The organism is Glaciimonas soli (genome assembly GCF_009497155.1).
Classification (GTDB): domain Bacteria; phylum Pseudomonadota; class Gammaproteobacteria; order Burkholderiales; family Burkholderiaceae_D; genus Glaciimonas; species Glaciimonas soli.
This window is the reverse complement of record NZ_WINI01000009.1, coordinates 173,015-230,685: the sequence shown is the minus strand read 5'-3', so window position 1 is coordinate 230,685 and position 57,671 is coordinate 173,015. Positions and strand designations below refer to the sequence as shown.

The window sequence follows — 57,671 nt, the reverse complement described above, 5'->3', positions numbered from 1 at the left end:
AATTCTTGGCCGTCGATTTTGACTGATTGACCAGCATATTTGCCGAACAAAACGCGATCGCCAACTTTGACATCCAGCGGATGCAATTTGCCGTCAATAATTTTGCCAGTACCAATAGCCAATACTTCGCCTTGATCTGGTTTTTCAGCTGCAGCTTCTGGCAATACGATACCGGATGCAGTTTTAGTTTCTACATCAAGACGCTTAACGATGACGCGATCATGCAAAGGACGAAGATTATGACTCATGAGTAACTCCTTTAAATTCAACAAGTTATGGTTGTTGCAAACAATAGTGCGTTGCAAACAGGGTGAGCCTCGATTTGTTTGGCATCGAGTAGACCCCCCGATTGCTGCCGCACAGAAAACGTGACTAGGTGAGGTTATTAGCACTCTCACCTGACGAGTGCTAAGTATAGGGATGCTTAGGCGATATTTCAAGGGCGGATATTTTAAAGCGATGTTTATGTTATGAGAAAGGCACTGTTATGAGGCAAATCTAGAGACATGACGTGCGTAATTGATTATTTGTTAATTTCAAGAGTGTCGCAAACCAAGGCTTCAAAGGTCGCCCATTCGGACTTTATAAGCTCCAACCCAGCTTCGCGGACAGATTGTTCCAAGCGTGCGGATTCGGCGGCAACAGATAATTCGCCTGCCATGATCAAGCCGCCGTTGATGGAGTGCAATTGCATCAATACCGTTTCTGTATCGCCTTCTGTGATGGCATTCTGGATTAACGTTAGCGATTGCATGGTCGCCAGATTAAGCACTGCACGTACATGTTGGCTCAGAGGTTGAGATTGTTCGGCGAAATTATTAGTTATTTCTTTGGGGATTGAAGTTATGCGGCCAGCATGACCAGCATATTTACGTAGTATCTGATCAAGTGATGCCATCGACAATGGTTTGAGCGCGATATCAATAATACCGGTTTCCACGCAGCGCCTATGCTCATCAGCAGTGGTATAGGCGGTCATGGCCACCACCGGGACGGTGGTATGCTGATCGCGCAAACAGGCTGCCAGTGTGTAGCCATCCATGACTGGCATACCCAGATCGGTCAGCACAATATCGTATGGCTTTTCTCCAAATGCACGTAATGCTGCGCGGCCGTTTTTTACAATATCTGCTTGATAACCCAAGGTATCGAGTTGATCCTGCAGCACCATTCGATTGGCGGGATGATCTTCCGCGACCAGCACGCGGATGGCTGAATTCTCATCTGCATTGCGAATGCCGCTGCCGTCAGCAAGTGGGGAGGCTATTAACGTCACATCGCTTTCGACAGGAAGCGGCAAGTTGACCGTAAATGTACTGCCGATACCAGGTGTACTGGCTACAGTGATGGTGCCGCCCATCAGTGTAGTTAAGCGTCGGCATAGCGGCAAACCAAGACCGGTGCCACCAAATCGACGGTGGATTGAGGTATCTGCCTGAGTATAAGCATCAAATATTTTTCCTAACGAGGCCGGGGAAATACCGATGCCTGTATCGCTGACGAGAATGGTGACGTTTGCAAGGTCATTCTCAGCTGGTGTCGGTGTTGCGAGGACATGAATATCGACCCCGCCAGTTGCGGTGAACTTGATGGCGTTGCTCACCAGATTAGAGACAATTTGCTGCAATCGCGCCGGGTCACCGCGATAGTGGCGGGCGATCTCAGGTGTGATGGATAAATGAAGATAGATATTTTTGCTGTCGGCCATTGGCGCAAAGATAGCGACGACCTGCTGCATCGTAGCGGCCAGATCGAAAGAACATTGCTCAAGGCTCATTTGTCCGGATTCAACTTTGGAAAAATCCAGAATGTCGCTAATGACATTGAGTAAAGAATCCGACGTCATGTTGACGATCCCTATCCACTTGGTTTGTATTGCAGATAAAGGTGAGCGTGCCAGCAATTCCAGACTGCCGAGCATGGCATTGAGTGGGGTGCGAATTTCGTGGCTCATGGTTGCCAGAAAAGTGGATTTTGCACTATTGGCAGCATCTGCTGCTTGTCGTGCTTCTTCCAGTTTTTGTTCAATTTTCTGGCGGGCAGTGATATCAGAGAAAGTGCATAGCAATACGTCGCGACCTTGATATTTGGTCTGTATGACTTTTGCCAGCAAATGCGTTTGGTCAGCATCGGCCAGCGCTATTGTCAGTTCGTGCTCCAATAATACAGGCGTCTCTTCATCGAAGTAAGACTTTGCGTTAGCGCGATAAACATCCATGAAGCGGGCATGCAACGGTATGCCGCCAGCCTTGCTGTCATAGGCACGCATCACCTCGTTTTGCAGCAAAACTTCACCATCGACAGCAGACAACAGACTCAATCCCACCGGGGCGGCTGCGATGATGGTCCGGTTCAGGTTTTCGCTTTCAAAAGTGCGTTGCGAGCGCAAGAAAACCGGCATGAATATCCGGCGATCGAAAGCGATCACGAAACCCCATAAGAATGCCAGCATCAACAGCATCATGCTGATCACAAATACCAGCTGCGGCCATAGAGCGGTCAAAATAGTGCGCCATGAAAAAGCATAACTCAGTACCCAACCGGTTAACGGCAATCGATCCGACACCGAAAAAATGCCATCGTCATAGTGTTCGCTCAGTTTTTTAAAGCCGGCTCGCCAGTCGCCTGAAGCGATTAATTTGCGCACGAGCGGATCGTCGGCAGCACCGGATTTCGAGCTTTTCAGTACTACAACACCATGTTGATCAAGGATCACAAATTCACCATCGTAAGTGTCTTCACTCAGATGGTTACGCAATATGCTGGCCGGAAAATCACTGACAAATACCATAAAAGGCTTGTCGCCTTCGAATGCCGGTTGCGCCAGTTTAATCACTTCATTGCCGGTCAGAGGTCCAATGCCGGGTGGTAACCAGACGACGTTGCGACTAGTACGCAAGTGTGCGGCAACAACAGGATTTTGCAGATCACCGACATTAATCGCCAGACGTTTGATCAGATCAGCAGTGTTTTGCGCGTCAAGTGCAATGATGGGATTGTTCGCTTTAGGAGTCGGGGAGATCGCGATATAAGTGTGCTCGGGGTTGTAGTAATAACCTGTAGTCGGGCGAGCGCGCTGTATCGCGGTGGTGCTGGTGACGTAGGCCTGTTGTTCGGTCAGTGCCAGATATTCTGCGTATGCTTGTGCCTGATGATCTGGTGTCAGCACAGCTAATGCCAATTGGGGATCAACCTTATCGCTGGCGCGTATTTCGATGCGGCCATGCTGTGCAGCGAATTGCCGGACCAAATTTTCACTCGGTAGCCTATGATCACTCCACAGCATTTCTGCGTTGATCACATCGTGCTGTAACGCCGCCTGCTTGGTTTCGATTTCAACCCGCAGCAGCGCCTGATGAGATAAAAACACTGACCGTCCTTCGGCGATGTAATCCTTGCTGCGTGTCCACGCCGACATCGCTGCAATCACCATAATCACCAGCGACAGCACGATGCCGCCTCCAAACAGCAGATTGCGCTGATAGCGACCGAGCAAGGTCAGGTCGCTGTTCTTTTTGCTAGCGCTGTTGTCGGCCGCAGTTGATTGCGGTGAGGTAGGTTGTTGCAATGACATACAGTCTCTCGTTCAAAAAATAGCCCGTTAGATCCGTACTGGTCTGGTTCACAGCTGTTATTGCAGCGTTTATTCTGCTCCTCTTGTACGCAATTATCAGAAGGAAATGCAGCATGAAGAGAGATTATCACGACGTTTTGAGCGCTGGGGGCGGTAGTAACAATAAGTCACGCTTGCCAGTGGCGGCATTGATGCTCGCGGTCGGGTTGTGGGGCGTCATCTTGGCATCTGATGCTGATGCGCAGACGAATGAGGCAGTAGAGGTCGGTGACGGCGCGCAAGCTCGCTTTGGTGCAATTGCTATCGGTTTCAACGCCCTGGCGCGGGGAGATTATTCGGTTGCGCTCGGTCATGATGCTCAAGCTAACAACGGTGCAACTGCCATAGCTACGCATTCGCAGGCGCTAGGTCAGAATTCCATAGCGATAGGTAACAATGCGAGATCGCTCGGGATTGAATCCATGGCCTATGGTGTCGGCAGCGAAGCCGCATCATGGTTTGGTATTGCTATGGGTAGCGATACTGTCGTCAGTAGTTCTGCTACGCGCAGTATGGCGCTTGGGGCGTTCTCATCGGTGGCTGAAAATGCGAGCTATGCGGTAGCTTTAGGCGCAAACTCAGAAGCAACGCGCGCCAATACGATATCGGTTGGTAACAGCACTTGGCAGCGTCAGATTACCAATGTGGCAGCAGGTGTGGAAAATACGGATGCAGCTAATTATGGTCAGCTTATCGGTTTGCGGGATCAGCTTCAGAATCAGGTGAGCAATCTGGACGGACGCGTCACGATTGTTGAAAATAACAAGAATCTGAATGCCAATCCAGTCTCTGACAATGGTGCGAATGTGAACAATGACAATCACGTGCCAGAACAAATCAGTACTGCGATGGAGCAGGGTTTGAAACAGGCCAACACGTATACGGATACTCAGGTAACACAAGCAAACGACTACACAAACGCGCAAGTGACGCAGGCCAAAGCGCAGGCGAATGCTTACACCGATCAGCGCTTCAACGATGCGCAGCGCGCTATCGACACGGTTGCGAAAAATGCCTATGCTGGTGTAGCGGCAGCGATGGCGATGCCGAATTTCACGCCATCGGGACCTGGCCGTACCGTGGTGGCTACCGGTACCGCGACTTATATGGGTGGCAGCGCGTTGGCAGCAAGTGTTATCCATCGATCGCGCAATGGTCATTGGTTAGGCAATGCCGCTGTGTCCGTGACGAATACTGGTGATGTCGGATTACGGTCGCAGGTAGGCTACGAGTTTTGAGCTTGATTTTGCGCTTAAGGATCATGTGCTAAAGTGGTCTTTAGCATGAGTATTGAGGGCGAAAAAATGCGTACATTTACCATTCGCGTCGTCATCGCTGATGATCACCCGGCTTTTTTGCTAGGCGTCATACAAGCACTGGCTGCTGCACCTACGATAGAGTTGGTTGGCAGTGCTCAGGATGCCACTTCTCTGATAGCCGTGCTCAAGCAGACGCCGTGTGATGTATTGATCACTGATTATGTAATGCCTAAAGGCGAATTCTCCGATGGGCTCGCGATGTTGACATATCTAGGCAGGCATTATCCTGATCTCAAAATCGGTGTGATGACGATGATGGATAATCCCGTAGTTCTACGCACCTTGTTGGCGCAGGGGGTAGTCTGCATTCTCAGCAAGGCTGATGATCCCAGTTGTTTGATCCCCGCGATTCACGCCGCCTATAGCGGCGGTCGATATTTTTCTCCGATTATTACCCGGCTCATGCAAACACAGGAAGCACCTGATAGCCTGCCAACGCTCTCGCAGAGCGAGGCGGAAGTTGTACGCTTATTCGTTTCCGGGATGACTGTTAATGCAATCGCCGCGCAGCAGCATCGTAGCAAGCAAACAGTCAGTGGCCACAAAACCAACGCCATGAGAAAACTCGGCATCAAGAATGATGCCGAGTTGTTCAAATATGCGATTGAAATTGGCCTGGTACCTTCATCATCTGCCGCTGCGCCACAGTAAATTTCAACTGCAGTTATTATTTTCGGTTTTGGGCTGCTTTGAGATAAGGCGCATCCGTCAAGGTTTTCAAAAACACCACTAAGTCGTCGATCTCACTGTCGCTCAACGCGGGCGTCGCACCGATGGGGCGATTATAGGGAAGGGCGTTGACGTTGATATTGTCACTATATTCTGCGGGCACGTCGTCGAATTTTTCTCCCACTTTATTTTTGTACCAGTCTGTCGGCCTGGTGGAGCGTGTCGCATAAAAAGCCACGACGTCGCGCAATGAGGTAAACACGCCGTTGTGCATATAGCTTTCACGCGCGGCGACGTTGCGTAAGCTTGGCGTCTTGAAATAACCGCACCATTGCGTACTATCCGGCCAGTGCAGGGTGGCGGCAGTCTGGCATAAGCCGATATCGTAATTTTTCGGGTTGCGATTGGCGGGAATCAAGCGGTTGCGTGGCACGGCTACGGCGTCATAACTGAAATCGGTAAACATGGAACGTGCCGGATTACTGGAGGTGTCATTGAACTGATGGCACGATGCACAATTTCCTTTGTCTGGATTCCTGAATAAACGCAGTCCGCGCATTTCTGCCGCGTTGAGCGTACCTAGTCCGCGGATGTAAGCATCATATTTAGAGCTGAATGGCGTCATTTCATCGCTGCGCAAAAATGCTTGCAACGCGCTGGTAGCGGCTTTTGTTGCCAGCGCGGGCTGATCAAATATCGTCGCACCAAATTGCTGCTGCATGCTTGCGCGATAACCTTGCTGCAGTTTGCGACTGAATTGATGCGCATCCTTATTGTTCATTTCTGACGGATTAAACAACGGCCCCAAGGCTTGCTCAGCCAAGGTGTCAGCCCGACCATCCCAAAAGAAACCACCGTAAGGTGTCGGCACAAGATCGTCGTCACTTTCATAGAAAAAACGTGGCGGTGTAAAACGCAGATACAAAACGGAAGGTGTGTTGCGGGTGCCTAAACTGGCGGGGCGACTGCCGAGTGCAACGCCGATGCCTGAACCGTGGTTGCCGGAAAAAGCTTTGTCAGGTGCATGACAACTGGCGCAGCTAGTACCGCGCGGTTCGGATAAACGCGGGTCAAAAAATAATTGGCGACCGAGTGCCACTAAGGCCGCCGGATCATTCGGCTTACCGGCGGGTGCGGGCAACGCGGTATAAGTCGGTGTCGCATTGACGCTGATACAGAATAAAGTCAATAACAGAAAGGAAAACGGATCGGAAAAGCGCAAGCACCTTCCGATATCGGTTTTAATCCATGTTTGGGATGCCAGTCGTCGGATGGTGTTTTGCTGTTCCGATCTGCGCGAATTCCTTACTAATTGCGGCATTAGTTTCAACATCAATTTCAACATTAATTCGGTGCCAGATAACCCGTCTTGTCGCAATTGATCTTATTGCCATTTTGCAGACAAGTCGTCAGCAGCAAACCTTTGCGGGTATAGGCCTTGTAGGCCCAGGTGCCGTCGGCTTGTCTGTCCATCACCATAAAACCAAACGCGCTGGTATGTGAAAATTTATCGACAATCACGCCAGGCGCAGGGCTGGCATTCGTCGGGAATGGATCGGCAAAATTGACATCAACATCATCACCACCGTTACCTGATACAAAGGTGGCAGGATGATTGGTGGCGAAACTAATCGCTTGGAAATCATGCACATGGCCATGAATCGCAGTTGTCACACCAGCCGGATAATAGGCGGTTGGATTCACGCTTTGCATTACCTCCTGCAGGATTGGGTTGCCTGGCAGCGGCGCTTTTCCGGGAACCGGGACGAAGCCGAGAATCGGATGGTGATTGGTGAAAATACTATGCACGCCGGGTTTGGCTGCCAACTGATTCACTGTTTTAAATTGGGCCTGGTATTTAAGAAATACCTCGCTCGTATTCGGTATCGCTTTTTTACCGACTTTGGATGTGTCAAATACGATCACCTGAGTATCGTTGCCGATGGCAACTGCGTAGGGCTCCGTATAGTTGGCAATGTCATCGTTAGCGGCATTATCGCAAGAGCGCTTGGCATCGTAGGGTTGGGTATCCAGAAAACGGAACCAGCCCTGGCCTGCGCGCCGACATTCTTCATGATTACCACGCACCACAACCCACGGCGCAGCAGCCATCAGTGGTGCGGCAGGTTTAAAAAGATCGGCTTGCCAGACATCCCAGCCATAACCCCAGGGACTACCTTTGCAACCGGCGATATCATCCGGACAAACGTTTTCACGATAGTGATAATCGCCGATATGCAGCACCAAATCTGGTTTCATTGCAGCGGCTGTTTTGGCAATTTCAGGGAATGGCCAGGCGTCGCCATCATTACATGCTTGCCAGGCTTGGTCAGCTTTCTTCATGCGACAGCCGGTATCGGCGACGATGACGATGCGCTGTGGATTCGCTTTTGGCAATGGCAAAGAAAATGATCCGACCGTAAGACTGCTGGTGCCAGCGGGAATACTGTATTCACACGCTGTCAGCGGGAAAACGGATGGCTTGGAATCGACAGCATCACTCGCGGTTTTACGTTGCGGAATGGTTCCCGCCGCGGCCCGCAAAGTCATAGGGAAATAGACAGAACCATTGCGAATTTTCGGGCAGCTAAGCTCAGAAGTGACGACGCGCGCGATGGCCTGATTGTTGGCACCGACCACTACCCAGGCTGCTTTGATACTGGCGTCGGCATTGACGTTACTGGCCTGTTTGATGACGCTATTGCCACCGCCGCATCCATAAAGCAGCAAGCCAGTAGCTAATACGGAACTGATCATCAGAAAACGTGAAAGGGCTTTGCGTGGCAATGACGGTTTGATGGAGTTCATTTGGGTGATGTTGGTTTAAGTGGAATCGCTAAAGTTAACAAACCATTATATGAGGCAAATATGACGAAGTAATTACCGTATGGCCGCAATGGGCTCCGCCAGCGATGCAATGACAATATCAGCGAGTCTTTTTACCAATGTTGACTGAGTCGATTGCGCAGTCACCAGCGTCAATGCGATGGAAGGGAGTGCGGGCAAATGGCAGGACTTAGGATCAAGTGCGATCAGTTCCGGTGGCAAGCAAATCGCGGTTCTGACGGTGATGCCAAATCCGGCCTTGGTGGCGGCGAATAGTCCGCCTAAGCTAGCACTGGTAAACGCCGTACGCCAACCGATATTGGCAGCATCCAATGCATCCGTCGCCATGCTCCGGAAACTGCATGGCGGATCAAAGGCGATAAATGGAATGGCTTCAGTGGCAAGGCTGAAATCCTTAGGGTATTCAACATGCTTTGCGCCTATCCACGCCATCGGAATTTGCGCTAATTGCTGCTTCCCCGCTGCGCCAGCGCCGTCGCCCCAGACCAATGCCATATCCAGATTTCCCGATGCGACACGTTCCAGTAATTCAGCATTGCGCGCGACGCGTGCTTCGACTACGACCTGTCGATGCGCCTTGGCGAAGTTGGCGAGAATTTCTGGTAGCAATATCTCGCCAAAATCTTCCTGCAGACCGAAACGAATCGAACCGGCCACCTCGACCGCATGCATCGCTGCCAATGCTTCATCGTTCAATTGCAGCAGCCGTTGAGCATAGACCAGCATCGAGTCGCCAGCACTGGTGAGCTTTAAGCCTCGTCCCGATTTTTGAAATACCGGCGTCCCAAGTTGGGCCTGTAGTTTCTGCAGTTGCGCACTGACCGCCGACGGCGAACGCGCCAGATGATCTGCAGCCTTGGCAAAACTACCCAATTGGATGCCGGTCACAAAGGTGCGCAAAACATCTAGATCAAGGTTGGTTTTTAACATAAAAACAATTCAGTTTTTTGGAATGATGGATTCGATATATTTCGATTTTCAATATCAATTTACGCCTATAACATTTCATACGTCAACTTAATTTATGGAGGTTATATGCCGTTCGCTCGTATTTCACTCATTAAAGGGAAATCCCCTGAATATGTACGCGCCGTTGCCGACAGCGTACACAACGCAATGGTTGCCGCTTTTAATGTTCCTGTTGATGATCGCTTCCAATTGATACATCAACATGCACCGGATGAGATGATCTTTGATCGACATTATTACACTGACAACCGTTCGGAAGATTTTGTCCTGATTCACATTACGATAGGCAAACCGCGCTCAACTGCCACTAAAAAAGCGACCTATAAAAAAATAGTAGAACTGCTACAAATCAGCCCGGGGATTCGCCCGGAGGATGTGATGATAGTCATCAGCAAGAGTCAGCTTGATGAATGGTCTTTTAGTATGGGAATAGCACAAATGGCATTAGACGATGAATCCTGATATCGGATTAGTCCAAAAAACATGCCTTCCAGAGCAGATGACCGTCGTGCCGAATGCGAGCATCCAGGCGCAGACGGTCGATAGCTCCAAGGCCAATGGCATTGTATGGGCGCAGCCATTATTTGCCTCCGAAGTGGATGGCGAAAATACGGCTTTCCATGTGACTTATGCGCCACACGCACGCTCGGCATGGCACAGCCATCCGTTAGGTCAGATGTTATTTATTTTGAGCGGAACCTGCGAGATACAGCGTCGTGGTGGCGAGATCGAAACTGCCCGCGCTGGCGACGCAGTCTGGATTGCGCCGCAGGAAGAACATTGGCACGGCGCGACAGCGCATGGCGTGATGGTTTATTTAAGTGTGCAAGCGGTGTCGGATGGAAATGCAACAAAATGGCTGGGTCATTCAACAGGAGAATCTTGATGAAAATGATGCAAACGATGATGTTGTCAACGTTATTGGCGGGTGGTTGCGGTTGTAGCTACGCACAAAGCCAAGCTGCGCCTGCTGCATCTCCGATTGTGAGAAAAGCACTGTTAACTGCGGCGATTAGCCCGAATAAATCGGTAGCCGACGTGGAAATCAAAGAAATTACATTAGGCCGAGGACAAAATGCGCCATTGCATTTACATCCTTGCCCGGTGGTTGGAGTGATCACGGCAGGGAGCATTGCGCTTCAAATTGAAGGGCAAGCGGTGCAGCATCTCAAGGCTGGCGATGCTTTTTATGAGCCGGCAAATGTACGGATAGCGCGTTTTGATAATGATGGAGAAACACCAGCGACTTTCTCGGCGTTTTATTTGTTGGGAGAAGGTGAGCACGAGATTATTCGGCTGCTCTCTAAGTAATACGGAAACATTGCTTTGATATTATTAAAACTCATCTCCGTCATTCCCGCGAACGCGGGAATCCATGCTACTTAATCCAATAAGTCTGGGTATAAGTCTTTCCAACTCGGATTGGCTAGTTCGATCAAGTGAATTTTCCACATTCGCATCCATTTTTTTAATTGTTTTTCACGCTTGATCGCTTCTGTGATGTCTTCATGAATCTCGTACCAGACCAAGTATTTCAGCTCGTATTTCTCACAAAATCCATCCACAAAAAATTCTTTATGTTGCCAGGCACACTTAATCAAATCCGAAGTGACGCCAATATATAGCGTGCCTCGCATATGATGCGACATGATGCAAACGTACTTTGCATTTCGTAACGTGGATTCCCGCGTTCGCGGGAATGACGGTGGTTAAATTATAGGTGTGGGTAGTATCAGAAATTAATTACGCAGCATCACTTATCGCTCACTCCGCCAGCGCCGGTGCCAGCACATCCCGACTGCCGCTGGTCGCCATCGCCGACACGATGCCGGCGGCTTCCATTTGTTCTACCAGACGTGCAGCACGGTTGTAACCGACGCGTAGCTGGCGTTGTACGGATGAAATCGACGCGCGTCGTGTGCGCAACACAAAGGCGACGGCTTCGTCGTAGAGTGGATCGGCTTCGGCATCCTGATTCTCTCCGAATAGATCTGCTGCAGCACCTTCCACCGGACTACCTGCCAGAATCGCTTCTTCGTACTCAGGTTCACCAAATTGTTTCAGATGTTCCACCACCCGATGCACTTCTTCATCGGAGACGAAAGCACCATGCACCCGTTGCGGATAACCGGAACCCGGCGGCAGAAATAACATGTCGCCATGACCTAGCAAGGCTTCCGCGCCCATTTGATCGAGGATGGTGCGTGAATCAATTTTGGATGAAACTTGAAAAGCCACCCGTGTAGGAATATTTGCTTTGATCAAACCAGTAATCACGTCCACCGATGGCCGCTGTGTAGCGAGTATCAAATGGATGCCAGCCGCACGCGCTTTTTGCGCCAGGCGGGCGATCAGCTCTTCAATTTTTTTGCCGGCCACCATCATCAAATCGGCCAGTTCATCAATGATCACGACGATCATTGGCAACGTTGATAACGGTTCTGGCGCATCCGGCGTCAGCGAAAACGGATTGGTGACTTTCTTTTCACGCCGTTCGCCGTCGCGTATCTTTTGATTGAAACCTGCCAGATTACGCACACCCAGCGCCGACATTAACCGATAACGCTTATCCATTTCTCCCACACACCAGTTCAAAGCATTGGCCGCCAGTTTCATGTCGGTGACAACCGGTGCCAGCAGATGCGGGATACCTTCATATACCGACAGTTCCAGCATTTTCGGATCGATCATGATCAAGCGCACATCTTCAGGCGTTGCTTTGTACAGCAAGGACAAAATCATCGCATTAATCGCCACCGATTTACCCGAACCTGTGGTTCCCGCTACCAGCATATGCGGCGCACGCGCCAGATCGGCAACGACCGGAGTGCCGGTGATGTCTTTGCCCAGCGCTATTGTCACGTGGGAAGTGGACTCTCGATAAGCGGGAGATTCTAATATTTCCGACAACCGTATCATTTGCCGCTGCGCGTTAGGTAGCTCTAGTCCCATACAGGTCTTGCCAGGAATAGTTTCGACCACGCGTATCGAAGTCAATCCCAGCGCACGCGATAAATCTTTCATCAAGCCGACAATCTGGCTACCCCGCACACCGATCGCCGGTTCAACCTCAAAGCGCGTAATCACGGGGCCAGCATCATGCCCTAGCACTGTGACCGGGACTTTGAACTCCTGTAAGCGCTGTTCAATCAAGCGTCCGGTTTCTATTAAAAGCTCATCGGAAATGGCGATTTTTTCCTGACTTGCCGGGTCAAGTAAACTCAGTGCTGGCAAATGGAAATGATCATTATCGCTGTGATTGGTGATCAGATTGATGACGGGTGGTGCGGTAGAGACCGCACTGCTAACGGAGACATCGCTGATTTCCATCACGACAGGTGCATAGACTGTTGTAGCGATGCTTGCTTGATGGGGAACGGGATCCACTACAGGCGGCATATGCGTAGACATGACTGCTTCCATCATGGACAGATCAGTGGGTAGTGCAATAGCAGCCATGCTCGCCGATATGCTTGGCACATCACTGTTTTCCCGATGCAGGTCCATTTTGCTTTCCACATGACTTATTACATGACTCGGTAGGATGCTTAAATCCGTGGCGAGCGGCGTGGAGTTTTCGCTTAATGTTGGCAAAGCTGTTGCTACCGGCTTGATGGCAGCAGTACTCGGCACAGTTTGCGGAACTGGGCTGCGATGTATGTGTATTTGTTTGCCACGTTCAGCAAATTTTGCATTGCGCTCTTTCTGTTCGGCGAGAAAGCGCGCGCGCATGGCGGAGGTAGGAATAATCTGTTCTATCGTTGCCCATTCCGCCATTGAGCGCCCTGATGAAATGGCTGTGGAACGCGGCTCTCGGGATTTTTGCGTATAGATCGGCAACGCATCGTCAGCTTCCATCGATGGCAGACGCCACGATTTCTTTTTAGTCGACACGGTGCCCGTGCTGCTGCCGAAGGTATTTCCGGATCCAGTCGCACTACTTATGTGGTTGGTACTGCGCGCTTTGCCAGATGGCGCGGCCAAATTGTGTACAGGATGCGGATGTGAATTTTTTCCTTTGGGCGACACTGGAGCAGTTGCCGGCACACCTGCACTAGTTTTCCTCTCTTTTTGGGGCGTCGAAGTAATTTGAGGAATGGGTCGAAATAAACCTGAAAATAACCACCTCAATGCCAGCGCTGTGATGATGAACAGCAATAGCACAGCGCCAATTTTGCCAAAGACCTTTATCAGTGTTTGCGCAAAAGCAAATCCAAAAAAATCACCGCTGACGGTGTCAGATACCATCATACGGATTACCGCTTCCAATCCACTACTGGCACACAGTAGCAGCAAGGTGCCTAGCCATAAACGAATTGAGCCCGGACCGCGTAAGGCCGATAAAGCCGAACCATTCATCCGGCGTGCTTTTACCATGTGCCACAGCAATGGCGTTATCCAAAGCAAAGACCAGCCAAACCAATCAAATACAACTATATGCATGCTGAAACTTATTTAAGAGTGCGAAGGGTTTTTACAAAATGCCAGCGTTAGCGGCACGGCCCTAAAGGAAGACGCCGATATTACCCGAAATTGATCAGATTTTTTCTGGGTATCGCTGGCCTGGCTTTTTGATTTCCTTTCACCATTTCCTTACTCCTCACTCTATCTCTTTGTTTATGCACACTTTCAGCATGCAGTGAGTCGAGTCAGTTGTGTGCCTTTATAACAAATTCTTTAGTTTAACTTTCCAAAGAATTGATTATTTAACAAAATTTTGCGATTTCACGAGAGGAATAATCATTTCAGAGCTGCGTTGTAGATTAGATAAATAGTTAAATTTGGGACAATTCCGATTTTTTTAATATTTTTTAAGATGAATACTCCATCCCTCTGAATGACGGTGGTTTCTGAGGTAACTACTGCGGTGCAAAGCAGTAACAAGCAGAAGTCCTTCGGCCGAATGAATGCACTAGCCTACGCCATTCTTGAAAATGTATTTTAAATAATTAACTGGGAAATAAATATTATGAAAAAATTAGTCGCCGCTGCAGCTGTTATGGCTTTGTTCACTTCGTTTGCTAACGCTGCTGGTACTCCATCAAGTGGCAATCCAGGCGTCATCAAATTTACTGGTGAAATCGTTTCCGGTGCTTGTGGTATCGATCCTAGTACTTTGGATCAGACAGTACCTTTGGGACAGGTTCCAGCAAACACATTCAAGGCAGTCGGTGATCGTTCGAATCCTGAAACTTTTAACATCATCTTGACTGATTGCGATACAACAACGCAAAAAACCGCCATGTTCACATTTACTGGCATGCAAGATGTAGACGTTCCAGCATTGTTCGCGACTACTGGTCCTGCAACAGGCGTTGGTATTCGCTTGCAAACTGGTGCTGGCGAATACCTGAGCAATGGCACACAACAAGTTGCACCTTTTAATTTGCAAAATGGTAACAATACTGTTCAATTTGCGGCTATGTATGAAGCGACTTCAGCAACAGTTACAACCGGTGAAGCTGATTCGGTTGCCAACTTCACTGTTGCTTATAACTAATCCAGTTTATCGAATTAGTCAGTCGTAGCTCCAAAAAAAGGAGGCTTTGCCTCCTTTTTTTATCGCAAGTTTCAATTGCTTTTTAAGAGGCATCCGTTGTGGATTACCGCCAATTCTTACTGTTAGCCTCGCTGCTCTCTTGCAGCCAGGTAAAGGCTACTGAATTCAACACGAACTTTCTCAACATTGACGGCGACTCTGACGTCAATCTTGAGCAATTTGCTCGTGCTGATTATACGGTGCCGGGTAAGTATTTATTGGACGTCGCAATGAATCGACAATTCTTTGCGCAGCAATCTATCGAATTTAAAGTTGATCCAGAAACAGAGAACAGTTATCCATGCCTGTCAGAAGATTTGGTTGCCAAATTTGGGCTGAAACCCAAGGTGTTGGAGCAATTGCCAAGAACCGATGATCGCGCCTGTGTACGTTTAGATAGCATACCTAATGTCACGATCAAGTATGTCAAGAGTACTGCGCGTTTAGTGATCAGCATTCCGCAGGCATCATTTGAGTATGATGACCCAAATTACATTCCCCCCTCCGGCTGGAGTGATGGGGTTGACGGTTTGCTACTGGATTATCGTGTGATTGCTAACACCCGCCGTTCCAATGTGGTTGGCGGTCAAAGCAGCAGTAATACCCTGACCAGTTATGGTACTGCCGGAGCCAATCTGGGGGCATGGCGTTTCCGTGCCGATTATCAGGCGCAACAAAGTTCAGGTAACGACAATTTAGGTGAGCATAAAGCCTTTCAATTGAATCGCTTATATGCTTATCGCGCATTGCCTGATATCCGATCGAATTTATCAGTCGGCGATAATTATTTAAGCTCGGATATCTTTGATACTTTTGCATTGCGTGGTGCGACCTTAAACAGCGATGACCGTATGTTGCCCCCCAATTTGCGTGGCTATGCGCCCGTCATTAGCGGTGTGGCACGTACTAATGCAACAGTTAATATAACGCAACAAGGACGTCTTTTATACTCAACCAAAGTCAGTCCGGGAGCCTTTACTATTCAAGATTTGAACAGTACTGTGCAAGGAACTTTAGATGTCGCGGTGGTCGAAGAGGACGGTACCGAGCAGAAATTCACAGTGTCAACAGCAGCGGTGCCATTTTTGGCGCGTCAAGGTGAGTTGCGTTATAAAGTGACAGCGGGCCAGCCTCGCTTATTTGGTGGAAATGGCATTATCCGTAACTTCACTGTTGCCGAAATCGCCTATGGTTTGCCGTTAGATGTCAGCGTCTATGGCGGTTCCTTTATTGCGGATGGTTATAATGCTTTCGCCGGTGGCATGGGTAAAGATTTCGGCGCTTTTGGCGCGATCTCAGCGGATATTACCGGCTCACGCGCAAAGCTATGGTGGAATCAGCAAAACGTTTCGGGTAATTCCTACCGTCTGAATTACTCAAAACATTTCGATGCTATTGATACCGATGTGCCTTTTTTTGGCTATCGTTTTTCAGATCGCAATTTCACAACGTTCTCGCAGTTTTTCGGTGATCCGTCATCCTACGCGCTGAACGGTGGCAAGCAACGGTTTTCCGTGAATCTGGCTAAGCGTTTTGTCGGCTTATCCACCAACTTCTCTTATGATCGTTCCACCTACTGGGATGTGACGCCAGCGGAACGTTTGGGTGTGTCATTGGCACGCACGATGTCAATAGGAACATTGAAAAATGTCAGCGTCAATTTTTCGGCCTATCGCTCCAAAGACTATACGGGCAGCAATACGCAGGTATTCGCAGGCCTGACCATTCCGCTCGGCGCGACGTCGATGATTTCGACCAACGTACAGAACACAAGCTACGGCGGTTCATCTGCCGCGGTTAACTACAGCACCGATAACGGCGATGGCCTTAGCTATCAATTGTCGGGCGGTGTTGGTGGCGGTGGTTATGCCAGCGCTTATGTTGCTAAGCGTACGGCGTTCTATCGTGCCAACGCATCAGTTTCAGAATCATCGGGAAACTATAGTGCCGGATCGGTGGAAGTCGATGGCTCCTTTGTTGCGACTAAATATGGTTTGACGCCGCATGGCAATGGTTCAAATGGCGGAACGCGCTTATTGGTGTCAACCGATGGCGTATCTGATGTCCCATTCAGCGGTCAAATTCATTCTGATCGTGCCGGTTATGCCGTGATTGACGGTTTGCCAGCGTTCCAGGCTTATGACGCGCGCATCAATATGAATAAGTTGCCGCTGAACGTAGATGTCAGCAATCCTATCCGCCGCATGGTGTTGACTGATGGTGCGATTGGCTATGTCAATTTCGGCGTAGCGAAAGGGCGTAATGTGTATCTGACGCTGAAGCAGAGCAATGGCAAAGATGTGCCATTTGGTGCTTCGATACAAGACAGTAAAAGCAACAAAGAAGTTGGCATTGTCGGTGAACACGGTGTCACTTATCTGACAGGTGTCAAGTCAGATGCCGAGTTGGTTGCGCGCTGGGGGAACAACGACAGTTGTTTGTTACCAGCATTGCCACCGGAGGAACAAGTGCTGAGCGAAATTGCCTCGCCGTTAGTTTGTCAATCAACGACAGTTAAAGAAGCTAGTCGTTAAAACCAGTTTGAGAGATCGAAATGAAAATATTTAGCGTGAAAAAAATGACTGCGGTGATTACGCATTTATCTGCAGTATTGGTATTGAGCAGCCTGATATCTGCGCATGCGGCGATTGTGCCGGACCGCACCCGGGTGATTTATCCGGAAGATCAACAATCGGTCAGCGTGACGATTACCAATAAAAATAAAGAACTGCCTTTTGTCGCGCAATCATGGATAGAAGATGAGAAGGGCGTCAAAGTGCCGGGACCATTTATGGTATTGCCGCCGTTACAGCGGGTAGAAGCAAACGACAGAAATGTTTTGCGCATCGTTAAATTGCCAGGCGATAGCTTGCCGAAAGATAGAGAATCGGTTTTCTATTTGAACATCCGTGAAATTCCACCTAAGACTGAAACCGTTAACGCGATGCAAATTGCATTGCAATCCAAGCTCAAATTGTTTTACCGCCCTAAGGGAGTAGAGCGAGAGCGTGGTCAGGATATGGGGTTAAGTCTCAACGTGCAGCTTGATCCGGCCCATAAAAAAATTATCATTGATAATCCGACGCCATTTCATGTCACCGTGGTAGGATTTTTGGCTGGTACAGAAAAAACTAAAGTGTCTGCCAAGGCCGTCATGATTAGTCCTATTAGTAAAGTTGAGATGCCAGTAAAAGATGCTGATTTCAGCCACTTCAGCAAGTTTTATGTGTCGAACATGAATGATTACGGTGGTCAAACCGATTCGGAATTCAATTGCGTGGCTAATGTATGTCATGGTGTTCAGCCATGATGAACGTTCATCCCTGGATAAAACAGCATGGTGTGCGTTTACTGCAAATCATGCTGTTGTGCGGGGCGGGCCTCTTTGCGCAATCAGCCGCTGCATTGCAATGTAGTTCGCTGACCGATGGTTCCTATTTAACAGAGTCGATAGGCCCCGTTTCAGTTCCTGATTCTGTTCCAGACGGTACCATCATTTGGTATTCGCAGACGCATGTGGTTCCGGCAAAATGTTGGAAAGACTATATGCAATATCAAAATCTGGTTGACGATATTTATTTTTATGGGAATCCTAATGGATTGAATACCTTGGGTTGGGGTATCGAATTCGGTTTGTTATATAAAGGTGTGACGGCTTGGGATGGCGACTGGAGTTCGGCACCGCATTTGGGTGTGTTTACTGGATTTTCTTCGCCACCATGTCCGGATGTGACCACTATTGATCAGCTGTATACGTGCTCTCTCGTACAACCATCGATTGCGTTTCAGGTAGTGATCCGTAAGCGTGGACTTTTGCCATTCCAACGTCCACCGCAGGATACCTACGATGTGTTTCAGCTGGATGGTGTTTTGGGAATGAATGGCGGATCTAGTAATCCGCGAGGGAATTTTCGTTATCAGTTAAGCGGTTTACAAAATATTGTTGGCACACCTTGCACGGTGGATGTCACCGTTACACCAGAGCCCGGCATCATCAATTTTGGACAAATACAAAAAACTTCTACCGGTTTTAATCCCGCTAATCCAACCAAGCCATTTAGCCTGGCATTAGATAAGCAGTGCACGCAACCGATTAACATTGCTGGCTATTTCAATACGCCTTACCAAAATGGAGATCTGGTATTGCCGGCAGCCGATAGTCAGTTCGGGATTCAAATTAAAGATGCTGGCGGTAAGGTATTGCCGGTTAACGAGCGTTTTCCATTGGCGAATTTTGCCGCTGATGTTAATCATATAGATGTGCCATTTAGCGCCACGGTAGTGCCTATCGGCGATCCGCAAATAGGCCCATTTGAGGCAATTGTTACGGTGCAAATTATTTATTTGTAGCTTTTATCCTAAGAATAATGTGTCGTATGAAAATAGGCCTGCGATGCAATATCGCAGGCCTATTTTTCATTTTCTTTCTCAGTTATCCTGCGCTGCGCTGCAGCTTTTTACTTTCTATTTATGTGCATTTCCATAGTGAAGTCACGAGATATACCTGCGCCTACTTTTAAAAAAACATACATTTAATCTTTAAGAAATAAGTTAAATGGACATTTAACAAATGTTCACAATTAGTCTAGGAATATACCTATTTTTAGGACAAATCCGATATTTGTGCAGGGCCAATTTTACTAAAGTTCACTCCTTACGAAATTTCTTGGCTGGGAGTCGACATGAACAACATCTATCGCGTAATTTGGAATGCAACCGCAGGTACCTGGACGGCGGCAGCAGAAACGGCTAAAGGCCGTACTAAGGGCAGTTCCTCTAAAACCGCCAAATCGTTATCGCTGGCATTGGCGATTGCTGCTATTGCCGGCGGTACTGCTATGGTGCCGCGTCGGGTTGAGGCGAGTCCTGCCACGGCTATTGGTACTGGTGTACAACAAGGGGCGACAGGCAATGTGGTGATCGGGGATAACGCGATAGGAAACACTACCTGTGTCAACGACTCCTATACACCAGGTATTTGTGTCACCGCAACTGCGGTTGGTAATAGTGCTCAAGCCACAGGGGCTGGAGCGGTGGCGCTTGGTGATCATGCTATGGCATCAGGCAGGCTTACTGTTGCGATAGGCGCTACTGCTGTTGCAAGCGCAAATTTCTCTCAGGCAATTGGTGCTGGAGCGCAAGCCACAGGTGGTTGGGCAACGGCTATCGGCCAGGGTTCGGCGGCAACTCAGAACAATGCAAGTGCGATTGGTACCAATTCTCAGGCAACTGGCGCCAATACCACTGCCATCGGCGGAGCCGCAAAGGCGCAAGGCGATAATTCTTTAGCTATTGGCTATAACGCCAATGCATCTGCTAGTGGCTCTATGGCTTTTGGCGTGGGTACAATCACAAGCGGCACAAATGCTATCGGGTTTGGTAATTCAGTTACTGCTTCAAACACCGGTGCGATGGCGTTGGGTAATAGTGCGAAGGCTACTGGTACTTATTCGGTCGCCGTCGGCGCTGGGGCGAACACTGCTTCGGCAGCAAATGCAGCCGGAAACAATGCAGCAGCATATGGCACGGGTTCCAATGCGATTGGTAATAGCTCAACCGCTCTTGGTCAGAATACTATGGCTGCGGCTAGCAATTCAACTGCTGTCGGTACCGGTGCGAATGCTGCTGGTTCAAGCGGAACAGCCATTGGACAATCGGCGCTTGCAGGACCTCTTGTTACGGGCAACACGGCTATCGGTTGGGGAGCTAATGCGGACGGTGGTACTACAGCTGGTGCCTGGAGCGGTACAGCGGTCGGTACACATTCGGTAGCTTACGGTGATGGCGCTACTGCATTTGGTGATTCGGCTAAAGCAACTGCTGACAAAGCAGCTGCGTTTGGTCGTGGCGCTTCAGCCAATGCAGTCAGTGCGACTGCATTTGGTGCCGGTGCCAATGCCAGTGCGGCTAATTCAGTAGCGCTGGGCGCAGGTTCTACCACCACAGCAAATCTGGCTGCCGCTGGTTACAACCCTGGATCGACTGCCTTGTCCGGTACTGCTTCGGCGGCAAAAGGTGAAGTATCGGTTGGCTCTGCAGGCAATGAACGCCGCGTGACTAATGTTGCCGCTGGTTCAGCCGCAACAGACGCCGTGAACGTCAGCCAATTGACATCTGAAGCAGCAAAATCGAACACGATTGGCAATAACATCGCCGTAGCACTGGGCGGTGGCGCAACCTACAACTCAACTACTGGCGCAATCACCAATCCAAGTTATGTGGTGCAAGGCACGACCTACAATAATGTGGGCGCAGCGCTGGGTGGTCTTAACGTGGGCTTGAATACAACGAATACTAACGTTACTAACCTGACTAACGGCATTAACAACGGTACTATCGGCCTGGTGCAACAAAACGGTACGGCAGCTAACGTTACCGTTGCTAAAAGTACAGGAGGGACTGTCGTTGATGTAACGGGTACTGCTGGTACACGTAAAGTAACAGGGGTGACAGCGGGGACATTGTCAACGTCCAGTACCGATGCCGTTAATGGCGCGCAGTTGAATACAACCAATACTAACGTTACTAATGTTGCTGGCAACCTCACGACCCTGACTAACAATATCAACAGCGGCCTTATTGGTCTGGTGCAGCAAGTCGGCGGTGCATCGTCGCCGATCACTGTGGGAGCAAGCACAGGGGGCACTGTAGTTAACTTTGCAAACAGCACAGGTGGCACACGGACATTGACTAATGTATCGGCTGGTAAAAACGCTACCGATGCCGTGAACGTCAGTCAGCTCACGCCGGTTGTTACAGCTTTGGGCGGGGGAGCGGCTGTTAATGCGACCACCGGTGCGGTGACAGGTCCGACTTATGCACTGACCAACGCCAACGCTATCGCTGGCACCACTGGTGCTGCGACTGATATTGGCTCGGGCTTTGGTAAGGTCGATAGTGCGTTGGGCGCACTGAATACTGCCGTGACTAACAACACCACCGCTATCGCTGGCAACACAACAAATATCAACAACTTGCTAAATGGTACTGCTGGTCTGGTGCAGCAAGCTGGTTCGACAGCTAATGTTACCGTCGCTAAAAGTACAGGGGGTACTGCGGTTGATGTAACAGGTACCGCTGGTACACGTAAAGTAACAGGTGTTACAGCAGGTGCATTGTCAGCCACTAGTACTGATGCGGTGAATGGTTCGCAGTTGTTTGAGACGAATGCACAAGTCAGCCAGAATACGACCAATATTGCACAAAACACGAGTGGTATTACTAATCTGGATGGTCGTGTAACGACGAATGAAGGCAATATTACGAATCTGTTGAATGGCAAAGCAGGATTGGTGCAGCAAGCCAATGACACTGCACCAATCACTATCGGTGCCAGCTCGGACGGTACTGTGGTGAGTGTGGCTGGCTCGGCCAGTGATCGTCGTATCACTGGCGTGCTTGATGGTACTAATGCCAATGATGCAGTCAATCTTTCGCAGTTGGATGCTGCAAAAACTGATTTGGGTACGCAGATCACGACAGTATCGAACAATCTGAGTACGCAGATCGGTGATGTTACGACTAACCTGACAGCGGCGACACGCTTCTTTAAGGCAGATGGTTTAGATACAGATGCTGCAGCAACAGTAACGGCAGGCACAAAATCGGTCGCCATTGGCGCCAATTCGGTTGCGACCGAAGCCAATACGGTATCGGTAGGTGCGGTTGGTAGCGAACGCAAGATTGTCAACGTAGCTACTGGTGTTAATGACACTGATGCAGTCAACGTTGGACAATTGACTAAAGCCATTGCCGATATTCCTGCAGGCGGCCCTAGCACTGATCCTAATGCGGTTTCGTATGACGACGCCGTAGCGCGCAGCAGCGTCACCTTAGGCGGTGTCGGTTCGACCACGCCAGTGGCATTACATAATGTTGCTGATGGTACAGCTGCTAATGATGCGGTGAACTTGAGTCAATTAAATGCAGTCGATACTAAGGTTACTAACGTTGCCGGTAATCTCACGACTCTGACCAACAACATCAACAATGGCACCGTTGGTTTAGTGCAGCAAGCACCAACCGGTAATGCTGATTTGACGGTCGGTAAAGACACTGATGGTGTTAACGTCAATTTTGCTGATAAAAATGGTGCTACACGCACTTTGCAGAAAGTCACTGCAGGTGCATTGTCAGCCACTAGTACTGATGCGGTGAATGGTTCGCAGTTGTTTGAGACGAATGCACAAGTCAGTCAGAATACGACCAACATTGCGCAAAATACGAGCGATATCACGAACCTGGCTAACGCCAGCCGTTATTTCAAAGCCACTGGCAACTCTCTTGTTACCAGCGGCGATGATGCCTCAGCTACCGGTATGAATTCAGTAGCTATGGGACCATCAGCAAGTGCCAGCAATACGAACGGCATTGCGATCGGCTGGGGTGCGCGTGCAAGTACTAATGATGGCACTATCGCCATCGGTGCGAACAGCAATGCGACTGGTGAAAATTCGGTTGCTTTGGGTGCGGGCTCTATCGCCAGTCGTGACAATGTGGTGTCAGTCGGTATGGGCCCTGATATTGGTAATGGCACTCGTCAGATTATCAATGTAACGCAAGGTACTGAGGGGACTGATGCCGTCAACGTGAATCAACTTTCATCGACTGTTGCTGCATTAGGTGGTGGGGCTAGCATAAGTGCGACCAGCGGCTCAGTAACAGGCCCGACCTACGCGCTGACTAACGCCAACGCCATTGCTGGCACCACTGGTGCGGCGACGGATGTTGGTGCCGGTTTCGACAAGGTTGACAGTGCATTGGGTACGCTGGATACCGCGGTGACTAACCTTGACGGTCGTGTAACGACGAATGAAGGCAATATTACTAATCTGTTGAATGGCAAAGCAGGATTGGTGCAGCAGGCCGATGGCACTGCACCAATCACCATCGGTGCAAGCACGGGCGGTACTGTGGTGAGCGTGGCAAGCTCTGCCAGTGACCGTCAGATCACAGGTGTTGCAGCTGGTACGCATCTGAATGATGCGGTGAACTTGTCACAGTTGAATGCTGTGCAAGATCAGATTGGTAGCGCGACAGGCCTGGCGGTGACTTACGACGATGCGTCAAAAGGGAGCGTCACATTGGGTGGTGCTGCCGGTACGCAAATCAAAAATGTAATGGCTGGTAAGGATGCGACTGACGCAGTGAACGTAGGTCAATTGGATGCGGCAAAAACGGACTTGAATACACAGATCACCAATGTCTCGAATAACCTGAGCACACAGATTGGTGACGTCTCAACTAATTTGACGGCTGCGACACGTTTCTTTAAAGCTGATGGTTTAGATACAGATGCTGCTGCAACAGTCACAGCAGGTACAAAATCGGTAGCTATTGGTGCCAACTCGGTTGCGAGCCGTAATAACAGTGTTTCTGTCGGCGATGTTGGTAGCGAGCGCCAGATCGTCAATGTTGCAGAAGGCACGATGGGTACGGATGCAGTCAATCTTGATCAGTTGACCGCGGTCAAAGACCAGGTTGGCAATTTGAGCGACCTGGCCGTGACTTACGACGATCCGTCGAAAGCGTCGATCACATTGGGCGGCGCTGCAGGTACCGGTACACAAATCAAGAACGTCGCTAATGGTGTTGATAACAACGATGCGGTTAATGTGTCGCAATTGAAAGCATCTGGTTTGATCGATGCTAATGGCAATGCATTGGCAGCGGTAACTTACGATTTGAATGCTGACGGTTCGGTCAATTACAACAGTGTGACCATGGGTAATGGTAAATCGACTGGCTCGGTAGCCATTCATAACGTCGCCGCAGGTGTGGATGATACTGATGCTGTCAACGTAAAACAGCTTACTGATTCGTTGACAAAAAGTGGTTTGATTGGTGATGACGGCAGCACCTTGGACGCTGTAGTGTATGACCCAGGCTCTAATCATGGTCAGGTGACGTTGGGCGGCCTTGGCGCTACTACCAACGTCATATTGACGAACGTAGCAGCAGGCAAAGTCACGGCAACCAGCACTGATGCTGTCAATGGTAGTCAATTATTCGGTTTGCAGCAGCAGGTAAATAATATCGATAATCGTGTGAATGTGCTTGAGCAGAATCCGGCGATAGTTACACCACCAGTGTCAACTGCACCAGTAGTCACTCCAGTGGTCGCTAATCCTCACCTGGCAACTACCGATGATGCAAGTGGCACTACCCATGAGGCTGTTGCTACTGGGACGAGTGCCGTAGCGGTCGGTGCAGGCGCAAATGCTGCTAACAACAACAGCGTTGCATTAGGCGCAGGTTCAGTGACGACGCAAGACAACTCGGTTTCAATGGGTTCTGCAGGTAATGAACGTGCTATCACTAACGTCCAGGCCGGTGTAAATGATACTGATGCTGCTAACGTTGGTCAGGTGACTACTGCGATTTCTAACTCCGCAAATCAGACTTTGCAGAGCGCAAATAGCTACACTGATCAACGCTTTAATCAAGTTGAGCAAGATATCAACAATGTTGATAAGTATGCTCGTCAGGGCATTGCAGCGTCCGCGGCGTTGAATATGGTGACACCGTATTTGCCAGGGAAGACAACGCTAAATGCGGGGGTTGCTGGTTATCGTAGTCAGGTTGGTCTGGGTGTCGGAATCTCGCATTGGAATCGTCGCGGTAATCTCAACGTGAATGCCGGGGTGTCTTCAGCCGGCGGTAACAGCACGATCATCCGCGCAGGTGTGGGTGTGGTGTTAGGTGACTAAGTCGTAGTTTAATCAGAACCGCCAAACTGACTCGATGAGATTGGTTTGGCGGCTTTTTTATGAGTGCGATCCAGTAAAGGCGGTATCAACGCTGATAATCACTGGAGAATTTGTTATAGTAAAAGTACGTTTCAGTTTGAAAGTATTTGTGGTTATTTCATTAATTTTTTAATTTGCGGATGCATATGAAAAGTGGCGGGAGATGTTATAAGTGCATTAAATATTAATGAATAAAACTGTAGCAAATGTAGCGCGATTGTCGGAGCCAGAATGCTTTGGTTTACACTTCGCGTTCCGTACTTTCAATACACCTCCTATCATTAGTGGCATCAATGAATACGGCGATAGTAAATAAACGAAGTATCGTCCATGCTGAGATCATCAGAAAACCCGATAAGCATTGCTCTGTTAGATGACCATGAAGTCATCCTGCATGGCATGCGCATGCGATTTGAGAAAGAGTCTGATTTCAGGGTGGTGGGAGCATACCTGAAAGGGCGCGCCATGATTAGCGGCTTGCAGAAGGACCCGGCAGAGGTTTTGGTGCTCGATTATTCGTTGGGGCCTACCGAAATTGACGGTATTAATCTGATTCAATTACTGAAGATTAAATACCCGCGCTGCAAACTCTTGGTTGTTTCTGCTCACGATAATCCCGCCACGGTGGAACTCATAATGCGTTCTGGCGTACAAGGGTTTGTTAGCAAAGTCGGAGAAGTAGATGAATTGGTTGCCGCCGTCCGAGTCGTTGCTGCCGGTGGTATATATCGTGATAAGTCATTGGATGAAGTAAGTCAGTGGGTGCCGTTGCCTTCAGCAGGAGAAGGCGCTGCGATGGCTGACGGCACAGCACCCGAATGGCCACAAAAAAAGCAATTATCAACACGCGAGCGAGAAGTGCTGCGCTGTTGTCTGGATGGTATGTCGGTCATTCAGATTGCCGAAAAATTTTCTAAAAGTCGCAAAACCATCAGTACGCAAAAACAATCCGCGATGAGTAAGCTGGGTTTGAGTTCAGATAACGAGTTATTTTCTTTGCGCCGTAGCCTTGAGGATTTGTAGGTTTTCTTCGGCTGATTTCCAAGATATTTCTTTTTTTTAATAGGACAATTCCGATATTTTTTCTCGGTAATTACGATCAGAATGTCCTATTTCAACGATTAAAATCAACGGTGTCGATAACCATCGGATTTGGCCGGGCTGAGAAGTTGATCAATAAGAGGACCGTATTATGAATTGGAATGCTGCATCCCAACTGACCATTGCATTGCTGGATGACCATGCCATGATACGTCATGGAATGTTGGCACGCTTAAGCGAAGAATCCGATTTTCGGGTAGTGGGTTCATTCGCCAATAGCCGTGATTTAATCACTGCATTGCATACTACCAAAGTGGATTTGCTCCTGCTCGATTATGAGTTGGCACAGGGTGATATTGACGGTTTGAATCTGATAAGGGTGCTGGGAGTACGTTTCCCAATGAGTAAAATTCTGGTGGTATCGTCCCATCACAATCAAGCTACCGTAACATTGGCGTTGCGTGCGGGGGCACGTGGTTTTGTCGGGAAAACTCAACCACTGACAGATTTGATTGGTGCGATTCGCACTGTCGCATTAGGACGTTTTTATGTGGATAAAAAATTGGCATTTGAATTGGCGCCGTTGTTAGCGGAAATTGCGGGGGCAGATTTTGTGGCATCGGATGCACCTGGTCCTATCGATAATCCACTGATGCATCAAGCCGATCTTTCATCGCGCGAACGGGAAGTATTGCTCTGTTGTCTGGATGGGATGTCTGTGACGCAAATTGCTGAAAAGTTTGAGCGCAGCGTCAAGACTATCAGTACGCAAAAGCGCACCGCATTTCGTAAGTTGGGCATCGGTACTGATAATGAATTATTCAAAATCCATCATCAATTAAGAGTGTTATGAATCCATGTTATGCATCTATGAATGGCTATATCCATCGAGGTGGAACTAACGTCGCTCTGCAACAGTGCAGATTGCGACGTTTTATTTTGTCTTTGTTCATATGGGTCGCGCTGTTTGGATTTTCCCTGCTGTCGTCAGCACAAGCACAGACGCATGACGTCGGTGAATCGACATCGCCACAGGTCGTCAATAAACCAGTATTTACTCCCGAAGAGCGGGCTTGGATAAATGCCCATCACGATGTGTATATCTCGGTCGATCCTGACTGGCGTCCGCTCGAATATGTAGAAAACGGTATACATAAAGGCTTATCGGCTGAATATGTGAGTGCTATTTCCAAGGTGTCCGGACTCAGATTTCGTCTGTTGCCGAGTAATCAGTGGGAGGAAGCGCGACAAGCGCTGATGGATCGCCGCGTGGATTTGCTGCCTGCAATATCAGAGCAATTTGCGTCAGATAAACTGAAAAATGAGGTGATATTTACTGAGCCCTATTTCGTCGGCTCTACTGTCATTATTGCCACTTCCGCGGAACCGATTATTTTTGATATCCGAAAACTGAATGGGAAAGTTGTTGCAATCAAAGGGGGAGGGGCTTATGAACGCGTGTTACGCGCTCATTATCCCGAAGTAAAAGTACTCTCGGTAGCCAATCCCGAAGCCGCGCTACAAGCTGTTGTCGATGGGCGTGCTGATGCAGCGCTGGGAGTTGATACGGCGCTGCGGCCCTTATTGCGACGTAAATTTCTCGGCACATTGCATATTGCCGGCGCCATTGGTGATATGCCTGCGACAGTATCGATGGGAGTCCGCAAGGATTTGCCCGTGCTGGCATCTATCATTAAGAAATCACTGGCGTCGCTTAGTTCGAAACAAACTGATCGCATGGTCGATACATGGCTGGAAGAGACCGATTATGGCGCGCCTTCGTGGGGAACGTTATTACGGTATTACGATACTGAGATCATCAGTTTAAGCATTGCGGCAGTATTCATTTTGCTATTTGCCCATCGCGCGCAAGTAGCGCGTCGTCTGGCTATAAAAAGTGAGCAAGATAAATCCAATTTTCTGGCCGTGATGAGTCACGAAATCCGCACGCCGATGAACGCCATTTTGTCATCAGTCGAATTGCTGCAACGTTCACCGTTAGATCAGCGACAACAAGAGATGGCCAATGTCGCCGGTTCGGCGGCAGAATCCTTACTCAGTTTGCTAGATGATGTGCTCGACTTATCAAAACTGGAAGCGCATCGTCTGGAGTTGGAATTGGTACCAACTGATATAAGCGTATTGGCGCAACAAAGTGTCAATATGATGCAGATTAAAGCGCAGGAAAAGAATCTACCTCTCGGTCTGGATGTTCAGGTGCCAGAAAATACGGATGTATTCATTGATCCGACACGCGTGAGACAGATACTGCTGAACTTACTTTCCAATGCGATTAAATTTACCGAATACGGTAAAGTCAGTGTCATTATTCGCCTGCAAGTTGATGCGCTAGCAGCGCAGACGGACGCTAGCCCACAAGTGCTGCACGTCAGCGTAACCGATACCGGTATTGGCATCACATCAGAGCATCAAAGCAGACTATTTCAACCATTTACACAAGCCGATAGGTCTACAACGCGACGCTATGGCGGAACCGGATTGGGTCTGACTATTTGTCACGAATTGGTGAAAGTCATGGGGGGAACTCTGGCTTTGCAAAGTGCGAAGGGCGCAGGTACGACGATCAGCTTTACGATACCGGTGACAACCAAACTGCGTTCAGGCGATAACTCCGGTGATGGAATAAATAGTATCGACAGCAGCGATGACACGCAGTTACGCTCACATCCAGTGCGGATTGCATCTGATAAGACGGCAATAGCGGAAACATCCCGTCTCGCCATTTTGGTGGTGGATGATCATGTTAATAATCGTCTGGTCATTGGTCGCCAATTGGAAGCATTAGGCTGCGATGCTGTAATGGTAGAAGATGGGCCATCTGCTTTGGCTTTGTTGGCCGTGCGGACCTTTTCACTGATGTTACTCGATTGCTATTTGCCAGGTATGGATGGCTATGAAATTGCGCGCACTATCCGCCAGCAGGAAAAGAACAGTGATCGCCATTTGCCGGTTATCGCCATTTCCGCCGCCGTTGATAAAAACCATGAACAAAACTGCATGGACAGTGGCATGGATGGCTTACTGAGAAAACCAATCCGTCTGGAAGAGCTTAAATCCATCATTGAAGCCTGGTGCGATGTGGAGCTGATGGTGTCGTCTTATCCCATCTATTCAGAAAATAGCGATGAATTATTTCGCAGCAATGCAGAGCAGGACTGGGGAAAAATTCAGCAAGCTCTGATCCACAATGATTACAAGACCATCGCGCATCACCTCCATAGAATCAAAGGATCGGCGCAGATGACCAGGATGTCAACTATTGTGGATGCGACTAAAAAGATTGAAGCGGTGCTAAGCGATGAGCATCAGCCTATTGATGTTGAAAAATTGCAGGCTGCTTGTGAGGTATTGAGAAAAAGAATCGAGCAGCTATAGAGCCGCCTACAAAGTCCATTAACGATATTTAATTAAACGACTCTAGTTTAGAATTGCGCTTTTGGAGCAATTTAGTCGTCGATGGAGATGCATGAATACCTTCCGTGTAACAACAAATAAAGCTGAGTTAGACATCGCCAGTATCCATCGCTTTCTTTCGCAAGAAACGCCTTGGGCCAAGGGACTTCCTTTTAGCGTTCTGCAAAAAGGCATAGAAAATTCACTTTGCTTTGCGGGATTTATCGATGGCCGGCAGGTTGCTTTTGCGCGCGTCGTTTCGGACTACGCCACATTTGCCAATCTGCTTGATGTATTTGTGTTGCCAGAATATCGTGGCTGCGGTTATAGCAAAGTGTTGATGCAAGAAATTCTCGCGCATCCGGATTTGCAAGGCTTAAGGCGATTCACTTTAGCGACCAGCGATGCGCATACACTTTACGCACAGTTTGGTTTTGACGCACCGGCAAAGCCACAGACTTTAATGGAACGCTACTTCCCGGCTATCTACCTTGATCAATAGGAGATTCACCATGCAACTGAAGAAATTGGTTTTTCAAACTCATCCTCGTTTAGTCACCTCTACGCTTTTCGCCATTGCTGTCTGGTTTTTACTGTTCGAGCACAAGGGTATTACACGTGGCTTGATCGCCTGGAATGCCGGTGTGTGGACTTACTTAGGAATGGTGTGGTGGATGATGGCGAGAGCCGCGCCGGGGCAGATTAAAAAACGGGCGATGATCGAGGACGAGAACGCCACCATCATCCTGGCTGTGACTTGTGTTGCGGCCGTCGCCAGCATTATTGCTTTGGTGATGGGGCTATCGCAAGCCAAAGAATTTTTGCCAGGGCCGAAAGAGATACGTTATTTCTTCACTGTGTTGACGCTACTAGGGTCGTGGTTCTTACTGGGGACTATTTTTACACTGCACTATGCGCATCTTTTTCATATTGCGCCAGCCGACAAATTGCCGCTGCGATTTCCGGAGGATGAGAAGAATCCTGATTATTGGGATTTTCTTTATTTCTCGTTCACTATCGGAGTGGCGGTACAAACCTCGGATGTCTGCATCATGACCGGCTCCATGCGCAGGACGGTGTTGATACAGTCTGTCATGACATTTCTCTTTAATCTGGCTATTTTGGGATTGGCGATCAATATTGCGGCCGGTTTGGTGTCTTGATGATTGTTGATCGCGTTGAGGGAGTAACTGATGTTACAAACGCCACCGTCATTCCCGCGAATGCGGGAATCCACTTTTCGATATGCAAAGCGACGTTGGTATCATGTATCGCCGGCTCGCTGCGTTAAGTAACATGGGTTCCCGCGTTCGCAGGAATGACGGTGTTGTGATTATGGGCGTGTGTATTCAATAAATGAATAAAGCCAGCTATGCGTTTGCAATAGCTGGCTTTATTTTTGAGAGCCTACAAAATAGATTGCTGCAGGTCGGAAAAGTATGACACTGCCCGACCTGCCTGTTACTTCTTACTGCCAGCCATACCTTCTTGCATACCATCCCTTCATCATCTGCGTTAGTACCGCATACGCCAGCAGTATCATCACCAGCCAAGGGAAGTAACTCATCGGCAGCGCTTGCAGCTTGAAGTAATGCACCATCGGTGAGAATGGCAAGAACAGACCGATTGCCATCACCAGGCTCGTCATGCCGATCAACGGCCATGACGCACGGCTCTGGAAGAACGGAATTTTGCGAGTACGTATCATGTGCACGATCAGCGTTTGCGACAGCAAGCCTTCAACGAACCAGCCGGTTTGGAACAGCGTCTGGTGGTCGACGTTGTTGGCGCCAAACACGTACCACAACAAAGCAAAGGTAAGCACGTCGAAAATAGAGCTGATCGGGCCGAAGTAAATCATGAAACGGCCGATTTCTTTTGGGTCCCAGCGTTGTGGTTTTTCCAGGAATTCCTTATCGACGTTATCGAACGGAATCGCAATTTGCGAAATGTCGTACAACAGATTCTGTACCAGCAAATGCAAAGGCAACATCGGCAAGAAGGGCAGGAAGGCACTGGCGATCAATACCGAGAACACGTTACCAAAGTTGGAACTGGCCGTCATCTTGATGTACTTGAGCATGTTTGCGAAGGTTTTGCGGCCTTCCAGCACGCCTTGCTCCAATACCATCAAACTCTTTTCCAGCAAAATAATATCGGCTGCTTCTTTCGCGATATCGACCGCAGTATCGACCGAAATACCAATGTCGGCCGCACGCAATGCTGGCGCATCGTTAATGCCATCGCCCATGAAACCGACCACGTGACCTTTGTCATGCAATACACGGACGATACGTTCTTTGTGGGTCGGGCTGAGTTTGGCGAAGACCGTAGTGGTATCGACAGCGATGGCCAAGTCGGCATCGCTCATGTTCTCTACATCGTTCCCTAACAACATGCCGTCAACCGCTAAGCCCACTTCGCGGCAGATTTTGGCGGTGACCAATTGATTGTCGCCAGTCAGAATTTTGACTGTGACGCCATGTTTTTTGAGTGCTTCCAAAGCAGGGCGGGTAGATTCTTTTGGCGGGTCGAGGAAAGCAATGTAACCGATCAAGACCAGATCCGATTCATCGGCCACGCTATAGACTTCTTTAGTCGGCGGCAAATCCTTGGCGGCCACGGCCACCACGCGCAAACCTTCGGAGTTCAGGCTGGAGGTAGTTTCGTGTATTTCTTGTAGCAGTTCTGCTGTCAATGGCACTACCTGGCCTTGATGGCGCGCGTGGGTACAGACGGAAACGATTTCTTCGACTGCACCTTTACAAATCAATTCGTGGTGATCCTCACGTTCGCTGACCACCACCGACATACGGCGCCGCTGGAAGTCGAACGGAATTTCATCGACTTTGCGATAGGCTGAAGCCAAGGCCATTTCGCGCTGTAGTTCCGCATGTTCCAACACGGCGACATCTAGCAGATTTTTCAAGCCGGTTTGATAGTGGCTGTTCAGATAAGCGTATTCCAGAACCAGATCGTCTTGCTCACCCAGAATGTCAGTATGGCGCTCCAGGAAAATTTTATCTTGTGTCAACGTACCGGTTTTATCGGTACACAATACATCCATCGCACCGAAGTTTTGAATCGCATCCAAACGTTTGACGATGACCTTTTGACGCGACAGCACCACCGCGCCTTTGGCCAGGGTCGAGGTAACGATCATCGGCAGCATTTCCGGTGTCAAACCAACTGCCACCGATAAGCCAAACAAGAATGCTTCCAGCCAATCGCCTTTGGTGAAGCCATTCAAGAAAAACACCACCGGCGTCATCACCATCATGAAGCGAATCAGCAACCAGCTGACTTTGTTGACGCCCAGCTGGAACGCAGTCGGGCCACGATCAGTGGCGGTGACGCGTTCAGCCAGTGCACCGAAATAAGTTTGATTGCCTGTGGTAAGCACGATGGCGGTGGCTGAACCGCTGACCACGTTGGTACCCATGAAGCACAGATTGTCCAGTTCCAGCGGACTGGTCGTATCCAAAGTGCGATGGTGGACAAATTTTTCTACTGGCAGTGATTCGCCAGTCATAGCGGCCTGACTGATAAACAAATCCTTGGCCGTGATCAAGCGCAAGTCAGCCGGGATCATGTCACCCGCGGACAGTTGCACGATATCGCCTGGTACCAGTTTCTTGATCGGCAGCTCTATCCGCTTTGCCCCCTTAGGATGCAGAGTCACGTCAAAATAACGCTTGGCTTCTTCAGCGATATCCTCAGCCAAATCATGTCGCAACACAGTGGCAGTGTTGCTGACCATTTCTTTAAGCTTGTCAGCGGCCGTGTTGGAACGCGCTTCTTGAATAAACCGCATCAATGTTGACAGCACCACCATGGAACTGATGACGATGGTGGCCTTCATGTCTTCGGTCGCATAGGAAACCGCTGCCAGCATCGTCAATAACAGATTGAACGGATTTTTATAGCACTGCCACAGATGGGCTTGCCACGATAGCGGTTTTTCGTGCTCAACCTCATTGGGACCGACACGCTCCCGGATTTCATCGGCTTCCGCGCTGGTCAGCCCGTCTGCATGGCTATGCAATTGCGTAAATAATTCTGGCAAGTCCATCTTTGCCATACCCAACAAATGCTGCGCCAGGCTGGGCGGTACTTCATTGGGAGTTGGTGTGCTACGGAACATATCCGCGCCAAAACGGCGGAAATGCCTATCCATACCGTGGGTATGCACAAATCTAACGAAAGTGTCTTTGAGTAGATTCAAATTCATAATGCTTTTCTTTTTTATGCAACGTTAAGTGAAACTATGCATGGGTAGTAGTCAGCCCGGTTAAATTAGTGGGGTATAAATTGTGTCTTTTCCCGCCTGTCGGCGTTGCTCGTTGTCGCCATAGTCATGCTATGACTCCTCCTCGCGCCTTGTCAGGCGAAAAAATCCATCAATTTCTATCCCACTAATTTAACCGGGCTGACTACTGCCGCAGCACTGTAGAGCTCAACCGTGACGTAATGATGACAACAACGAAATAGGGGAAAACGGCGGGCAGGAAAGATCACTGGCCAGCGGCGAGATGATAGCAGAAGCCGGGTTTTGCTTATGCATCCGGTAAGTTATTTAATGGAAATATTTGTCGCATCACCTTGTATTTGCATTATCAAAAGCTATACTTAAATTATCACCACAACGGGAGATGATCATGTTCGCATTTATTAACATTATCAGAACTAACCTGATTTTCTTTATACCGATGGTGTTGGTCGGGGTAGTGCTGTTGGGTGAGGTGCCAGTGGCATCAAAATTGGTGCATGGTGGTCTGGAAATGATTGGTGCAGTCGTTGGTGCTGTGCTGGCGATTTGGTTGCTGATAGAAATACCAATATTGATGGGTTAGCCATTTTCCTGACAAACAAATATGTGTAATTGATGGTCTGAATGAAGTTGTTCTTGCTTTTTGAGTGGATTGGCTTAAAAAGAAGAATTAACTTCATAGGAGGCCATCATGGCAAAAGGTATTCTGTGTAGTCTGGATATGGGCATTGGAATTATCACCCCAGAAGATGGTAGTGCTGATATTTTGATTGATAAGCATGCAATATCCGAGGGAGAGCTGCCAGCGACCAAAATCGGACACCGGGTTGAATACGATGCTGTGCCTGATTCAAGTGGGGAATTGATCGCTAAATCTGTCAAATTATTGAATTGAGTTGCTTATTTCGGGTGAGTCTTTTGTTTTGTTAAATAGTTGATAGCAGGTGAATGAGGGCAGGAAGGCGTGGCATAATCTTTCGCACTTCCTCTTTCTTATCTCTGCCATGTCCAAGCTCCGTTGCGCTGTTTTGCTCGTTTCTTCCTTATTGTGCACTGCATATAGCCATGCACAAGAATCCCAAATCCCCGCATCAGTTAGCAATGCTTTGCAAGCTGCCGGTATTCCTTTGCAAAACGTCAGCCTTTACGTACAAGAAGCCAGCAATAGCGGCAAGATGATGGCGGCGGCAAATGTGAACGTGCCTATGAATCCGGCTTCCACGATGAAGCTGCTGACTACCAGCGCTGCGTTGGAATTGCTGGGGCCAACTTACAGCTGGAAAACGCAAGCGTATATCGATGGCAAAAGAACAGGCACAGTGCTGCAAGGGGATTTGATTTTTAAGGGTAGCGGCGATCCCAAAATGGTGCTGGAAAATTTCTGGCTTTTTTTGCGTCAGATCCGCGCCAAAGGTATTCGTGACATCCGTGGCAATGTTGTGCTCGATCGCAGCATTTATGACGACAGCGTAGCCAGCGACCCGTCATCCTTCGATGGCGATCCGCTAAAGCCGTATAACGTTGGCCCGGACGCATTATTAGTCAATTACAAAGCGCTAACTTTTCAGTTTGAGCCGGATGACACCACCGGCTTGGTCAATGTCGCGGTAGATCCGCCTATGGCTGGCTATCCGGTAAAACCCCCGCGTCTGGATAGAAATGGCAAGTGTGGCGACTGGACCGGTAAATTGGGTTCGTCATTTGAAGGTGACGGCGCCAGTTTTGGCGGGACTTTCGCTTCGTCCTGTGGCGAAAAAATCTGGTACGTGAATCCTTATAAAATGAGTTCGGCACAATACTTTGGTGCTGTATTTCGTCAGATGTGGAGCGATCTGGGCGGCACTTTCAGTGGCGCTATCAAAACCGGTAATGTGCCTGTTGGTGCGAGCATGTTTACCGAGTGGAGTTCGGTGACTTTGCCGGAAGTGATCCGTGACATCAATAAATACAGCAACAATGTCATGGCCAGACAGTTGCTGTTGACGATAGGTTATGAAACATCGAAAACACCCGCTACCCCGGAAAGTGGTGCTCGGGCTGTGAAAAGCTGGTTGGCCAGTAAAGGTATTCCTGACAACGGTCTGGTGATTGCCAATGGCTCTGGTTTGTCGCGGACAGAACGAATTTCGGCTAATACAATGGGGCACTTGTTAGTGTCGGAGTTTCAGTCATCGACCATGCCGGAATTTATTTCTTCGATGCCGTTGGTCGGTTACGACGGCACCATGCGCAAGCGTTTGAAAAACCAATCGGTGGCAGGGCAAGCGCATATGAAAACCGGCACCTTGGATAATGTGCGGGCGCTGGCGGGTTATGTGCTGGCCGCTTCAGGTAAGTACTACGTCGTAGCTTTTTTCATCAACAGTGGCAATGCACCACGTGGACAGGCAGCTCAGGATGCCTTGTTGCAGTGGGTTTATGAGAACGGTTAAAGCTGGCGACGCATGGCTTTCAGCATTCGTGCAAATAAGGCACAAGTAGCGAATCAAACCGATCAAACACTTAAAGGTGATTGCTGACGGGAAATTATTGTCATACACTCGTTTACGTAGATTTCGCTGGATACAGCTGACATCTACGTAATTAAATGTAGAGCTTCCTTTGTACCGTTTTAGATGTGTGAGCAACGTCTCATATTTGATAAATAAACAAGGAAAATGACATGAAATCCATTAAATTGCTGCTTACCGTAGTCATTAGTTTGGCTGCTTTTGCCGTTTCGTCTTCAGCTTTCGCTAATCCGCCATATCACCACCACCATCACCATCACCACCATCCTCACCATCACTAATTTTTTTCCAGGCCGGACGGCATGTGTAATTGTGCGCATGCCGCCATAAAACGTGAGAATGATTATGAGAAAAACAGTGAAATTATTGTTGGCTCTTGCAATGTGCTTATTTGCGATGTCGGCTTCGGCTGTGAATGGAAGCAGTGTGCAAAGTGATGTGCCTCATATACAGCTGATAGGTACTAATGTTGGTGCTCAAGGTGGAATCGAATTAGCGGGTTATTCCCCTTATCACGGGAAACACCATACACAACGCAGACATCGTCCGCGCCACTATCATAAGAGTCATCGTCATCCTTATCATCGATAATCAATGCGATGATGCGATAAAACAAAACCCGCGTACTCTTTCAAGTGCGCGGGTTTTTTATTCGACTTATTCATTCAATCGGCAGAAAACTCACAACATGATTGGCTTATCCGAGATCTCATTGTATTTTCCCTCTTGATCGGGGAAATGTTGTGTCAGCAAACCATTTAACTGCTCCAACGCTAGTAACGTACTGTCCCGGTACGAGCCGTTGATGAACTCTTTGGTCATGGTGTGGCAGATGGCTTGCCATTCTTTTTTGTGAATTGCCCGGCCAACCGCACGATCTGCAACGATTTCAACTTTATGGTCGGCCAGATTTACGTAGACCAGCACGCCGATATTTTCTTCGGTATCCCATACTCGATAACGCGAAAAAAGCTCATTGGCACGATGGCGCGAAGTCATGTTGTTGAGTATCGCTTGTGTGTCCATGGATGATTCAATAATCACGCGTACTTCAGCGCGATGGGTGACTTCGCCTTCAGCAATTTTGGCTTGAATCGCTTGTAGTGTCGCAGCGGGAAAAAGTCGCCGAGAGTCGCGTCGTGTAGTGGTCAAATGCCGCCATAAACGTTGGATGGTTTTTTGCATTTACCAGTCTCCCGACGCGCCGCCGCCATCAAAACCACCGCCGCCACCGCCGAAGCCGCCCCCACCACCACCGCCACCAAAGCCACCGCCGCCGCCAAAACCACCACCACGGCCAGCTTGACTAAGGATGGTGCCAAGCACCACGCCAGCAGCATTGCCCCAGACATTTTCATTGAGCGAGCCACGACCGCCAGCCGTGCCATTACGTTTGCGCGCGATGATCATCATCAGCACCAGGAAGCCGAAAAACAGCAGCGGTGCCAAGGCATCAAAGGTACTTTCTAATCCGTTGTCGGTTCCTGCGCCTGCCTGTTTACGCTGCGCTGGAGGCAACGTTTGTTGATCAAGGATGGTTGTTATCGCAGTGACACCAGCAGTTAAACCGCCGTAAAAATCGCCGCGCTGAAAACGCGGTGCAATCACATCTTGCAATACCCGTTTGGACATGGCGTCGGTCAATACGCCTTGTACGCCACGTCCGGTCATGATGGCCAGGCGGCGTGAGCCTTGCGAATTATCTTTGGCGACGATCAGCAATACACCATCATCGATACCTTTACGGCCTAATTTCCAGGCATCGGTCACGCGCACGCCAAAATCATTGATGACTTCCGGCTCAGTGCTGTCCACCGTCAGCAATACAACCTGACTGCCGGTGCGTGCTTCATAATCGCTTAATTGGGATTCCAATGCGCTGCGCTGATCCGGTTGCAACATGCCAGCCAGATCATTGACATGACCCTGTAACGGCGGCACCGGCAACAACGTGTCACGCGGTTCAGCCGGAGTTCTGCGGGTTTGCGGAACAACTGCGTCGGTGCCTGATGCCGTGTTGGCGTTTTGGGGTGCAGGCTGCGACGATGGTCCCGGTAAGAACCCCGGTATCACATTTGGTGGCAACACTTTTGTCATCACGTCATGCAAGGGTTTGGGAATAATCGACGGAGCGGTGGCTGGCTGTTGTGCGGTTTGCTGTGCCGATTGCGAGCCAGATTGGGCTGGTGCCGCCGGTGCTGCCGATTGCGCTTCTGCCGGCGATGCGAATGCCATTAATAACGCTAATCCACCAAGAAGCTGGAAAGTCGTTTTGTGCAAACACTGCAATCTCGTCGCGGGATTTATGCTGCCGTGAGATTGCAGGGATTTCGTCGCAAAGGACATTATTAATTGCCTTGAGTGCTAGATGCTTTGGTGCTGAAATCAACTTTTGGCGCAGTCGAAATAGCGGTTTCGTTTTCAACAGTGAACGACGGTTTGACAGCGTAACCCATGACTTTGGCGGTCAGATTGGTCGGGAAAGTACGTGCCAGAATATTGTAATCCTGAATAGCATCGACATAGCGTTTGCGCGCTACAGTAATTCTATTTTCTGTACCTTCCAGCTGCGATTGCAAATCGCGGAAGTTGGTATCTGCTTTCAGTTGAGGATAGTTTTCAGAAACGGCCATTAAACGCGACAATGCGGAAGATAATGTTCCTTGCAAATCTTGAAATTTCTTCAAGGCGGCAGGATCATTGAGCACCTCCGGAGTGATTTTGAAACTAGCCACATCTGAGCGCGCTTTCGCTACCGCAGTAAAAGTGCCTTCTTCATGCTGCGCATAGCCTTGTACTGTTTGTACCAGATTAGGGATCAAATCGGCGCGTCGTTGATATTGATTCAATACCTCGCCCCATGCGGCTTTTACCGCTTCGTCTTTGTGTTGGAAATCGTTATAGCCACAAGCACTGAGCAGGGAAGCCAAAACTGCAACTGCTAACCATTTAAAGATAGTGTTCATGCGCATCTCCATAAATTTGTTCTCTTGGAAGTAATAGACCTGAGCGCACGTTAGCAAACTATTGCTTTGTGCTCAAGTACTAAATGATAGCTTGTCACTAAGTATTCCCCAAAAACTGGCTATGCGTTGTTGCCCCTGGCCTAAACAGTTTTTTGGGAATACTTAAAATGGAATTACAATGCCGCGATGTGCATTATTAGGAGTTGTGCTGTGACTACTGTGACCGCTGTTTCATTTATCGACAAATTATCCTCAGCCTGGGATGTTAACAACTCGCAATTATGCGTAGGCCTGGACCCGGATGTTGCTAAATTCCCATTGCATTTGCAAAATCAGCCTGATGCAATCTTTTCTTTTTGCAAAGCCATTATTGATGCCACCGCGGATACGGCTTGTGCGTTCAAGCCGCAAATCGCCTACTTTGCCGCGCTACGTGCAGAAGATCAATTGGAAGCGATTTGTGCCTATATCCATGAAAAATATCCTGCGATTCCGATAATCTTAGATGCCAAGCGCGGCGATATCGGTGCGACGGCAGAACAATACGCGCGTGAAGCGTTCGAACGATATAACGCCGATGCGGTAACAGTTAATCCGTACATGGGCTTTGATTCAGTCGCCCCGTATCTGGAATGGAAAGATCGTGGCGTGATCGTTTTATGCAGAACTTCCAACCCAGGCGGCTCTGACTTGCAGTTTTTGACGGTAGACGCGGAGGGCGGGAATAAGCCACTTTATCAACATGTGGCGAAACTGGTGGCTGATAAATGGAACACTAACGGCCAATGCGGTTTGGTCGTCGGCGCAACTTTCCCTCACGAACTGGCGCAAGTGCGCAGCATCATTGGCGAAATGCCATTGTTGATCCCCGGGATCGGTGCGCAAGGCGGTGATGTAGAAGCGACGGTGCATGCGGGCAAAACGGCGCAAGGAACTGGCATGATGATCAGTTCTTCACGCGCGATTTTGTATGCAAAAGTGAATGATGCTGCGGGCGAGGATTTTGCCAGTGCCGCGCGTCGTGTAGCGTTGGAAACGCGAGACACGATCAATCAATTTCGTTAATCGATCTTGAAATAAGTCTGAGAATTTATTTCAACGAATTAAGTACGACAAGCCTATTATTTTCAAATCGACCTCGTCATTCCCGCGTTCGCGAGGATGACGGTGGCACATATCAAATCGATTATTCGGTATTACTTATTTCAATATCTTCAGCAAGCCTTGCAAAGCGTGAATGATGGTTTGTTCACGCACCGCCCGACGATCTCCCTGGAATACCAAGCGTTCGGTGTGGGTTTTGTGTTCATAGGCCCAGGCAAAACACACCGTGCCAACCGGCTTGCCCGGTACTGCGCCATCTGGACCAGCAATGCCGGTGGTGGCTAAAGCGACATCGGCATTGCTATTGGCTAGCGCGCCTTGGGCCATCTCGGCGGCGATTTCTTCGCTGACAACGCCGTGTTCCGCGATTAACGCAGCGGAAATTTCAAGCAGGTCGGTTTTGGATGCATTGGAATAGGTGACAAAGCCGCAGTCAAACCATTTGGAGGAGCCAGCAATCTCGGTAATCGCTTGTGCAACACCACCGCCTGTGCAGGATTCTGCCGTAGTTAAAAACAAACTTTTACTGTGTAACGCTTGCCCTGCTTGTTCGGCCAGGTCAGTGATTTGATCCAGATCGGTGGCGGTCATGGTGCTCTCCTTCTTTATAGGGTTGTCATGCCATACTGCCACCTGTTGTCGCCAGATGCAATCACTTGGATATAAGATTTTGATCTATAAAACTCGCCAAAGTGCGAACACCAGCAAGGTATAAAACGCGGCCACGATATCGTCCCACATCACGCCAAAGCCGCCTTTAATATGCTGATCAAAATACTTGATTGGTGGTGGTTTGACCATATCAAAAAAACGAAACACGACGAAGGCGCAGAGTTGTGTAGAAAAATTCGCCGGCGTAATCAGCACCAGCACCAGCCAGAAGGCGATGATTTCGTCCCACACCATGCTGCCATCATCAGGCGAATTCAGATGACGCCCCGTGACTTGGCAAGCCCACACGCCAATCACAAAACCAGCGGCAATGATCACCAGCCAATTGATGCTTGAAAAGTAGTGAGGCCATTTTGACGACAGCACAATAAAAGATAACCACCCCAACAACGTACCGCTGGTACCCGGCATGATGCGCGATAAGCCACTTCCAAAACCCAGCGCTATGTAATGCGCTGGATGAGATAACATAAAAGCCGCGGTAGCTTTGATTTTTTTTGGTGTGTGCAGTTGCGTTGAATCTGGGATGCTCATGTTGTACGGAAGTGATCAAAAGAAGAAAGCTGCAAATCCAAAGCAGTACCGTCAGCGGCAACGAAAGCAATCCCGGGATCAGCCACAATAGAGCCGATGCGCGTCACCTTGGTTGAGGCGTTCTGTGCCGCAGTCAGTACTGCTTCACGTTGTGCTGCTGCAGCGGTAAAACAAAGTTCATAATCATCGCCGCCAGCCAATGCAAAATGGCGTTGAATAGTTTGTGGTTGCTGCGCCAAAACTGCGCCCAACGGCAAGTCGTCCACGCTCAATTTCGCACCCACACCGGAGCGTTGCAGGATGTGGCCAAGATCGCCAATCAGTCCGTCAGAAATATCAATCGCCGCATGAGCAATGCCACGCAAAGCCAGGCCGAGAGCGACCCGTGGCGTTGGTTGATGCATGCGTGCTGCGGCTAACGCGTGGTTGCTCGCATCCAAATTAATCTGGCCACCTAAGGGTTCATCTGGATCGTTTTTGCACGCATTTAAACGATATCCAGCCAAAGCCAAACGCGCATCGCCCAAGGTTCCGGAAACCCAAATATCATCACCAATTTTTGCCGCATCACGACGCAGCGCTTGCCCTGGCGCAGTTTCACCGAAAATAGTAATACAAATATTCAACGGCCCTTTAGTCGTATCGCCGCCTATCAATTCGCAGTGATGCAAATCCGCCAGCGCTAACAAACCTTTGGCAAACGGTGCTAACCATTCCGCCCGCGCTTCAGGCAAAGCCAACGCCAGCGTAAAGCCAAGCGGCCGCGCGCCCATTGCCGCTAAATCAGAGAGGTTCACCGCCAATGATTTATGGCCTAAGGTATACGGATCAACGTCGGCAAAAAAATGTCGGCCACTGACCAGCATGTCGGATGAAATCGCCAATTGCATACCCGCAGTCGGCGTCAGCAAAGCGCAATCGTCGCCGACCCCAAGCGCAACCTGACCATTTGCGCGGGGAGGGCGCGTGAAATATTGCGCGATGAGATCGAATTCAGAGAGCATATTTTTATTTAATACTTAAGCGAAGGGCTGAGTGTCGCATTTTTTGGTCAGAAAAGACGATGCATAAAAAGAAAGCGGTTAGGTTCGAAGACGGTGGCGACGCCTAACCTTGTCATAGATACCGACGCCACAAGATCGTGAGCAACAAATGCGACACTCAGTCCTTTGCGTTCGCTCTGTTTTTACTGTTTAGCGTTTAATGAACACTAAATCCCACACACCATGACCCAGTTTCAAGCCGCGATTTTCAAACTTCGTCACTGGCCGGTAATCCGGACGCGGTGCATACGCTTCCGCCGAATTTTGCAGGGTAGGTTCAGCATTTAACACTTCCAGCATTTGTTGCGCATACTCTTCCCAATCCGTAGCGCAATGCAGATAGCCGCCCGGCGCAATCCGCGATGCCAGCAAACTCACCAGCGGTCCCTGAATCAAACGACGTTTGTTATGCCGTGCTTTATGCCAGGGATCAGGGAAAAACACGTGCGCCCCAGCGAGGGAAGCGGGAGCAATCATATGCGTCAATACTTCCACCGCGTCATGCTGAATCACGCGTTGATTTTGTAAATTTTGTTCGCCTATCAGCTTCAATAAACTACCTACGCCCGGCGTATGCACTTCCACCCCGATGAAGTTTTTCTCCGGCATCCCGGCCGAAATCTTCGCGCTGGTTTCACCCATCCCAAAACCAATCTCGAAAATCGTCGGCGCGCTACGCCCAAACACTTGATCAACGTCCAGAATGTTTTTTTGATAAGGCACGCAAAAACGCGGTCCCAGCTCCTCAATCGCCCGAGCTTGTGCATCTGACAAGCGACCGGCACGCGTCACAAAGCTACGAATCCGACGTTCGGCAGGGTCATAAAAAAGAGGTTTTCTTGGGGTGTTCTCTGACATGCTGGAAATTTAATAAAAAGAATGGAAAAGCAGGAAAATAGCGGGCGTGGAGCGGGTAGAGGGGAGTGACACACCATCATTATACCGCCGCTGACCCTGGTGGTTGTGCGCCTCACCTGAGGCGCGGAAGGATTATGTCACAGGGAAGTGTCACAGGGAAGCGGGATGCCAATGGTAATAAAGTGTTATCGATATGAAATTACTAACGAGGAACGCATCGCCCCATGATGCGTGATTGGATTCGCCCACCGAGTTCGCAATTGTTAAACGCGCTTGATGCCTAAACCCCAACAATATGTTCTTGGAACCACTCGTCAAAATCCTGGAAGAGTGCGATATCTAAATCAAGCATTCGGGCGTTTTCACACGCACGTACGACCATCCAACAAGCGGTGTCTTCGAGATCGATGGTTATTTCGGGGGTGTCAGTCGCGTTTAAGTGTTTGAGTGCATTGCGAATTAAGTTCTCGTTTGCGAAAAAAGTTTTGCGCTCAAGGTCTTTGCCGTGAAGCAGTTTATGAACAATTGCCATTTGATCGAACTTCCAGTCGAGATTTGGTTGCTTTTTGCGTCGAACCAACTCTTTACCGAAAATTTCTTCGGCAGCACCAGCCAGTGTAATAGCAGATGGATAGCTCTGCTTTTCGAGAAAAAGCAATAAGGCGACTTCCAGTTGCTCCTGCGCCAGTTTGAGGCGGCTGTATATTTGCTTGCTCATATTAGTCCTATTCAGGCGTATAACGTCGTGCAATACGGTGGGCACGAGCACTAGCCGATGAGAGGAGACTGAACTCCTTGCCTCTACTTTAGCTTGTGAGTGTAGGTTTCTAATTGTTTCTTGCCGTGTAGCCAATTTTTCTCATAAAGAGAGCTTCAGTCACCTTGCATGTAAAAGGGCCAATTTATGTGATATCCAACCTTCCTGTAGAAGTTTGCTCTGGCAATCGCAACTCCCACGGGATTCAATTCAAGTGAAAATATTTGGCGATTTCTAAGTTCGAACAGAAAGTCAGACGATAGTTCTAGCCCTAATATTTTGGATCTGATCCCTTCTAAGTCCATGGAATTGGATTTCTGGAATTCAAAAAGATATTTCTTATTATCGTTTCCGTAGCCCTTTTGAGCAAAAAATCTATTGATCTCAATGGTTGATATGGCGTTTAAGGTAAATAGACCCGCATCACTAGGGTTGGGGGTCAGAAGCTCCTTATAAAGGTGATGCTCCGGGACTTTCTTGGAAAATTCATCTTCGCTAAAATAATTTTGAAATAGACCTGGGTATGTGTTGTTGAGTGCCAGCTCCAGTGGCTTTGTATGATTGTCTTTTGTAAGCTTTGCGCACCCTGTGAACTCAAGATGACTTATGTCGGGTGATCGAAAGTTTGTGATGACTCTGAACTTCACTAATGTTGACAAGAACTGCTTTAGCGCTGGAATGGAACTCGCAGCAAAGTAATTATCGCTTACGCATAAATTTACCGTCAACATATCGACCTGTTTGTCGGTGAGCTTCGATACGACCGTGATTGCCTCTTCGAAAGCAATTTGCCTAAGGGTTCTTTGTCGCTCGTTTGTTCGTTCAACAAGAAGACTTACTAGCAATTCTTCAGTCGATTTTTCTCCGGAGCGCGCACTTTCCCTTTGCGCGTTTAGAATTGAAAGCTGCATTCCTGGCGATTTTAATTCATCTGGAAGTGATGTATGGTTTTCTGATAGTTTTTCGATAAATGCTTCTGTCAATCTTTCCGCACGAGCGATGGCCACTTGTGCGGCCTCAATTGATAGCTTTTCTATGTTTTCTTTGTAAACATCGATTGCGATTTGCCGCGCTTCGCTTGCTGTTAGTCCCGATATGTATACATTTTGTGCCTGAACATTTGTGCTGCCATCCCCACCACTTTGCGTTTGGTTCTTGCTGCCAATCACTTCTTGCTCCCAATATTTATGTCTCCACCAGCCTGGATGTTGGTTGAATTTTTTCCCGACGTCTGGCTTTGAGTTGGAGAGGCTTTCTTCTTGCGCGCAAAGACGCCGACCAGCAAGCTTAGCGCCGATGCGCCGATGCCACTGAACACCCATTCTTTGTTAGCAACGATCCAGTCAAGAATATGTTTCATATTGAGAAGTTTTTTAAGTGGAAGATTCAATGCGAGTCTAACTTGCTATAAATTTCATGCCAATTAGCATGGAACCTGGGCGTACAAAATTTCATATACGAGTCTGTAAAACCGCATTTTGCCAATGTTTTGACAAAAACCTGTGTTAACGACTGGCCGAATTTAGTGGATGGCTGACGTAACTATACTTGGTTTCTGTTATTATATTTGTACCGACACGTATTAGGTGAGAGCCGAAATCCAGTGAGAGTCCAAAACATCGGAAAGGTCTAGCGATCAGCGGGGAGAACAGCTAGATGCCGTGGCGCAACTGCGCAGTGAAACGGAATCCCTCGCGCTCTTTCTAAAAGCTCCCTTCGGGGAGCTTTTTCATTTCACCTTCGTTCGCCGCACTTTCCGCTATCGGATTCTCGATGGAGATGATCAAGACAATCACAAGTGTGCTGAATGACGCTGGGTGTTTGTTCAGGCGATTTTTCATTCGCGCAGCCAATACAATGGGTTTTTTAGTTTTGAGCGGCGGCATCGGATCACATGCGGACAATACAGAGTGTCTGCTAAACTAACAATTCTCAAGGCCCCCTAATACGAAAATTTATGGACGAACCCGCAGTCTATTTAAACAAAATGGCCGAAGCGCTTGAGCGCTTAAGTGCAACGGAAAATTACCTTAGCAAGCTCAAAGACGGCGGTCACCCTATCGAGCTAGAGTCAGCCGCTTTGCAACTACGCAAGTCTATGGAAGCAATAGCGTTCGCGGCAATTGCACCAAACAAGGAGCAGTACGCCGCTATAAGAAAAAACGCTGAGAAATCGACTGACTATAGAAGCGACTGGCAAGCGGATACCATTTTTCTCACACTCCGCAAGGTCAACCCCGATTTTTATCCCGACCCGCTTATACAGAGAGTCCAAATTGAGCCAGGCCACTGGCACTACGAGAAACTACTTGATGGCTACATGACAAGAAAAAACTTTGAGACCATGTATAAGCGACTTGGAAAATTCTTACACGCAGACAATCCGTGGGGGAGTGATAAAGGATGGGCGTCGCTTGCAAAAGACCTTCCAGATGCCATAAAGAAGATTAGAGCACTTCTGTCAATACATCGGACGATAATTCGCGTTGTAGAATTCAATGGGGTATGGATTGTGGAAGCGCCGAGTGACGGCACGCCTCCAAGAATGATTCGGGCAACCGCGCAAGGAGAATTTATTGCTACCCGAACCTAACAAGTTGTCGAGCTTTATGATGGCATCGGGCGAGAATGGCCAATGGCAATGAAACTAGCTTTAGCTAAATTAGATGATGCTATTAATTGGCGCATCCTGTGAAGAGGGTGGTGTTAATAGTTTGAGGTATTAAGCTAGACGTAAGATAGCGCCGAGTTCACGTGTGCCAGACCATAGTGCTTATTTTTACAGAGCATTGCAGGCTACGCTTCATGCTTGCGATCGACCGTAGTTAAATTGGAGAGAATTTCTTAACTATGAGAACTCTAGATGTTGATGAGTGTGCAGAATTTCTGAAGGTCGAGCGCTCGACCGTCCTGAAGTTAGCTGGCGAGGGAAAGCTGCCAGGCGCCAAGATTGGCCGCGCCTGGGTCTTTCTGGAGGACGACTTGGTGGAATATGTGCGAACACAAGTCAGGGCGCAGATGCGGGAGCGCCAAGCGAAAGCGGAAATCAGTGATATGTTGGAGAGGTCGGCGGCGGTTACGCCACCAATGATCACGGTCACGCCCCTGCGTCGCCGTGGACGCCGGGCGAGTCCCACTATTGACTTCTCCCGCTACGAGAACCTGCCAGAGCTTGGCGGTTAGATTCTGCAATAGCGTTACCTCAACCTCGCGATAGTCCGCTGCAATTGAATTAGTGACCACTCACCACTCCTCGGGGTGCGTATTCCAAGCAGGTTTAATTCATCGACCATTTGGCGTTGTGTCAACTCGCGCAACTCAAAACCTTCTATCTGACCGCGCAATTTTTCAGCGAAAGAATCAGCGTCAGCACGGCGGATTTCGATATGCGGTTTCAGGTTGGCAGGGCCAGCGGCACCAAGAACCACGCCGCGCTTTTTAGCCATAGCCAAAGCGTCTTTAGTGCGTTCGCTGATTCGCTTCGCTTCATGCTCCGCAAATGCCGCCATCAAGTGAATGGTCAGGTCGTTTGCGTCTGGCATGTCGCACGCCACAAATTTGACTGCGTTCTTGCCGTTTCCTCTTGATGCCTCCATCAAACCAGTGATGAAATGGACATTGCGAGCAAGTCTATCGAGCTTAGCAATCAGCAGCTTTGCGCCAGACTTACGGCAGGCGTCCAGCGCTGCTCGAAGTTGTGGACGTCTCGTCAGTGCATCGGCACCTTTGCCGGTCTCAGTCTCTACGAACTCATCTACTAACTCCCATGCGCCACCATTCAAGTAACGCGCCACGGCTTCTTGTTGTGCTTCCAGGCCCAAACCGGATGCGCCTTGCTTTTGTGTGCTGACGCGGTAGTACGCAATAAATGTCACATTAGTCATCATTATTCCTCTTTGACTACATCACAAGATGTTCGTTTAATTTGTAGTCATTATCATCTGTCAGTACACGTGCGTCAAATACATAATGACAAATGACGTTAATTATGTTATTGTCTTACTATCAAATTACAGCCGAAGGATCGAACGATGACTACCTTTCTCGACACAAAAGCTGCCGCCGATTTTCTGCATGAACAAGTGCCAGGCGAAACCGAAAAATACTGGCTGGCTCGGCTTAACAACATGCGGCGAACCGACCGGCCCCAAACCTTCAATCTTCAATTTGCGAAAATCGAAGGGAAATCGGGACTCTACGATCAAAAGGACGTTGCCGCGTATTCGGAGTTTGAAAAGTTGCGTCGCATCGGGAGAACGAAATTATCTGGCCGCGCAGCACAGGCAATGCAGGCGTTCGGTATTGGCGAACCTGGCGGCGGCAGTTTTGGGCGCAAATGGGTAGGCGCTCGCGCCCATGTTGTGCCATCCCCTGACGGTGGCCCCGTGTTTGTACAATTTTTCATCCATGAGCCGATGCTGGCGTTCGCAATGTCGGCGGGGCAAGCAATCACGCTCGGCAAAGAATTGGTCGAGATGGGCCGCGCTGCGCAGCGGTTTAACGGCGATGCGCCACCCCTGCCAGCCCCTGAATTCGAAGTCGTCACGGACAACGACAACATGCGGGTATCGCGCAAGGTGACGCGTGATGCGTAAGATTCAATTATGCGGGCACCTCGGTAAAAAATTTGGACGCTTTTTCGAGCTTGATGTCAGTTCGCCAGCTGAAGCTATAAGAGCGCTGCGTGCAAACTTCCCCGACTTTGAAGCTTACATGCTTGCTCATAGCGAGCCTGGTTATCGCGTTTTTGTTGGTAAAGAAAGTGTGGATGAGGCGGGTTTGAATTTAATTAGCTCGAAGTCCACTATCAAGATCGTACCAGTCGTGAGAGGGGCGGGACGAGGCGGCATTGGTCAAATCCTTATTGGTACGCTAATTGTCGTCGCGGCCTTTTATACAGGGGGCGCTTCGATGGCCGCGTTTAGCGGTTTTAGCGGCATGGCGATGAGTTTTGGTGCGAGCTTACTCATTGGCGGTGTAGCGCAAATGCTAACCAAGTCACCCTCTGTCGGACAGCTAAATTCCGTCAATAACCGACCGTCATACGCCTTCAACGGGCCAGTCAATACGGTCGCGCAGGGTAACCCTGTGCCGATTTTGTACGGGCGCCTAATCGTTGGCTCCCAGGTGATCTCGGCTGGCATGTCTATTGATCAGACTCTTGTGAGCGACACTGTGACGACGGCGCCTAAATCACCGATCAACCTACTTCATTGGAGTGCATAACAAATGAAAACAAAAGTCTACCCTCCGGCGGAAGTCGCGCACATTCTCAGACAACTTCTGGGGCCGATTCGTGCGTGGGGTAACGCGTTGCAGGACATGCGTCGCGGCAAGACCGACATTTGCGGGTGTGTCTTACTTCCGGCTTGCAGAATCCGTGACGCGCGTGCCTGGCGTCCATACTACGCCGCATCCGATATCGCCGCGTTCGTTAAGACCGTACGCTGTGCAAATCCTGAAGCCCTCCCAAGCGTAATTCCGCACTTTGATGTGGTCGAAATCGATCCAGCAGACTGCCGCGGGTGGTCGAAGCGAAAACTCAAGGTGATACCGACGACACCAGTTGCCGCTATCTGAGACTGATGCACAAAGATAAGTCATTGATGAGCTACACATCTACCCCAACGATCCAGCGCACGTTCAAAGTCTCGGCTTGCGTGGACTGGATTGAGCTGACCGTCAACACAAGGCAGTTGACACAGTTCCGACACTTGCAACGGGCATTACGTCTCATTTTGGACTTGCCGGAATCAGCTAGAGAGATTCGCGTCGAGCCGATAAATGCTGGCGCTGGAAATGCAGCCGACCGTTTTACAATCCGGTTGCATGACGAGCCTGCAAATAGCTACCACGAGCTATCCCGCATTATGGCGGCGCTCGATCACAAGTTTCCCTTTGCATCGGAGCCTGAAATCAGCGGCATCGAAATTGCACTCGATTTTTACAAGCGCACTCAAAGTACAGCGGGTTTGCGGGAGATGACGCATCGTCTAATGACAAGCATCGCAGCTCACGGCGAGGGCCGTGGCAAAGCCCGTCAGTACGACCCAACCATCAACCCAACCGGCAAAAAAAAGAGCTTGGCAATGCGTTATCTTGAAGACGGCCATCGCATCGATCCAGGCTTGATGCTGTATATCGGAGATGGAGGTGATCCGAAACTCGGGATTAAAAGAGATCCGGTCACGCATCAGGTTTATTTCAAGACTGTTGATCGAAATCGGGAGGCGATCGCGTCCGATGATTTCAGAGCACGTGCAGAGTTCACTCTGACCGGCGCAGCGCTCAAGAAACATAACCTGAGCTATCTATCGGGTCTTGACGGTTACCGCTTTCAGCGCCTAGCAGGCTTGTTGCACTTTCGCGTATTGAAGTCGCTTGAGGCTATTACACGTGGCAAGAACATATTTTTCAAGGCCACGGTTGAACATTATTGGGATCGGACAAGTGGTAGTGTGACCGCATTTCCAGTCGGCTGGTTGAAGTATGAACGCTACACGGATGGAAAGCCACGACACGGCGGACACTCAAAGGTGGTAAAACATCATCGGCACAGCGTCGCGGATGAAGAGCTAAACGCCCTGGTCAGAAAGAAGTTTGCTGAACTGTCAAAAGTGTTCTCGACATAAAATTAGGACGGATTTTGCGCTGGGTGTCTAATATTCATGCGGGTTTGCAGGTGACTTCCTAATAACTACTATACACAGTACACAGTACACAACGTAACAACGAAGGCTGTAATCTAAGGTGTAACCGTGGATCGCAACCGAAACCAGTTAATGAATTTTGAATGGTAGCGTTGATCGAGAGCGAACGTTTGAATTCATAAAACTGCACTGATTTCGTGCAGGTCAGTGGAAAGATAGATTAGTCCTTAAATCGCTTAACAGTTGCATGTTGTGGTGGTGACGTTGCATATAGGCTCAAGAGTTGTTTTGCCAACTCAGCTTACTTGATGCCTTCCGTGATTCGTTATTCGACTACCAGAAAGTCTGGTATCGCAACGGTCATGAGCGTACTCGCATCATTTTGAAATCCCGGCAGATCGGTGCAACCTGGTATTTCGCCCGCGAGGCGTTGGCCGATGCGCTGGCGACTGGCCGCAATCAAATTTTTCTGTCGGCCTCCAAAGCACAAGCGCATGTGTTTAAACAATACATCGTGCAATTCGCCAAGGAAGCCGCTGGCGTGGAATTGTCGGGCGATCCGATCGTGTTACCGAACGGCGCGCATCTGTACTTTCTGGGCACCAGTGCCAGAACCGCGCAGGGCTATCACGGCAATTTTTACTTTGATGAATTTTTCTGGACCCACAATTTTACCGAGTTGAACAAAGTCGCGTCCGGGATGGCGATCCAGAAGAAGTGGCGTAAAACCTATTTTTCGACACCGTCGTCCGTCAATCATCAGGCGTACTCGTTCTGGACTGGTAAAGAGTTTAGTGACCGCCTACAGAAGGCCAATAAGGCCAAGATCGATATCTCGCACTTGCGGCTATCAAGTGGATTTACTGGGGAAGACAAGATCTGGCGCCAGATCGTCACGATTCTCGATGCCGAGGCCGGTGGCTGCAATCTGTTCGACTTGGATCAACTGCGCGACTACGAATACAGCCCCGATCAGTTCGACAATCTGTTGATGTGTAATTTTATCGATGACACCAAGTCGATATTTCCGCAAGCCGAATTGCAGCGCTGCATGGTCGATGCCTGGGACGCCTGGGAGGACGTCAAACCGTTTGCGATGCGCCCGTTTGGTTATCGTCCGGTCTGGATCGGGTATGACCCATCACTCTCAGGCGATAGTGCCGGTTGCGTGGTGTTAGCGCCTCCGCTGGTTGCCGGCGGCAAGTTCCGGGTGTTAGAGCGCCATCAATGGCGCGGCATGGATTTTGCCGCGCAAGCCGAAGCCATTCGGCAAATGACCTTGCGCTATAACGTCGAGTATATCGGCATCGACACCACCGGCATGGGGATAGGTGTATTTCCCATCGTCAAACAGTTCTTCCCAGGAGCGACCGGCATCAACTATTCGCCGGAAGTTAAAACCCGCATGGTCTTAAAAGCCAAGGACGTCATCAGCAAAGGCCGGCTCGAATTCGACGCCGGCGCCACCGACCTATCCGCAGCCTTCATGGCGATACGTAAAACCATCACTGCCAGCGGACGGCAAGTCACGTTTGACGCTGGTCGCACTGTAGAGACCGGTCATGCCGACCTGGCCTGGGCTTGTATGCACGCACTCGATCACGAACCGATAGAAGGCATGTCTGATGCCACCACCTCATTTATGGAGATATTTACCGCATGAAAAAGCAACGACGACACAATATCAACCCACAAGCACGACAGTACGCGACTGCGCCGCCGGCGTCCAATGTGCCAGCGACGCAGGCCGCGCCAGCGATGGAAGCATTTTCGTTCGGTGACCCGACACCGGTGCTAGACCATGCCGACATTATGGAAAATTTAGAATGCTGGCTCAATGGCCGTTGGTATGAGCCGCCTATCAGTTGGCAGGGCTTAGCGAAATCGTTTAACGCCAGTGTTCACCACAGCAGTGCGATTCATTTCAAGGTCAATATTCTGTCGTCCACCTTTGTACCGAATAAGGTGCTGTCGCTGGCGACATTTAAGCGTCTCGCGCTGGACTTTATGACCTTCGGGAATGCCTATCTGGAAAAGCGCGCCAGTCGCACAGGTCAGACACTCCAGTTAAAGCATTCGCTGGCCAAATACATGCGACGCGGTAAGGATCTCGATACCTATTATTTTGTCTCTGGTTGGCAGCAAGAACATGCGTTTGCCAAGGGGGCGGTATTCCACTTGATGGACCCGGATGTGAATCAGGAGGTGTACGGCTTGCCGCAATACCTGTCGGCGTTGCAGTCGGCCTGGCTCAATGAATCGGCCACGCTATTTCGGCGCAAGTATTACAAGAACGGCTCGCACGCAGGTTTCATTCTCTACATGACCGACGCGGCCCAGAACATCAAGGACGTGGACAACCTGCGCACGGCACTAAAGGACAGCAAAGGACCAGGCAATTTCCGTAACGTCTTCATGTACGCACCAGGGGGCAAGAAAGACGGCATCCAGATTCTGCCGGTGTCGGAAGTGGCGGCCAAGGACGAATTTTTTAATATCAAAGGTGTGACCCGCGACGACTTGCTGGCCGCGCATCGGGTGCCGCCGCAGTTGATGGGAATCATGCCAAGTAATGCCGGCGGCTTCGGTGCGGTCGAACCGGCGGCACGGGTGTTTGCCCGTAACGAGTTAGTGCCACTGCAATCACAATTTTTAATGATCAACGAATGGATAGGAGAAGAGGTCGTGAAGTTTGAACAATACACGTTAGAGCATGTGGAAGGGAAAGCAGCATGAGTGATGTAGCCGACCGCGCCGAGTGGCGCATTGCCAAAGACATCGAATTAGCGATGGCGCATGCACGTAAGACGCCGCAGTTAGAAGCAGACGGGCATTGCCATTACTGTGACGACGATGTCGCTCATAGGAAGCTGTTCTGCAATATCGATTGCCGCGATGACTACCAGAGGGAGCAGGAGGCGAAGAGGCGGGCAGGGTGCTGATGCGACGTTTTGCTGTGGATGACAGTAACACGTGCAGTGACGTGATGTAACCTTTGTTCACATTCCAAGCCTATCGTAGATCACTTCGTTAGCTCTATAATCAAAATGTCTATCTTCGTAGACCTCTCGTCTCTATGACGGCTTGGTTCAGCCCGCCCCGAAAGGTCAGCGGGCTTTTTTTTGTGTGGCTCATTCCCACCTGTTGTCGTAGGTGATGGCCGCACTTGCATCGATTTAAGTCGCTTCATCAGCGGCTTTTTTTACGTCCCGACATATTGTCTTGCTATGAAAAAGCCATCGGCTAGGACCCGTACTGCGGAGTCCCCCCTCGCCTGTGCTGAAGGTTAAATGCACTGCTTTTAACGCAGTGCGCTAAAACGCCAGACCTTTAAGCCACGCGGGGTGTGCGGGGAAATAGGTTGCGTCAGCGTGACGCAAAATGACGCACTTTGCGTCGTATTTCAGCGCTGAGTATTAAAGGGCCGTCGCATGCGTTAATGCGGAACGATGCATGGTGCGTCCGTTACTTCCTGAATTGCCGTCAAGACAGCGGACAACTATCGTTCCATCTTCATTGGTCTGACCAAATGGGCTATCCCGCCCATCGTTGATCACGTTGAACAGGCCAATACTGCCGCGTTAGCTAGTCGCGCGCGCTCAGGCTCACACTCCGTTGGCAAGGCAACTTCGCATTGCGTTAAAACAATCGCCTAGCTTCATGTGCCAATGGACAGTGCTTAATGTGAATTGTTGTTAAATAATGCCTTAAAGAAACTTAATCGCACCTTATGCATAAATTTTAATGCATGATCAAAAAATAAATACAACATTCAGGAGCTTTCACGATGTTAACTGCCGCACGCACACTGACCGCAATCAGCCCAGCTATCCCAACCATCCTTAATCAACCCAGTTTGATCGCGGTAGCGATAAAAGGTAAGGAAGCCTTAAACAACCTTTACTCTTACGAGGTGATGTTAAAGACGCCGGATAGTCTGGCGCAGATCGGTGCGCCAGCGGCGGATATCGATCTGCGGGAACTCATCGGTCAAGTGATGACGGTGGAAATTGCGTTGGAGGGCAATGGCACGTTCGTCGCCGGCATGGTTGGTAACAGCGGCATGGGTAACGTTGGCGCAGGCAAGCGCGAAATTTCCGGCATCATTACCGCCGCCAAAGTAGCGCGTCAGGTCGGGCGTTATGTATATTATGCCATCACGCTGGAACCGTGGCTCAAGCTAGCGACCTTAGGTAGCGACTGCCGCATTTTTCAGGATAAGACGCCGCTGCAACTCATCGACGAAGTGCTGTCTAGGTATAATTTCCCCGTCGATAAGCGCCTGTTCGATCCTTACGATCAGGTACTCGATTACACCACCCAATACAACGAATCGGATTTCGCTTTTTTTAGTCGAATCTGTGAGCGTTTTGGGATTAACTATTTCTTTGAGCATAAAGACGGCATCCATACGCTGATCCTGACCGATGCTAATCAAGCACATCAGCCCAATCCTGAGGCCTATGTGACCGTACCTTTCCGCAACGACGGGTCAAAAATCGATCAGGAGTACATCAGCCAGCTGACGCCAACACGTATGCTTACGGCGGGCGTATTTTCTGCACGCGACTATGATTACACCCGTCCCCGTGCGACCTGGGATGTGAGCAATACCGATCCCAAGCTGGCCGGTCAGGCCGAAGTGTATACCTACCACCAGACCAACTATGTGCAGGCCAAAGCAGGCGCACAACAAAGCCAGAATGAACCACTGAGAGACGGCAGTTATCTGGCGCGTCTCAATCGTGAACGTCTGGCCAATGACGCACAGCGCTCACAGGGCAGTGGTGTATTGCGGGGCATGGTTGCCGGTTGTACCTACCGACAGACTGAACATCCGACCACTGCGGCCAATATCGACTATCTGATTATTGCCACCGATCTGACCATCGAAGACGTCGGGCAAGAAACCCAGCGTGCCGATGCCCCGCATCAACAATTTACCATCCATTGTGACTTCGAAGTGGTGCCGCTGAAGGGCAACACCTACCGCCCGGATCGCGTCACGCCGAGTCCAGTGATGCGCACTAGCGTTGCGCGTGTGGTTGGCCCGGACAATCAGCCGGTCTGGACTGATGCGCTCGGTCGCATCAAAATTCAATTTATCTGGGATAGGCGCGATCTCAATACGGAAAACAGCAGTTGCTGGATACGCGCCGATCAACTCTGGTCAGGTAACCAGCTCGGCATGACGTTTATTGCCCGCATCGGCAGCGAAGTCATCGTCGATTTCATCGGCGGCAATCCGGATCTCCCGATCATTATCGGCGCCGTCAACAACCAAAATAATCTGCCGCCATGGAATTTGCCCAGCCAGCAAGCGTTATCCGGCATACGCTCCCGCGAGTTTAGCGACAATGGCGGCAACAGCGCCAATGGCCGCAGCAACCATTTAATCCTCGACGACACGCAAGACAAAATCCAGGCGCAATTTAAAAGCGACCATCAGCACAGTCAAATCAGTCTGGGACATATTGCGAGAATTGAAGACAACGCCGGACGCAAGGATGAACGCGGCGAAGGGCTAGAAGCCCGCACCGATGGCGCAGCCGTAATACGTGCTGCTGAAGGCATGTTATTGAGTACCGATGCGCGCCCGAAAGCGGCTGGTAGCATGTTGAGCCGCGATGAACTGATCCGCGAATTGGAAGAGGCCATCCGCATCGCCAAAGGTCTCGGCCAATCCGCTGCCACGCACGAAGGTTCACCGCGTGACACCGAACCACAACAAGCACTCACCAACGCCGTCGAAGCCCTCGGTCACGGCAAAGGCGATGAAGCCAATCTGAAAAATGGCACTGCATCCCAACAACCCATCATAGCGATGAGTTCTCCCGCCGGTATCGCCAGCGCCACACCAAAAGATCAAACGCATTACGCCGGTCAACATATCGACACTGTTGCCGGTGGTAATCAGCAGCATTATGCGATGGGTGATATTTCGCATACGGCAAGAAACAACATCGAAGGTTTTGCGGTCGATGGCGATATCCGGCAGATTGCCAACAAAGGCAAAGTCATCCATCAGGCGCAACATAATACGATGGAATACACCGCAGATAAAACGCTGTCAATGACATCAGTAAATGATGGTGCCACCATCAACGGCAAGAAGTACATCTTGTTGCAAGTGGGCGAAAGTTATATC

Annotated in this window: 49 protein-coding genes (2 of these 49 running past the window's edge); 30 read left to right on the top strand and 19 right to left on the bottom strand. The window is 49.5% G+C overall.

The features are described from left to right. Both GEV47_RS17770 and GEV47_RS17765 read right to left on the bottom strand, forming a co-directional pair. Positions 1-248, bottom strand: the 5' portion of a protein-coding gene (locus tag GEV47_RS17770; RefSeq protein WP_153236125.1) for a co-chaperone GroES. The gene continues 49 nt to the left of window position 1, outside the view; only the first 248 of its 297 coding nucleotides appear in the window; its start codon is at positions 246-248; its stop codon lies off the left edge, out of view. A gap of 275 nt (positions 249-523) precedes the next feature. Beyond that, positions 524-3,574 carry an ATP-binding protein gene (locus GEV47_RS17765; RefSeq protein ID WP_153236124.1) on the bottom strand — a complete coding sequence of 1,017 codons (3,051 nt, stop codon included), beginning with the start codon at positions 3,572-3,574 and terminating at the stop codon, positions 524-526. 113 nt (positions 3,575-3,687) lie between these two features. Between GEV47_RS17765 and GEV47_RS17760 the strand changes: the two genes are divergently transcribed. Both GEV47_RS17760 and GEV47_RS17755 read left to right on the top strand, forming a co-directional pair. Further along, positions 3,688-4,851, top strand: a complete 1,164-nt coding sequence (locus GEV47_RS17760; RefSeq protein ID WP_153236123.1) for a YadA-like family protein — start codon at positions 3,688-3,690, stop codon at positions 4,849-4,851. Positions 4,852-4,917: 66 nt separating this feature from the next. Next, positions 4,918-5,583: a response regulator transcription factor gene (locus GEV47_RS17755; protein WP_153236122.1), complete on the top strand. Its 666-nt coding sequence runs from the start codon at positions 4,918-4,920 to the stop codon at positions 5,581-5,583. 16 nt (positions 5,584-5,599) lie between these two features. Here the strand turns inward: GEV47_RS17755 and GEV47_RS17750 are convergent, their stop codons facing one another. From GEV47_RS17750 to GEV47_RS17740, 3 genes are all read right to left on the bottom strand, one after another. Beyond that, positions 5,600-6,823, bottom strand: a complete 1,224-nt coding sequence (locus GEV47_RS17750) for a cytochrome-c peroxidase (protein ID WP_194270706.1) — start codon at positions 6,821-6,823, stop codon at positions 5,600-5,602. A gap of 122 nt (positions 6,824-6,945) precedes the next feature. Then, positions 6,946-8,409 (bottom strand): metallophosphoesterase, encoded by a 1,464-nt coding sequence (locus tag GEV47_RS17745; protein ID WP_153236120.1) that lies wholly within the window; start codon positions 8,407-8,409, stop codon positions 6,946-6,948. 72 nt (positions 8,410-8,481) lie between these two features. Further along, positions 8,482-9,378: a LysR substrate-binding domain-containing protein gene (locus GEV47_RS17740; RefSeq protein WP_153236119.1), complete on the bottom strand. Its 897-nt coding sequence runs from the start codon at positions 9,376-9,378 to the stop codon at positions 8,482-8,484. A 105-nt stretch (positions 9,379-9,483) separates the two neighbouring features. Here GEV47_RS17740 and GEV47_RS17735 point away from each other — a divergent pair, with 105 nt between their 5' ends. Genes GEV47_RS17735 through GEV47_RS17725 form a run of 3 tightly spaced genes read left to right on the top strand, consistent with a single transcriptional unit; the run spans position 9,484 to position 10,728 of the window. Continuing rightward, complete coding sequence (locus tag GEV47_RS17735) at positions 9,484-9,879, top strand: tautomerase family protein (RefSeq protein WP_153236118.1); 396 nt, start codon at positions 9,484-9,486, stop codon at positions 9,877-9,879. Then, complete coding sequence (locus GEV47_RS17730; protein ID WP_153236117.1) at positions 9,869-10,303, top strand: cupin domain-containing protein; 435 nt, start codon at positions 9,869-9,871, stop codon at positions 10,301-10,303. Before GEV47_RS17735 ends, GEV47_RS17730 begins: the two co-directional genes overlap by 11 nt. Continuing rightward, positions 10,303-10,728 carry a cupin domain-containing protein gene (locus GEV47_RS17725; RefSeq protein WP_194270705.1) on the top strand — a complete coding sequence of 142 codons (426 nt, stop codon included), beginning with the start codon at positions 10,303-10,305 and terminating at the stop codon, positions 10,726-10,728. The genes GEV47_RS17730 and GEV47_RS17725 overlap by 1 nt, the downstream gene beginning before the upstream one ends. Before the next feature lie 71 nt (positions 10,729-10,799). Here GEV47_RS17725 and GEV47_RS17720 read toward each other — a convergent pair whose 3' ends face one another. Together GEV47_RS17720 and GEV47_RS17715 are read right to left on the bottom strand one after the other, a co-directional pair. Further along, positions 10,800-11,066 carry a GIY-YIG nuclease family protein gene (locus tag GEV47_RS17720; protein WP_153236115.1) on the bottom strand — a complete coding sequence of 89 codons (267 nt, stop codon included), beginning with the start codon at positions 11,064-11,066 and terminating at the stop codon, positions 10,800-10,802. A gap of 115 nt (positions 11,067-11,181) precedes the next feature. Further along, a complete protein-coding gene (locus GEV47_RS17715; RefSeq protein WP_153236114.1) occupies positions 11,182-13,860 on the bottom strand; it encodes a DNA translocase FtsK in 2,679 nt (892 codons plus the stop codon). A gap of 526 nt (positions 13,861-14,386) precedes the next feature. On the opposite strand from GEV47_RS17715, the gene GEV47_RS17710 reads away from it, so the two are divergent. The 10 genes from GEV47_RS17710 to GEV47_RS17665 all read left to right on the top strand — a co-directional run bounded on the left by GEV47_RS17710 (position 14,387) and on the right by GEV47_RS17665 (position 31,322). Further along, complete coding sequence (locus GEV47_RS17710; RefSeq protein ID WP_153236113.1) at positions 14,387-14,917, top strand: fimbrial protein; 531 nt, start codon at positions 14,387-14,389, stop codon at positions 14,915-14,917. Between the two features lie 98 nt (positions 14,918-15,015). After that, positions 15,016-17,490, top strand: coding sequence for a fimbria/pilus outer membrane usher protein (locus tag GEV47_RS17705; RefSeq protein WP_322741693.1), 2,475 nt, complete (start codon positions 15,016-15,018; stop codon positions 17,488-17,490). 20 nt (positions 17,491-17,510) lie between these two features. Further along, the gene (locus GEV47_RS17700) at positions 17,511-18,266 is read left to right on the top strand and encodes a fimbrial biogenesis chaperone (protein ID WP_228124787.1); all 756 of its coding nucleotides are present in this window, start codon (positions 17,511-17,513) and stop codon (positions 18,264-18,266) included. Beyond that, positions 18,263-19,306 carry a fimbrial protein gene (locus GEV47_RS17695; protein WP_228124786.1) on the top strand — a complete coding sequence of 348 codons (1,044 nt, stop codon included), beginning with the start codon at positions 18,263-18,265 and terminating at the stop codon, positions 19,304-19,306. Before GEV47_RS17700 ends, GEV47_RS17695 begins: the two co-directional genes overlap by 4 nt. Before the next feature lie 332 nt (positions 19,307-19,638). Next, positions 19,639-25,665: an ESPR-type extended signal peptide-containing protein gene (locus tag GEV47_RS17690; protein WP_153236112.1), complete on the top strand. Its 6,027-nt coding sequence runs from the start codon at positions 19,639-19,641 to the stop codon at positions 25,663-25,665. Positions 25,666-26,034: 369 nt separating this feature from the next. Further along, entirely contained in the window at positions 26,035-26,727 is a 693-nt protein-coding gene (locus GEV47_RS17685) for a response regulator transcription factor (RefSeq protein ID WP_153236111.1), read from the top strand. Between the two features lie 169 nt (positions 26,728-26,896). Next, entirely contained in the window at positions 26,897-27,598 is a 702-nt protein-coding gene (locus GEV47_RS17680; RefSeq protein WP_153236110.1) for a response regulator, read from the top strand. Further along, positions 27,595-30,141 (top strand): ATP-binding protein, encoded by a 2,547-nt coding sequence (locus tag GEV47_RS17675; protein ID WP_153236109.1) that lies wholly within the window; start codon positions 27,595-27,597, stop codon positions 30,139-30,141. Before GEV47_RS17680 ends, GEV47_RS17675 begins: the two co-directional genes overlap by 4 nt. 91 nt (positions 30,142-30,232) lie before the next feature. Continuing rightward, on the top strand, positions 30,233-30,661 hold the full coding sequence (locus GEV47_RS17670; protein WP_153236108.1) for a GNAT family N-acetyltransferase: 429 nt from the start codon (positions 30,233-30,235) through the stop codon (positions 30,659-30,661). 10 nt (positions 30,662-30,671) lie between these two features. Continuing rightward, on the top strand, positions 30,672-31,322 hold the full coding sequence (locus GEV47_RS17665) for a DUF1345 domain-containing protein (protein WP_153236107.1): 651 nt from the start codon (positions 30,672-30,674) through the stop codon (positions 31,320-31,322). Positions 31,323-31,627: 305 nt separating this feature from the next. On the opposite strand, the gene mgtA is transcribed toward GEV47_RS17665, so the two are convergent. Beyond that, positions 31,628-34,390, bottom strand: a complete 2,763-nt coding sequence (gene mgtA, locus GEV47_RS17660) for a magnesium-translocating P-type ATPase (protein WP_153236106.1) — start codon at positions 34,388-34,390, stop codon at positions 31,628-31,630. Between the two features lie 427 nt (positions 34,391-34,817). Here mgtA and GEV47_RS17655 point away from each other — a divergent pair, with 427 nt between their 5' ends. From GEV47_RS17655 to GEV47_RS19750, 4 genes are all read left to right on the top strand, one after another. Then, positions 34,818-35,012 (top strand): hypothetical protein, encoded by a 195-nt coding sequence (locus GEV47_RS17655; RefSeq protein WP_153236105.1) that lies wholly within the window; start codon positions 34,818-34,820, stop codon positions 35,010-35,012. A gap of 108 nt (positions 35,013-35,120) precedes the next feature. Then, positions 35,121-35,324 carry a S1 domain-containing protein gene (locus tag GEV47_RS17650; RefSeq protein ID WP_153236104.1) on the top strand — a complete coding sequence of 68 codons (204 nt, stop codon included), beginning with the start codon at positions 35,121-35,123 and terminating at the stop codon, positions 35,322-35,324. Positions 35,325-35,433: 109 nt separating this feature from the next. Next, a complete protein-coding gene (gene dacB / locus GEV47_RS17645) occupies positions 35,434-36,861 on the top strand; it encodes a D-alanyl-D-alanine carboxypeptidase/D-alanyl-D-alanine endopeptidase (RefSeq protein ID WP_153236103.1) in 1,428 nt (475 codons plus the stop codon). A gap of 230 nt (positions 36,862-37,091) precedes the next feature. Next, a complete protein-coding gene (locus tag GEV47_RS19750) occupies positions 37,092-37,220 on the top strand; it encodes a hypothetical protein (RefSeq protein WP_265588518.1) in 129 nt (42 codons plus the stop codon). A gap of 400 nt (positions 37,221-37,620) precedes the next feature. Here GEV47_RS19750 and GEV47_RS17640 read toward each other — a convergent pair whose 3' ends face one another. The 3 genes from GEV47_RS17640 to GEV47_RS17630 form a co-directional block, all read right to left on the bottom strand. Beyond that, a complete protein-coding gene (locus tag GEV47_RS17640; RefSeq protein WP_153236102.1) occupies positions 37,621-38,124 on the bottom strand; it encodes a TPM domain-containing protein in 504 nt (167 codons plus the stop codon). Next, positions 38,125-39,174, bottom strand: a complete 1,050-nt coding sequence (locus GEV47_RS17635) for a TPM domain-containing protein (protein WP_228124785.1) — start codon at positions 39,172-39,174, stop codon at positions 38,125-38,127. Positions 39,175-39,287: 113 nt separating this feature from the next. Then, positions 39,288-39,905 carry a LemA family protein gene (locus GEV47_RS17630; RefSeq protein ID WP_153236101.1) on the bottom strand — a complete coding sequence of 206 codons (618 nt, stop codon included), beginning with the start codon at positions 39,903-39,905 and terminating at the stop codon, positions 39,288-39,290. Positions 39,906-40,115: 210 nt separating this feature from the next. On the opposite strand from GEV47_RS17630, the gene pyrF reads away from it, so the two are divergent. Next, a complete protein-coding gene (gene pyrF, locus GEV47_RS17625; RefSeq protein ID WP_322741692.1) occupies positions 40,116-40,970 on the top strand; it encodes an orotidine-5'-phosphate decarboxylase in 855 nt (284 codons plus the stop codon). A gap of 135 nt (positions 40,971-41,105) precedes the next feature. On the opposite strand, the gene GEV47_RS17620 is transcribed toward pyrF, so the two are convergent. The 7 genes from GEV47_RS17620 to GEV47_RS17590 all read right to left on the bottom strand — a co-directional run bounded on the left by GEV47_RS17620 (position 41,106) and on the right by GEV47_RS17590 (position 46,759). Continuing rightward, the gene (locus tag GEV47_RS17620) at positions 41,106-41,585 is read right to left on the bottom strand and encodes a CinA family protein (protein WP_153236182.1); all 480 of its coding nucleotides are present in this window, start codon (positions 41,583-41,585) and stop codon (positions 41,106-41,108) included. Between the two features lie 99 nt (positions 41,586-41,684). Next, positions 41,685-42,215: a phosphatidylglycerophosphatase A family protein gene (locus GEV47_RS17615; protein ID WP_407646287.1), complete on the bottom strand. Its 531-nt coding sequence runs from the start codon at positions 42,213-42,215 to the stop codon at positions 41,685-41,687. Beyond that, positions 42,212-43,219, bottom strand: coding sequence for a thiamine-phosphate kinase (gene thiL / locus GEV47_RS17610; protein ID WP_153236099.1), 1,008 nt, complete (start codon positions 43,217-43,219; stop codon positions 42,212-42,214). Before thiL ends, GEV47_RS17615 begins: the two co-directional genes overlap by 4 nt. Positions 43,220-43,408: 189 nt before the next feature. After that, positions 43,409-44,116, bottom strand: a complete 708-nt coding sequence (trmB, locus tag GEV47_RS17605) for a tRNA (guanosine(46)-N7)-methyltransferase TrmB (protein ID WP_153236098.1) — start codon at positions 44,114-44,116, stop codon at positions 43,409-43,411. Positions 44,117-44,396: 280 nt separating this feature from the next. Next, positions 44,397-44,834 carry a hypothetical protein gene (locus GEV47_RS17600; protein ID WP_153236097.1) on the bottom strand — a complete coding sequence of 146 codons (438 nt, stop codon included), beginning with the start codon at positions 44,832-44,834 and terminating at the stop codon, positions 44,397-44,399. A gap of 155 nt (positions 44,835-44,989) precedes the next feature. Beyond that, entirely contained in the window at positions 44,990-46,195 is a 1,206-nt protein-coding gene (locus GEV47_RS17595) for an LPO_1073/Vpar_1526 family protein (protein ID WP_153236096.1), read from the bottom strand. A 381-nt stretch (positions 46,196-46,576) separates the two neighbouring features. Continuing rightward, positions 46,577-46,759 carry a hypothetical protein gene (locus GEV47_RS17590; protein WP_153236095.1) on the bottom strand — a complete coding sequence of 61 codons (183 nt, stop codon included), beginning with the start codon at positions 46,757-46,759 and terminating at the stop codon, positions 46,577-46,579. A 71-nt stretch (positions 46,760-46,830) separates the two neighbouring features. Between GEV47_RS17590 and GEV47_RS17585 the strand changes: the two genes are divergently transcribed. Together GEV47_RS17585 and GEV47_RS17580 are read left to right on the top strand one after the other, a co-directional pair. Next, entirely contained in the window at positions 46,831-47,466 is a 636-nt protein-coding gene (locus tag GEV47_RS17585; protein ID WP_153236094.1) for a hypothetical protein, read from the top strand. 257 nt (positions 47,467-47,723) lie between these two features. Beyond that, complete coding sequence (locus tag GEV47_RS17580; RefSeq protein ID WP_153236093.1) at positions 47,724-48,056, top strand: helix-turn-helix domain-containing protein; 333 nt, start codon at positions 47,724-47,726, stop codon at positions 48,054-48,056. 14 nt (positions 48,057-48,070) lie between these two features. Here GEV47_RS17580 and GEV47_RS17575 read toward each other — a convergent pair whose 3' ends face one another. After that, entirely contained in the window at positions 48,071-48,760 is a 690-nt protein-coding gene (locus GEV47_RS17575) for a recombinase family protein (RefSeq protein WP_228124784.1), read from the bottom strand. Between the two features lie 144 nt (positions 48,761-48,904). On the opposite strand from GEV47_RS17575, the gene GEV47_RS17570 reads away from it, so the two are divergent. The 8 genes from GEV47_RS17570 to GEV47_RS17535 all read left to right on the top strand — a co-directional run. After that, entirely contained in the window at positions 48,905-49,468 is a 564-nt protein-coding gene (locus tag GEV47_RS17570) for a hypothetical protein (RefSeq protein WP_153236092.1), read from the top strand. Continuing rightward, a complete protein-coding gene (locus GEV47_RS17565) occupies positions 49,461-50,099 on the top strand; it encodes a tail assembly protein (RefSeq protein WP_153236091.1) in 639 nt (212 codons plus the stop codon). The genes GEV47_RS17570 and GEV47_RS17565 overlap by 8 nt, the downstream gene beginning before the upstream one ends. A gap of 3 nt (positions 50,100-50,102) precedes the next feature. Beyond that, positions 50,103-50,453: a hypothetical protein gene (locus GEV47_RS17560; RefSeq protein WP_153236090.1), complete on the top strand. Its 351-nt coding sequence runs from the start codon at positions 50,103-50,105 to the stop codon at positions 50,451-50,453. A gap of 26 nt (positions 50,454-50,479) precedes the next feature. Then, positions 50,480-51,505, top strand: coding sequence for a hypothetical protein (locus GEV47_RS17555; RefSeq protein ID WP_153236089.1), 1,026 nt, complete (start codon positions 50,480-50,482; stop codon positions 51,503-51,505). A gap of 301 nt (positions 51,506-51,806) precedes the next feature. Beyond that, on the top strand, positions 51,807-53,186 hold the full coding sequence (locus GEV47_RS17550) for a terminase large subunit domain-containing protein (RefSeq protein WP_228124783.1): 1,380 nt from the start codon (positions 51,807-51,809) through the stop codon (positions 53,184-53,186). Beyond that, the gene (locus tag GEV47_RS17545; RefSeq protein ID WP_153236088.1) at positions 53,183-54,259 is read left to right on the top strand and encodes a phage portal protein; all 1,077 of its coding nucleotides are present in this window, start codon (positions 53,183-53,185) and stop codon (positions 54,257-54,259) included. Before GEV47_RS17550 ends, GEV47_RS17545 begins: the two co-directional genes overlap by 4 nt. Beyond that, positions 54,256-54,465: a hypothetical protein gene (locus GEV47_RS17540; RefSeq protein WP_153236087.1), complete on the top strand. Its 210-nt coding sequence runs from the start codon at positions 54,256-54,258 to the stop codon at positions 54,463-54,465. Before GEV47_RS17545 ends, GEV47_RS17540 begins: the two co-directional genes overlap by 4 nt. Before the next feature lie 845 nt (positions 54,466-55,310). Continuing rightward, on the top strand, positions 55,311-57,671 hold the 5' portion of the coding sequence (locus tag GEV47_RS17535) for a type VI secretion system Vgr family protein (protein WP_153236086.1). Its footprint extends 348 nt past the window's final position; 2,361 of the gene's 2,709 nt are visible here — the first part of the coding sequence; the start codon lies at positions 55,311-55,313; its stop codon lies off the right edge, out of view.

Coding starts and splice junctions, on each gene's coding strand:
- GEV47_RS17545 (WP_153236088.1), top strand. CDS start 53,183: ATGAAAAAGCAACGACGACACAATATCAACCCACAAGCACGACAGTAC.
- GEV47_RS17725 (WP_194270705.1), top strand. CDS start 10,303: ATGAAAATGATGCAAACGATGATGTTGTCAACGTTATTGGCGGGTGGT.
- GEV47_RS17675 (WP_153236109.1), top strand. CDS start 27,595: ATGAATCCATGTTATGCATCTATGAATGGCTATATCCATCGAGGTGGA.
- GEV47_RS17635 (WP_228124785.1), bottom strand. CDS start 39,174: ATGGCATTCGCATCGCCGGCAGAAGCGCAATCGGCAGCACCGGCGGCA.
- GEV47_RS17710 (WP_153236113.1), top strand. CDS start 14,387: ATGAAAAAATTAGTCGCCGCTGCAGCTGTTATGGCTTTGTTCACTTCG.
- GEV47_RS17695 (WP_228124786.1), top strand. CDS start 18,263: ATGATGAACGTTCATCCCTGGATAAAACAGCATGGTGTGCGTTTACTG.
- GEV47_RS17555 (WP_153236089.1), top strand. CDS start 50,480: ATGAGCTACACATCTACCCCAACGATCCAGCGCACGTTCAAAGTCTCG.
- GEV47_RS17565 (WP_153236091.1), top strand. CDS start 49,461: ATGCGTAAGATTCAATTATGCGGGCACCTCGGTAAAAAATTTGGACGC.
- mgtA (WP_153236106.1), bottom strand. CDS start 34,390: ATGAATTTGAATCTACTCAAAGACACTTTCGTTAGATTTGTGCATACC.
- GEV47_RS17670 (WP_153236108.1), top strand. CDS start 30,233: ATGAATACCTTCCGTGTAACAACAAATAAAGCTGAGTTAGACATCGCC.
- GEV47_RS17615 (WP_407646287.1), bottom strand. CDS start 42,215: ATGAGCATCCCAGATTCAACGCAACTGCACACACCAAAAAAAATCAAA.
- GEV47_RS17665 (WP_153236107.1), top strand. CDS start 30,672: ATGCAACTGAAGAAATTGGTTTTTCAAACTCATCCTCGTTTAGTCACC.
- GEV47_RS17575 (WP_228124784.1), bottom strand. CDS start 48,760: ATGATGACTAATGTGACATTTATTGCGTACTACCGCGTCAGCACACAA.
- GEV47_RS17685 (WP_153236111.1), top strand. CDS start 26,035: ATGCTGAGATCATCAGAAAACCCGATAAGCATTGCTCTGTTAGATGAC.
- GEV47_RS19750 (WP_265588518.1), top strand. CDS start 37,092: ATGAAATCCATTAAATTGCTGCTTACCGTAGTCATTAGTTTGGCTGCT.
- thiL (WP_153236099.1), bottom strand. CDS start 43,219: ATGCTCTCTGAATTCGATCTCATCGCGCAATATTTCACGCGCCCTCCC.
- GEV47_RS17715 (WP_153236114.1), bottom strand. CDS start 13,860: ATGCATATAGTTGTATTTGATTGGTTTGGCTGGTCTTTGCTTTGGATA.
- GEV47_RS17690 (WP_153236112.1), top strand. CDS start 19,639: ATGAACAACATCTATCGCGTAATTTGGAATGCAACCGCAGGTACCTGG.
- GEV47_RS17590 (WP_153236095.1), bottom strand. CDS start 46,759: ATGCCGCCGCTCAAAACTAAAAAACCCATTGTATTGGCTGCGCGAATG.
- GEV47_RS17630 (WP_153236101.1), bottom strand. CDS start 39,905: ATGAACACTATCTTTAAATGGTTAGCAGTTGCAGTTTTGGCTTCCCTG.
- dacB (WP_153236103.1), top strand. CDS start 35,434: ATGTCCAAGCTCCGTTGCGCTGTTTTGCTCGTTTCTTCCTTATTGTGC.
- GEV47_RS17595 (WP_153236096.1), bottom strand. CDS start 46,195: ATGGGTGTTCAGTGGCATCGGCGCATCGGCGCTAAGCTTGCTGGTCGG.
- GEV47_RS17580 (WP_153236093.1), top strand. CDS start 47,724: ATGAGAACTCTAGATGTTGATGAGTGTGCAGAATTTCTGAAGGTCGAG.
- GEV47_RS17745 (WP_153236120.1), bottom strand. CDS start 8,409: ATGAACTCCATCAAACCGTCATTGCCACGCAAAGCCCTTTCACGTTTT.
- GEV47_RS17680 (WP_153236110.1), top strand. CDS start 26,897: ATGAATTGGAATGCTGCATCCCAACTGACCATTGCATTGCTGGATGAC.
- GEV47_RS17740 (WP_153236119.1), bottom strand. CDS start 9,378: ATGTTAAAAACCAACCTTGATCTAGATGTTTTGCGCACCTTTGTGACC.
- GEV47_RS17735 (WP_153236118.1), top strand. CDS start 9,484: ATGCCGTTCGCTCGTATTTCACTCATTAAAGGGAAATCCCCTGAATAT.
- trmB (WP_153236098.1), bottom strand. CDS start 44,116: ATGTCAGAGAACACCCCAAGAAAACCTCTTTTTTATGACCCTGCCGAA.
- GEV47_RS17700 (WP_228124787.1), top strand. CDS start 17,511: ATGAAAATATTTAGCGTGAAAAAAATGACTGCGGTGATTACGCATTTA.
- GEV47_RS17540 (WP_153236087.1), top strand. CDS start 54,256: ATGAGTGATGTAGCCGACCGCGCCGAGTGGCGCATTGCCAAAGACATC.
- GEV47_RS17640 (WP_153236102.1), bottom strand. CDS start 38,124: ATGCAAAAAACCATCCAACGTTTATGGCGGCATTTGACCACTACACGA.
- GEV47_RS17585 (WP_153236094.1), top strand. CDS start 46,831: ATGGACGAACCCGCAGTCTATTTAAACAAAATGGCCGAAGCGCTTGAG.
- GEV47_RS17730 (WP_153236117.1), top strand. CDS start 9,869: ATGAATCCTGATATCGGATTAGTCCAAAAAACATGCCTTCCAGAGCAG.
- GEV47_RS17720 (WP_153236115.1), bottom strand. CDS start 11,066: ATGTCGCATCATATGCGAGGCACGCTATATATTGGCGTCACTTCGGAT.
- GEV47_RS17560 (WP_153236090.1), top strand. CDS start 50,103: ATGAAAACAAAAGTCTACCCTCCGGCGGAAGTCGCGCACATTCTCAGA.
- GEV47_RS17655 (WP_153236105.1), top strand. CDS start 34,818: ATGTTCGCATTTATTAACATTATCAGAACTAACCTGATTTTCTTTATA.
- GEV47_RS17765 (WP_153236124.1), bottom strand. CDS start 3,574: ATGTCATTGCAACAACCTACCTCACCGCAATCAACTGCGGCCGACAAC.
- GEV47_RS17760 (WP_153236123.1), top strand. CDS start 3,688: ATGAAGAGAGATTATCACGACGTTTTGAGCGCTGGGGGCGGTAGTAAC.
- GEV47_RS17650 (WP_153236104.1), top strand. CDS start 35,121: ATGGCAAAAGGTATTCTGTGTAGTCTGGATATGGGCATTGGAATTATC.
- GEV47_RS17600 (WP_153236097.1), bottom strand. CDS start 44,834: ATGAGCAAGCAAATATACAGCCGCCTCAAACTGGCGCAGGAGCAACTG.
- GEV47_RS17570 (WP_153236092.1), top strand. CDS start 48,905: ATGACTACCTTTCTCGACACAAAAGCTGCCGCCGATTTTCTGCATGAA.
- GEV47_RS17755 (WP_153236122.1), top strand. CDS start 4,918: ATGCGTACATTTACCATTCGCGTCGTCATCGCTGATGATCACCCGGCT.